The sequence below is a fragment of the Orrella sp. JC864 genome, assembly GCF_037026685.1.
Taxonomy (GTDB): Bacteria; Pseudomonadota; Gammaproteobacteria; order Burkholderiales; family Burkholderiaceae_B; genus Orrella.
In genome coordinates this window covers 113,249-168,943 of sequence record NZ_JBANET010000004.1, presented here as the reverse complement: position 1 = coordinate 168,943, position 55,695 = coordinate 113,249, and the positions used below count along the sequence as shown (strand labels likewise).

General features: G+C 69.1%; 51 protein-coding genes and 2 tRNA genes (2 of these 53 only partly in view). 26 read left to right on the top strand and 27 right to left on the bottom strand.

Going from position 1 to position 55,695, the window contains the following annotated elements:
- The 8 genes from V8Z80_RS05635 to V8Z80_RS05600 form a co-directional block, all read right to left on the bottom strand.
- Window positions 1–928 carry the 5' portion of an AAA family ATPase gene (locus V8Z80_RS05635; protein WP_336061312.1) on the bottom strand. It extends 392 nt beyond the left edge of the window, so the window shows 928 of its 1,320 coding nt (coding positions 1–928); its start codon is at window positions 926–928; its stop codon lies off the left edge, out of view.
- 12 nt (window positions 929–940) lie between these two features.
- Window positions 941–2,341: a type II and III secretion system protein family protein gene (locus V8Z80_RS05630; RefSeq protein WP_336061311.1), complete on the bottom strand. Its 1,401-nt coding sequence runs from the start codon at window positions 2,339–2,341 to the stop codon at window positions 941–943.
- A 16-nt stretch (window positions 2,342–2,357) separates the two neighbouring features.
- The gene (gene cpaB / locus V8Z80_RS05625) at window positions 2,358–3,314 is read right to left on the bottom strand and encodes a Flp pilus assembly protein CpaB (protein ID WP_336061310.1); all 957 of its coding nucleotides are present in this window, start codon (window positions 3,312–3,314) and stop codon (window positions 2,358–2,360) included.
- Complete coding sequence (locus V8Z80_RS05620) at window positions 3,311–3,814, bottom strand: TadE/TadG family type IV pilus assembly protein (protein ID WP_336061309.1); 504 nt, start codon at window positions 3,812–3,814, stop codon at window positions 3,311–3,313. Before V8Z80_RS05620 ends, cpaB begins: the two co-directional genes overlap by 4 nt.
- A 23-nt stretch (window positions 3,815–3,837) precedes the next feature.
- The gene (locus V8Z80_RS05615; protein ID WP_336061308.1) at window positions 3,838–4,398 is read right to left on the bottom strand and encodes a TadE/TadG family type IV pilus assembly protein; all 561 of its coding nucleotides are present in this window, start codon (window positions 4,396–4,398) and stop codon (window positions 3,838–3,840) included.
- A gap of 16 nt (window positions 4,399–4,414) precedes the next feature.
- Window positions 4,415–4,930, bottom strand: a complete 516-nt coding sequence (locus tag V8Z80_RS05610; RefSeq protein ID WP_336061307.1) for a prepilin peptidase — start codon at window positions 4,928–4,930, stop codon at window positions 4,415–4,417.
- Between the two features lie 112 nt (window positions 4,931–5,042).
- Entirely contained in the window at window positions 5,043–5,216 is a 174-nt protein-coding gene (locus V8Z80_RS05605; protein ID WP_336061306.1) for a Flp family type IVb pilin, read from the bottom strand.
- Window positions 5,217–5,347: 131 nt separating this feature from the next.
- On the bottom strand, window positions 5,348–6,151 hold the full coding sequence (locus V8Z80_RS05600) for an MHYT domain-containing protein (protein WP_336061305.1): 804 nt from the start codon (window positions 6,149–6,151) through the stop codon (window positions 5,348–5,350).
- A 387-nt stretch (window positions 6,152–6,538) separates the two neighbouring features.
- Here V8Z80_RS05600 and V8Z80_RS05595 point away from each other — a divergent pair, with 387 nt between their 5' ends.
- The 3 genes from V8Z80_RS05595 to V8Z80_RS05585 all read left to right on the top strand — a co-directional run bounded on the left by V8Z80_RS05595 (window position 6,539) and on the right by V8Z80_RS05585 (window position 10,761).
- A complete protein-coding gene (locus tag V8Z80_RS05595; protein WP_442951940.1) occupies window positions 6,539–8,266 on the top strand; it encodes a ShlB/FhaC/HecB family hemolysin secretion/activation protein in 1,728 nt (575 codons plus the stop codon).
- Between the two features lie 272 nt (window positions 8,267–8,538).
- On the top strand, window positions 8,539–10,188 hold the full coding sequence (locus V8Z80_RS05590; RefSeq protein WP_155195618.1) for a collagen-like triple helix repeat-containing protein: 1,650 nt from the start codon (window positions 8,539–8,541) through the stop codon (window positions 10,186–10,188).
- Window positions 10,189–10,206: 18 nt separating this feature from the next.
- A complete protein-coding gene (locus tag V8Z80_RS05585) occupies window positions 10,207–10,761 on the top strand; it encodes a MarR family transcriptional regulator (RefSeq protein ID WP_155195619.1) in 555 nt (184 codons plus the stop codon).
- Window positions 10,762–10,985: 224 nt separating this feature from the next.
- Here the strand turns inward: V8Z80_RS05585 and V8Z80_RS05580 are convergent, their stop codons facing one another.
- The 6 genes from V8Z80_RS05580 to V8Z80_RS05555 form a co-directional block, all read right to left on the bottom strand.
- A complete protein-coding gene (locus V8Z80_RS05580; RefSeq protein WP_336061304.1) occupies window positions 10,986–12,716 on the bottom strand; it encodes an ABC transporter ATP-binding protein in 1,731 nt (576 codons plus the stop codon).
- Window positions 12,713–14,206 carry an ABC transporter permease gene (locus V8Z80_RS05575; RefSeq protein ID WP_336061303.1) on the bottom strand — a complete coding sequence of 498 codons (1,494 nt, stop codon included), beginning with the start codon at window positions 14,204–14,206 and terminating at the stop codon, window positions 12,713–12,715. Before V8Z80_RS05575 ends, V8Z80_RS05580 begins: the two co-directional genes overlap by 4 nt.
- A 4-nt stretch (window positions 14,207–14,210) precedes the next feature.
- Complete coding sequence (locus V8Z80_RS05570; RefSeq protein WP_155195622.1) at window positions 14,211–15,188, bottom strand: ABC transporter permease; 978 nt, start codon at window positions 15,186–15,188, stop codon at window positions 14,211–14,213.
- 25 nt (window positions 15,189–15,213) lie between these two features.
- Entirely contained in the window at window positions 15,214–17,463 is a 2,250-nt protein-coding gene (locus tag V8Z80_RS05565; RefSeq protein ID WP_155195623.1) for an ABC transporter substrate-binding protein, read from the bottom strand.
- A gap of 140 nt (window positions 17,464–17,603) precedes the next feature.
- Window positions 17,604–18,227 (bottom strand): thermonuclease family protein, encoded by a 624-nt coding sequence (locus V8Z80_RS05560; RefSeq protein ID WP_336061302.1) that lies wholly within the window; start codon window positions 18,225–18,227, stop codon window positions 17,604–17,606.
- Window positions 18,224–19,348, bottom strand: a complete 1,125-nt coding sequence (locus V8Z80_RS05555) for a magnesium and cobalt transport protein CorA (protein WP_336061301.1) — start codon at window positions 19,346–19,348, stop codon at window positions 18,224–18,226. The genes V8Z80_RS05560 and V8Z80_RS05555 overlap by 4 nt, the downstream gene beginning before the upstream one ends.
- 223 nt (window positions 19,349–19,571) lie before the next feature.
- Here V8Z80_RS05555 and V8Z80_RS05550 point away from each other — a divergent pair, with 223 nt between their 5' ends.
- The 8 genes from V8Z80_RS05550 (at window position 19,572) to V8Z80_RS05515 (ending at window position 28,832) form a co-directional block, all read left to right on the top strand.
- Window positions 19,572–20,498, top strand: a complete 927-nt coding sequence (locus V8Z80_RS05550) for a sulfurtransferase (RefSeq protein ID WP_155195628.1) — start codon at window positions 19,572–19,574, stop codon at window positions 20,496–20,498.
- Window positions 20,499–20,538: 40 nt separating this feature from the next.
- Window positions 20,539–21,669: a YeeE/YedE family protein gene (locus V8Z80_RS05545; protein WP_336061300.1), complete on the top strand. Its 1,131-nt coding sequence runs from the start codon at window positions 20,539–20,541 to the stop codon at window positions 21,667–21,669.
- A gap of 88 nt (window positions 21,670–21,757) precedes the next feature.
- Window positions 21,758–22,423 (top strand): response regulator, encoded by a 666-nt coding sequence (locus V8Z80_RS05540; protein WP_155195629.1) that lies wholly within the window; start codon window positions 21,758–21,760, stop codon window positions 22,421–22,423.
- Between the two features lie 1,075 nt (window positions 22,424–23,498).
- Window positions 23,499–24,797, top strand: coding sequence for an acetyl-CoA C-acetyltransferase (locus V8Z80_RS05535; protein ID WP_336061299.1), 1,299 nt, complete (start codon window positions 23,499–23,501; stop codon window positions 24,795–24,797).
- A complete protein-coding gene (locus tag V8Z80_RS05530; RefSeq protein WP_155196603.1) occupies window positions 24,794–26,731 on the top strand; it encodes a 3-hydroxyacyl-CoA dehydrogenase NAD-binding domain-containing protein in 1,938 nt (645 codons plus the stop codon). The genes V8Z80_RS05535 and V8Z80_RS05530 overlap by 4 nt, the downstream gene beginning before the upstream one ends.
- Window positions 26,732–26,782: 51 nt before the next feature.
- Window positions 26,783–28,048 (top strand): OmpP1/FadL family transporter, encoded by a 1,266-nt coding sequence (locus tag V8Z80_RS05525; RefSeq protein ID WP_336061298.1) that lies wholly within the window; start codon window positions 26,783–26,785, stop codon window positions 28,046–28,048.
- Between the two features lie 205 nt (window positions 28,049–28,253).
- Complete coding sequence (locus V8Z80_RS05520) at window positions 28,254–28,508, top strand: hypothetical protein (protein WP_155196601.1); 255 nt, start codon at window positions 28,254–28,256, stop codon at window positions 28,506–28,508.
- Window positions 28,509–28,511: 3 nt separating this feature from the next.
- A complete protein-coding gene (locus V8Z80_RS05515) occupies window positions 28,512–28,832 on the top strand; it encodes a hypothetical protein (protein ID WP_155196600.1) in 321 nt (106 codons plus the stop codon).
- A gap of 93 nt (window positions 28,833–28,925) precedes the next feature.
- Here the strand turns inward: V8Z80_RS05515 and V8Z80_RS05510 are convergent, their stop codons facing one another.
- Complete coding sequence (locus tag V8Z80_RS05510) at window positions 28,926–29,111, bottom strand: DUF3008 family protein (protein WP_155196599.1); 186 nt, start codon at window positions 29,109–29,111, stop codon at window positions 28,926–28,928.
- Between the two features lie 365 nt (window positions 29,112–29,476).
- Between V8Z80_RS05510 and V8Z80_RS05505 the strand changes: the two genes are divergently transcribed.
- Together V8Z80_RS05505 and V8Z80_RS05500 are read left to right on the top strand one after the other, a co-directional pair.
- A complete protein-coding gene (locus V8Z80_RS05505) occupies window positions 29,477–30,013 on the top strand; it encodes a DUF421 domain-containing protein (protein ID WP_336061297.1) in 537 nt (178 codons plus the stop codon).
- A complete protein-coding gene (locus V8Z80_RS05500; protein ID WP_336061296.1) occupies window positions 30,010–30,552 on the top strand; it encodes a CinA family protein in 543 nt (180 codons plus the stop codon). Before V8Z80_RS05505 ends, V8Z80_RS05500 begins: the two co-directional genes overlap by 4 nt.
- On the opposite strand, the gene V8Z80_RS05495 is transcribed toward V8Z80_RS05500, so the two are convergent.
- Window positions 30,542–30,850 carry a hypothetical protein gene (locus V8Z80_RS05495; RefSeq protein WP_155196596.1) on the bottom strand — a complete coding sequence of 103 codons (309 nt, stop codon included), beginning with the start codon at window positions 30,848–30,850 and terminating at the stop codon, window positions 30,542–30,544. The genes V8Z80_RS05500 and V8Z80_RS05495 overlap by 11 nt on opposite strands.
- A gap of 189 nt (window positions 30,851–31,039) precedes the next feature.
- Between V8Z80_RS05495 and V8Z80_RS05490 the strand changes: the two genes are divergently transcribed.
- The 6 genes from V8Z80_RS05490 to otsA all read left to right on the top strand — a co-directional run bounded on the left by V8Z80_RS05490 (window position 31,040) and on the right by otsA (window position 39,506).
- Window positions 31,040–33,256: a putative bifunctional diguanylate cyclase/phosphodiesterase gene (locus V8Z80_RS05490; protein ID WP_155196595.1), complete on the top strand. Its 2,217-nt coding sequence runs from the start codon at window positions 31,040–31,042 to the stop codon at window positions 33,254–33,256.
- 75 nt (window positions 33,257–33,331) lie between these two features.
- On the top strand, window positions 33,332–35,638 hold the full coding sequence (locus V8Z80_RS05485) for an FdhF/YdeP family oxidoreductase (RefSeq protein WP_336061295.1): 2,307 nt from the start codon (window positions 33,332–33,334) through the stop codon (window positions 35,636–35,638).
- Between the two features lie 228 nt (window positions 35,639–35,866).
- Window positions 35,867–35,943, top strand: a tRNA-Arg gene (locus V8Z80_RS05480).
- A 150-nt stretch (window positions 35,944–36,093) separates the two neighbouring features.
- Window positions 36,094–37,008, top strand: coding sequence for an SAM-dependent methyltransferase (locus V8Z80_RS05475; RefSeq protein ID WP_336061294.1), 915 nt, complete (start codon window positions 36,094–36,096; stop codon window positions 37,006–37,008).
- Between the two features lie 271 nt (window positions 37,009–37,279).
- Window positions 37,280–38,098, top strand: coding sequence for a trehalose-phosphatase (otsB, locus tag V8Z80_RS05470; RefSeq protein ID WP_155196593.1), 819 nt, complete (start codon window positions 37,280–37,282; stop codon window positions 38,096–38,098).
- Window positions 38,091–39,506: an alpha,alpha-trehalose-phosphate synthase (UDP-forming) gene (gene otsA, locus V8Z80_RS05465; protein ID WP_336061293.1), complete on the top strand. Its 1,416-nt coding sequence runs from the start codon at window positions 38,091–38,093 to the stop codon at window positions 39,504–39,506. The genes otsB and otsA overlap by 8 nt, the downstream gene beginning before the upstream one ends.
- Window positions 39,507–39,620: 114 nt before the next feature.
- Here otsA and V8Z80_RS05460 read toward each other — a convergent pair whose 3' ends face one another.
- The 4 genes from V8Z80_RS05460 to V8Z80_RS05445 form a co-directional block, all read right to left on the bottom strand.
- Window positions 39,621–40,469 (bottom strand): SMP-30/gluconolactonase/LRE family protein, encoded by an 849-nt coding sequence (locus V8Z80_RS05460; protein WP_336061292.1) that lies wholly within the window; start codon window positions 40,467–40,469, stop codon window positions 39,621–39,623.
- Window positions 40,470–40,490: 21 nt separating this feature from the next.
- Window positions 40,491–41,732, bottom strand: coding sequence for an NAD(P)/FAD-dependent oxidoreductase (locus V8Z80_RS05455; protein ID WP_336061291.1), 1,242 nt, complete (start codon window positions 41,730–41,732; stop codon window positions 40,491–40,493).
- Window positions 41,729–42,082 carry a RidA family protein gene (locus V8Z80_RS05450; RefSeq protein WP_336061290.1) on the bottom strand — a complete coding sequence of 118 codons (354 nt, stop codon included), beginning with the start codon at window positions 42,080–42,082 and terminating at the stop codon, window positions 41,729–41,731. Before V8Z80_RS05450 ends, V8Z80_RS05455 begins: the two co-directional genes overlap by 4 nt.
- Window positions 42,083–42,186: 104 nt before the next feature.
- Complete coding sequence (locus tag V8Z80_RS05445; protein ID WP_336061289.1) at window positions 42,187–43,161, bottom strand: LysR family transcriptional regulator; 975 nt, start codon at window positions 43,159–43,161, stop codon at window positions 42,187–42,189.
- Window positions 43,162–43,286: 125 nt separating this feature from the next.
- Here V8Z80_RS05445 and V8Z80_RS05440 point away from each other — a divergent pair, with 125 nt between their 5' ends.
- The 4 genes from V8Z80_RS05440 to V8Z80_RS05425 all read left to right on the top strand — a co-directional run bounded on the left by V8Z80_RS05440 (window position 43,287) and on the right by V8Z80_RS05425 (window position 46,623).
- On the top strand, window positions 43,287–44,297 hold the full coding sequence (locus V8Z80_RS05440) for a Bug family tripartite tricarboxylate transporter substrate binding protein (protein WP_155196588.1): 1,011 nt from the start codon (window positions 43,287–43,289) through the stop codon (window positions 44,295–44,297).
- Window positions 44,298–44,310: 13 nt separating this feature from the next.
- Entirely contained in the window at window positions 44,311–45,855 is a 1,545-nt protein-coding gene (locus V8Z80_RS05435; RefSeq protein ID WP_336061288.1) for an amidase, read from the top strand.
- A 228-nt stretch (window positions 45,856–46,083) separates the two neighbouring features.
- Window positions 46,084–46,209, top strand: a complete 126-nt coding sequence (locus tag V8Z80_RS05430; protein WP_442951939.1) for a type II toxin-antitoxin system HicA family toxin — start codon at window positions 46,084–46,086, stop codon at window positions 46,207–46,209.
- Window positions 46,210–46,221: 12 nt separating this feature from the next.
- Window positions 46,222–46,623, top strand: a complete 402-nt coding sequence (locus V8Z80_RS05425; RefSeq protein ID WP_336061287.1) for a type II toxin-antitoxin system HicB family antitoxin — start codon at window positions 46,222–46,224, stop codon at window positions 46,621–46,623.
- 445 nt (window positions 46,624–47,068) lie between these two features.
- On the opposite strand, the gene V8Z80_RS05420 is transcribed toward V8Z80_RS05425, so the two are convergent.
- The 6 genes from V8Z80_RS05420 to cysS all read right to left on the bottom strand — a co-directional run bounded on the left by V8Z80_RS05420 (window position 47,069) and on the right by cysS (window position 52,867).
- Window positions 47,069–47,161 (bottom strand) — tRNA-Ser (locus tag V8Z80_RS05420).
- 72 nt (window positions 47,162–47,233) lie between these two features.
- Window positions 47,234–48,496, bottom strand: coding sequence for an aspartate kinase (locus tag V8Z80_RS05415; protein ID WP_155196584.1), 1,263 nt, complete (start codon window positions 48,494–48,496; stop codon window positions 47,234–47,236).
- Between the two features lie 69 nt (window positions 48,497–48,565).
- Entirely contained in the window at window positions 48,566–49,507 is a 942-nt protein-coding gene (tilS, locus tag V8Z80_RS05410; protein ID WP_442951945.1) for a tRNA lysidine(34) synthetase TilS, read from the bottom strand.
- Window positions 49,508–49,695: 188 nt separating this feature from the next.
- A complete protein-coding gene (locus tag V8Z80_RS05405) occupies window positions 49,696–50,661 on the bottom strand; it encodes an acetyl-CoA carboxylase carboxyltransferase subunit alpha (protein WP_336061286.1) in 966 nt (321 codons plus the stop codon).
- 50 nt (window positions 50,662–50,711) lie between these two features.
- Window positions 50,712–51,353 carry a DNA-3-methyladenine glycosylase family protein gene (locus tag V8Z80_RS05400; RefSeq protein WP_336061285.1) on the bottom strand — a complete coding sequence of 214 codons (642 nt, stop codon included), beginning with the start codon at window positions 51,351–51,353 and terminating at the stop codon, window positions 50,712–50,714.
- A 38-nt stretch (window positions 51,354–51,391) separates the two neighbouring features.
- A complete protein-coding gene (gene cysS, locus V8Z80_RS05395) occupies window positions 51,392–52,867 on the bottom strand; it encodes a cysteine--tRNA ligase (RefSeq protein WP_336061284.1) in 1,476 nt (491 codons plus the stop codon).
- 240 nt (window positions 52,868–53,107) lie between these two features.
- Here cysS and V8Z80_RS05390 point away from each other — a divergent pair, with 240 nt between their 5' ends.
- The 3 genes from V8Z80_RS05390 (at window position 53,108) to V8Z80_RS05380 (ending at window position 55,192) form a co-directional block, all read left to right on the top strand.
- Window positions 53,108–53,794: a tetratricopeptide repeat protein gene (locus tag V8Z80_RS05390; protein ID WP_336061283.1), complete on the top strand. Its 687-nt coding sequence runs from the start codon at window positions 53,108–53,110 to the stop codon at window positions 53,792–53,794.
- Window positions 53,795–53,913: 119 nt separating this feature from the next.
- The gene (locus tag V8Z80_RS05385) at window positions 53,914–54,423 is read left to right on the top strand and encodes a peptidylprolyl isomerase (protein ID WP_336061385.1); all 510 of its coding nucleotides are present in this window, start codon (window positions 53,914–53,916) and stop codon (window positions 54,421–54,423) included.
- A complete protein-coding gene (locus tag V8Z80_RS05380; protein ID WP_336061282.1) occupies window positions 54,416–55,192 on the top strand; it encodes a UDP-2,3-diacylglucosamine diphosphatase in 777 nt (258 codons plus the stop codon). The genes V8Z80_RS05385 and V8Z80_RS05380 overlap by 8 nt, the downstream gene beginning before the upstream one ends.
- Window positions 55,193–55,243: 51 nt before the next feature.
- Here the strand turns inward: V8Z80_RS05380 and V8Z80_RS05375 are convergent, their stop codons facing one another.
- On the bottom strand, window positions 55,244–55,695 hold the 3' portion of the coding sequence (locus tag V8Z80_RS05375; RefSeq protein WP_336061281.1) for a Bug family tripartite tricarboxylate transporter substrate binding protein. It continues 511 nt past the right edge of the window; only the last 452 of its 963 coding nucleotides appear in the window; its start codon lies off the right edge, out of view; the stop codon is at window positions 55,244–55,246.

Sequence of the window (55,695 nt, the reverse complement as noted above, 5' to 3'; positions counted from 1 at the left end):
CCGCACCCACCAGGCCGGCAATGAACTCCGGATCCGAAAACCCGCCGGCGTCGGTGACCATGAAACCGAAGTGCTCGCACATGCGCTCGAACAGCGCGACCGAATCGGCCTGCGAAACGTCGCGCATCTGTGCCAGGTCGCGCGGCAGCGCCATCACGCTCAAGCCGTCCTCGTTCTGCGCCAGGCCCGAGCCGAGCAGGGTCTCGTCCAGCCGGCGCAGGTTGCGGGCGGCCTCGGCCACGTCCAGTTCGCTGGGCAGGTTCAGGTACAGCAGGCAATCGCCGACCGGAAAGCCCAGGTCCAGCAGCCCCACGCGCTCGCTCAGCTTGAGCGGCTCGGGCGCGGCCCGCGCCCCCTTGTCGGCCTTGCCGCCCTGGCGCGCGAACGCCATCTGCGCCAGCCGCTGCTGCAGCATGGCCGCCAGGTGCACGGCCAGCGTGCTGCTGCCCACGCCAGCCCGCGCGCCCAGCAGCACGACGCTGCGCAGCTTGGCCTTCTGGGCGCCCTGGCTGTCCTCGCCTAGGATGCGCTGCACGACTTCGTGCGCTTCTTCCGGGTTCTGCTCGATGTCGATGAAGTCGCTCACACCGGCACGCAGCGCCGAGATCGCGCTCTCGGCCTGGAACAGCGTGCCCACCGCCACCAGCGGCAGGCTGGGCATCTGCTTGCGCAACAGGCGCGCCTGCTCGGCCGCTTGCAGCAGCTTGCCGGGCAAGGCCGGATCGACGGTGAAATCCAGGAAAACGATCTGGGGCCGCAGCACGGCAATGCGCGGGGCCAGCTGCTCGTTGGGCACAGGCTCCTGCTTGAGCAGGCCCAGATCCTGCACCAGCGCACCCAGGCGCCACGCCAGCTCTGCGTCGTTCGAGCAGAATAGGAAACTATCGGCCTTCTGCAATGCTGCCCACTCCCGAAAATGCGTTTTCATGATGCGACTCGATCAATGCGAGAATCCTGGCATCTGCTGCCCGCCCAGCGGGCCCACCAGGTAATAGCCCCAGGCGTTGCCCATGGAGTCGGAACGCTCCTGGCTGGCCCCGGGCAAAGGCAAGGACACGCCGCGCGCGATGGGACGCACCAGCCGCGGAGTGACGATGATGACCAGTTCACGGTCCTGCTGCGAATATTGGACGCTGCGAAAGAACGCGCCGATGATGGGCAGGTCGCCCAGGAACGGCATCTTGCTGACGTTGGCGATGGTCTGGCGCGACACCAGCCCGCTGATGACGAAGCTCTCGCCGTCGCCCAGCTCGACCGTGGTATCTGCCCGGCGCGTGCGCAACGCCGGAATCAGGGTCACGTTATCGCCATTGATGATGGGGATGCCGTTGGCCGGGTCCAGCTCGCTGGCCTCGGGCGCCACCTTCAGGGCGATGCGGTCGCGCGACAGCACGGTGGGGCTGACGGTCAGGCCGATGCCGAACGGCTTGTACGAAATCGTCTGGGTGCCCAGGCCGCCCGATTCAGGCACCGGGATCTCGCCGCCGGCCAGGAAGCTGGCGCTTTGGCCGGAAAGCGCCACCAGCGTGGGCTCGGCCAGGATGCGGGCCATGCCGTTGCTTTGCAGCAGGCCCAGGCGCGCCTCGAAGTTGCGGCTGTCATACAGCAGGTTGAAGCCGCTTTGCAGCACGTTGGACGAAATCAGGCCCGTGGCGGTCCCGCCCCAGGGCCCCGAGCCGCCCGCCGCCGAACCGGCGGCGAAATTCAGCCCCACGTCCTTGAGCACGCTGGTCGAGAGTTCGACCACCTTGACTTCGACCTGCACCACGCCGCCTGTCTGGATGGTGGACAGGTCGGCCACCCGCTCGCCGCTGGCCGCCGCCGATTCGACCGCGCGGCGGTGCGTTTCCATCGAGGAAGACTGGCCGCTGATGACCGCGGCGCCGCCAGCCGCATCCACGTTCGCCTCGGGCGCCAGGCCGCGCCCGTCCAGCGCGCCATGCACCGCGCTGCCCACCCGCACGCGCCAGACTTGCGGCTGGCTCTCGCCGCGCAGCCATACCTGCACCTGGGTCATGCCGGGCTTGCGGGCCAGCAGCAGGATGGCCCCGCCGCGATTGGCCGCCGGCGGCAGCACCCGCACGTCGGCCACCTCGGGATCGCCCACCGATACGCGCACCGGCGTGCCGCGCAGATCCAGCGTCTGCTCGCCGCGCACCGGCAGCGCGATCTCGCGCACCGCCGCCTGCGCCGCCGCCTGCGCCGGTGCCTGGGCCGCGGCGGCGGCCGGACCGTCCACGGCCCGCACGACGGGACGCTCCTGCGCACCCGCGCCTGCCGGCCCCAGCAAGCCCACGCTCAAGGCTGCGATCGCGATTGCGCCCAATCCGCCTGCTTTCATTCGGTCTCTACCTTTGTCAATACCGCACATTCTCTCGTTCTCCCGCGCGCACTACCTCGATGCTGCGCTGCCCGCCCGACGCAGGCCGGGCCGCCGTGCGCACCGGCGCCGCAGCGGGCGCCGGCCCGGACAGGGCGGGCAGGCTGTCGCCGGCATAGGCCTTGTTGATGCCCTCGTCCAGGCGTGCGCGCTGTTCGCTGCTCAGGCCGGGCCGCCCTGTAAGCACCGGCGCGCGCTCGGCGAACAGCTCCTTGTCCGGCAACTGCGTATCCTCCGGCGCACGCAGCGCCAGCTGCAGCGTGCCGGAACGCGTGGCCAGCAGCAGTTCGTTGACCTGCTCGACCGGCACCGCAAGAATGGCGTTGCGCGGCGCGGCGGGCGGATTGCGGCCGCGGTTGGCTGCCTCGCCTTCGTCTTGCGCGCGCACCGGCCCGTCCAGCGAGTCGCCGCCATAAGCCAGCACCCGCACGCGCGATTGCAGCAGCCGCGATTGCGTGCCCTGCACCTCGTTGCCCCGCGCCAGCGAAAAGAACACGTCCACCCGATCGCCCGGCAGGATGCGGCCGGCCGCGCCCACGACCTCGTCGATGGGAATCGTGACGGCGCGCTCGCCCGCTTCCAGGTAGGCGGACAGGCCGCGCATCAGCGCGCTTTGCAGCACGGGCTCGCCCGCGCCCAGGGCCACGCGCACGTATTCGCCCACCAGGGGTTGGGGATCCCGATGCGCCAGGGCCGGAGCAAGCTGCCATTGCTCGACCTTCAGGTCCTCGGCCGTCAACTGCCGGCCAGCCTCGATGGCGCGGGCCGCCACGACCACCCCGACGCTGGGCTGCGGCTGCTGCGGCTCGGCCTGGCGCTGCACGGCGCTCTCGGGCGGCGGCGCGGGCTGGCGCGCCAGGCGCAAGGCGAACAGCCCCAGTATCAGGGCCAGCAGGACAAGGGCGGCGGCAAGGATCTTGCTGATGTTGCTCATGAAGACTCCGAAACGACTTGAACCACTGCCTGGGCGGCCAGCCGCTCCGGGATCCAGCGGGCAATCTGTTGCGCGTCGGCAAATACGCTGGCCAGGCCGCGCAAGGTCGCCAGCAAGGGCCAGTCCTCGGTGCGGTAGTCCACCGTGATGCGAAAGCAGGCCAGGTCCGGCGCCGGCGCGCCGGCGCAGGCGATCGGCTCGCTGCGGCAGCGCGCGCGGGCCGGCGCCGGGTCCGGCATGTTGAGCCATCCGGCGCTGCGCTCGGCGGTGCGGCAGGCCAGCGCCTGGGCGTCGGCCAGGCTTTGCTGCCCGCCGATGAAGGCGGCGCGGGCACCCTCGCCGGCGGCCTGCGACAAGGACTGCTGGATCCAGAACAGCGAGCCGTAGGTCAGGATGGCGAACAGCACCATCAGCAACAGCACGATGGTCAATCCGAATTCGATGGCCGCCGCGCCCCGCTGGGGACGGCGGCCGGCGGGCGGCACGGTGATGCGTGTCATGCGAGGGGCCTCCTTCATGATGGCTACGCCGCCGCGTCCCGGCAGGTTTGCGTAAAGCCCCATGCGGTGCCCATGCAGACCGTGGCCCGGCCCACCAGGGCGGCCGGCGTCAGCACCGCCAGCGGGCCAAGCAGTTCGGGCACCAGCGGCGCGCGCCGGTAGTCGTAGCGCACCAGCACTTCGATCTGCCCTTGCTGCAAAGGCTGGGCGCTGCACTGCGCGCCGCCGGCGCCGGCCAGCACGGTCTTGCCGGGGCCCTGGCCGGCGCACACCACCACATTCAGGGAAGCGCCGCCCCCGACCCGGCCGAGCCAATCGGCGCGGGTGCGCGCCACGTCGGCCGCATGGCCGGCCCTTGCCGCCAGCGACGCATCGCCGGCCCCGGCCTGCCAGCGCAAGGCGGCGCGCGCGCCGTCCTCGGCCGCCAGGTTCAGCGACTGCTGCGCCGTAAAAATCAAGCCGTAGGTCAGCACGCCATACAGAACAAGAAAGAACAAACCGAACACCAGGGCGAACTCGACGGCATACGCGCCGCGCTGGCGCGCAGCGCCCACGGCCATGCGCGTCGCGGTCGTGCCGGTCATGGCCGCAGCCCCTGCCTCATGCCCGTGCGGCAAGCTGCCAGCCCAGCCAGGCCAGCGAGGCCATGCCCAGGTACGCCGCATAGGGGATCCGCCGCCAGCCCGGGCTGTGCAGGCGCAGACATGCCGCCGGATAGCGCTGCGCCGCCACGAAGACCGCCGCATGCAAGCCGGCCGCGACGGTGCCCGCCAGCAAGGCGGGCAGCCAGCCCAGCAGGCCCATGAAATAAGCGGACACCGCGGCGAACTTGACATCGCCCGCGCCCATGACGCGCAGCTTCCACAAGGGAAACAAGCCGGCCAGCAGCGCCAGCAGCGCGAACCACGCTTGCGCGTAGCCTTGCGCCCCGAACGCCGGCGCGGGCAGCCATCCCGCCGCCAAGGCGCCCAGCCAGGCGCTTTGGAACAGGAAAGCCGCGACGACCAGCGCATTGGGCACCTTGCGCGCGCGCCAGTCCGTCCACGCCGCGACAAGGTTGAAGACTGCGTACGCCAGGATCCAACATAGCAACGCTCCAGGCCATTGCATCAACATGCCGGGGCTCAAGCCCTACTTTCCATGCGGCTCTCCACCCGACCGCAATTACCTGCAATCGCGGCCGGGACCCCGACAATATGCCGGCAGCCCAAGACTCGGGAAACCGGAGTCAACCTTCGCCTCCGAGAGCGCTGGCAATACTTCTAAAAACGCCGTCCAACTCGTCCGAAAGCAAACCCAATGCGGTAATAATCGCCACCGCGATCAACCCCGCGATCAAACCGTATTCGATGGCCGTCGCGCCTTCCTCGTCATTCCAGAACTCGATCAGATCTGATTTCATCGCTGCTCTCCTAAAAGATGACGGCCGTGGCATGGCGCCGGGCCTGGACAAGTACTGCAACACCAACCCGGAACCGGGCTGCGGGACGCCGGCCTGCCCGCATGCGGCAAGCCAAGCCGGCTATCGCCCCGTCACCTGCGCGGCACATCGCCGGCAAGCAGGGCATTGACGCGCGCGGAAACCTGCGCGCGATATTCGGCGGAGGTGCGATGCAACAGCCAGCGCATCCCCACCAAAGTCGCGGCCGAAAGAAGAAATACGACGTAGGGCAAGGAACGCCCGCCCATCAGGCCGGCCGCTGCAACGCCTTCGGAAGGCGGGGCCACGCACACGATGGTGCCGGCGGCCGCGCCGGTGTAATGCATGCCGCAGACGGCGCCGGCCATGAACAGCGCGGCCACGACCCGCTGCCATTCGCGCTCGATGCTGAAGGCCATCCACAGCGCGGCGCCGGCCGCCGCCACCGCGATGGCCACGGAAACCAGGACCAGCGGCAGGCTCCATTCGACGACGGCCGGCATGCGCATGGCCGACATGCCGATGTAATGCATGCCCGCCACGCCGGCGCCTGCCAGCAGGCCGCCGACGAGCCAGCGCTGGTCGTGCGAGGTGCCGTGGCCCACATACCACAGCGCGGCGCCGGAAAAGAGCACCGCCACGGCCAGGCTCAGCAAGGTCTTGCCGCCGTGGTAGTAGACGGGCAGCGCGATCACCTGGGCCTGCATGCCGATGAAATGCATGCTCCAGATGCCTACCCCGCCCAGCGCGGCGGCGGCCAGCGCCACATAGGCCATGTTCAGCTGGCCGGACTGGCCGCAACGGCGGATCCGGGCGGCCGCCAGCAAGGCGACATACGCTCCGAGCGCGGCGATCACATAGGAAAGCGCCACCAGGCTTGCATCGAATGCCAAGGGAACGACGTCACCGGGATTCATGTCGGGCCTCACGCTGTGCTTGCATAGCCGGTCTTCGCCTTTTCATGTTTGATTGAAACATTTTTCTACATGTTGCGCCGCAAGAAGGCAGATAGACACGTGTCTAGTATCAACTATTTACATCTATAAGTGATTATCGAAAACCCTAATAGGTGGCGCTTTTTTCGCCCCCAAACCTTGATCTTCACAAATCTTTGAGTATTTTCAGTCATTTATAAAGAATTGGCAGACTTTTCCCGAATACATTGACAGCCGGCCGGACCCCCACGATACTTTTATCTTGTTGCTGTGTTTCTAACATTTGGAAACATTTTCTTTTTTTCACATTCAAATAAGAAAGCAGTCATCCGGTTACCAACGTTCATATCCGCGCTGCCCACGACGCTCATGGTTCTTCTGAAGGTTTTTCCGGGCTGCCGCAAGCCCGCAGCCGCCGCGGTACTGATGGCCTTGTGCGGCGCGAACAGCGCCTGGGCGCAGGGGGCGCTGCGCGGCAATCCGGTCGACGCCCTGCCCCCGCTCGAGCGCCCGGCCACGCCGCAACCGCCGGCAGCGCCCCAGGTTCCGCCGCCTACCGCCGAGCAGGCGGCCGCCCAGGTCCGGCTGGCGCAAACCATCGTGCCGCGCCACTTCGACGTGCAAGGCGTCAGGTCGATCGACTTCGCGGGCGTGCAGGCCATACTGGAACCGCTGGCCGGCAAGCAGACCACGGTCGGCCAGCTGGTCCAGGAGGTCAACCGCATCACCGCGCTTTACCGCCAGGCCGGCTATCCCCTGTCTTTCGCGCTGCTGCAGCAGCAGAACTTCGCCAACGGCCTGGTGGTCGTGACGGTGGTCGAAGGCCACATCGGGTCGGTACGCATCGACGGCGAGCCAGGCCGCTCGCAAGACAGGCTCAGGGCGCTGGCCCAGCCTTTGCTCGACGAAAAACCGCTGACCCAGGCCACGCTGGAGCGCCAGCTCAACCTGATGCGCCAGGTGCCCGGGGCCAGCTTTACACCTTCGCTGGACCTGCCCCGGCGCGCCGACGGGGCCAGCGAACTGGTGCTGCAGGCCAGCCACAAGCCCCTGAGCCTGACCGGCGGCCTGGCCGACCTGGGCACGGGCAACCAAGGCATGGTGAACTTCAGTGCCAACAGCCTGACGCCCTTGGGCGAACAGGTGCGCCTGACGGCCGCCGTGCCCGTGGAAAGCGGCGACGTGCGCTACTTCGCCGGCGAGGTAAGCGTGCCGGTCGGCACCGACGGGCTGGCCGTCAAGCTGGATGGCTATACCTACCGCGCCCGCCCCGACGACCAGGCCCTGGAATACCTGGGCTTCGAGCGCAAGGTCCGCAACGAGCGCGTGGGCATCGGCCTGAGCTACCCCCTGCTGCTGAACAATGAACACTCGCTGACGGTCAGCGGCGGCGTCTACGCGACGCAATCGCGCGACATGTACAACCGCGACCTGGACGGCGCCTGGTTCGAGCAGGACGTGCGGGTGCGCGCGGCCACGGCGCAGGTACGCTACCGGCAAGCCACGCCCCGGCAGGCCCGTGAGATCGCGCTGGGCGTGTCCAAGGGCTTTGAGGCGGCCGGCGCCAGCCAGAAACTGACGTCCAATTTCGGCTTCGACGGCTCGCCCGACTACGACCTGGACTTCACGCGCTTGAATCTCGATGCCAGGCAAAGCGTCCAGCTGCCCGCCCAGTTCGGCCTGACCGTGGCCGCCGCCGGCCAGTACAGCGATGACGTGCTGCCCAACACCGAGCAGATCAGCTTCGGCAGCTGGCGCTTCGCGATGGGCTACCCCCAGGGCGAACAAAGCGGCGACAAGGGCTTTGGCGTTTCACTGGAGCTGAACCGCCGCTTCAACGTGGGTTGGCGCTACCTGGGCGTGGTGCAGCCGTATGCCCTGGTCGATCATGCCCGCACCTGGTACAACGCGCCGCACCTGCGCCAGTTCAACGACCGCAAGCTGAGCTCGGCGGCCCTGGGCCTGCGGATCACGGATGACCGTTACTACCTGTTCGACGTGAACGCGGCCAAGCCCATGGGCGAGCGCACCGTCAACGGCAACGACCGCGACTGGCGCTTCAATGCCAACTATTCGGTCTTCTACGACGCCTTCTGAGCGCCGCATCCCTGCCGGCGTTACGTAACGCGAGCCCGTAACGCCGGCCGAAAAACCCGCCCAAATGTAACAATCCCAGCCTTGGCATGGTCGCAAAATCGCGTCAGCCATAGACATGTTGTCATCAGGAAATCTTGAAAATACAGAAGCTTAGGACATAAACCTAAGCAGTTATGGAGCTTGCTTACGGCTTCCGTGCGCGCCTGGCACGGTTTATGCGTAAAGGCCATCACCGGGCGAAATCCAGCCTGAGGGGACCTAAGGAGCAAGTCATGAACAAGTTTTCTTCGCGCACCAAACGTAATCTGGCCAGCACCCTGGTGCTGGCCGCCATGCTGAGCCTGACGGCCTGCGGCGGCAGCTCGGGCGGACGCTCCGGCCCCGGCGGCGACCTGGGTGGCGGTGGCGGCGGCGGTGGGGGTGGCGGCGGCGGCAATCCCGTCCAGCCGCCCGGACCGCCCCAGCCGCCCACCGGCTCGATTGCCGGCCCGCTGGAGACCGCGCTCGGCGGCACGGGCTCGGCCATCGACAACATCGCCCCGGTCGGGGTGGGCGATGCCCTGGGCGGCATCGGCGGCGCGCTCGATCCCACGCTGGAGCCGGTCGTCTCTACCGTGACGGACCTGACCCAGACCATCGGCGCCGAAACCGGCCTGGGCCACCCCGTGAACGGCCTGCTGGAACAAGTGGGCGGCGCTGTCAGCAACGTAGGCGGCACGGTCTCCGAAACCGGCCTGCCCGGCGGCCTGTCCGAAGGCGCGGGCGGCCTGATCAGCGGCGTGGGCGACACCATCGCCAGCGTGGGCGGCCTGCTCCATGCCACCGAAGACAATCCCTACCCCCTGACCACCGTGCTGCAGCACGCCACCGGCGCCGTGGGGGCGCTGACCGGTGCGCTGGGCGGCGAAGGCGGCCTGCTCAATCCGGTGACCAACACGGTGGACGGCCTGGCCGGCGGCCTGCTGGCCGGCCCGGCCACCCCCATCCTCGAACCGGCCCTGGGCAATGTCGGCCAGGCGGTGGACAACGTCGCCGACCTGGGCCTGTCGCCTGCGCTGGGCGGCGTGGGCGCGGCGATCGACCCGGTCCTCACGCCCGTTGCCGGCACGGTAACCAACGTCACGCAGAACCTGGGCGGTGCGACCGGCCTGGGTGAACCGGTGGGCGGCCTGCTGGCCAGCATCGGCGGCACCCTGGCGCAGACGGGCCAGAGCGTGGACGGCAGCCTGCCGGTCGGCCTGGGCGGCGTGCTGGTGGGCGTGGGCAACGGGGTGAGCTCGGCAGGCGGGCTGCTGCAGCCCGGTGCCGAGAATCCCCTGGGCAATACGCTGAACCACATCACCGGCGGGGTGGCGGGATTGACGGGCGGCCTGGGCGGCGTCGGCGGCGAAGGCGGCCTGCTAGCCCCGGTGACCGGACTGCTGGGCGGCGTCGGCGGCGGCAATGCCGGCGGCGGCCTGCTGGCCCCCGTGACCGGGCTGCTGGGCGGCATCGGCGCTGGCGACGGCGCGCAAGGCGGCCTGCTGGCGCCGGTGACCGGCTTGCTGGGCGGCGTGACCGGCGGCGGCGGTACGCAAGGCGGCCTGCTGGCCCCGGTTACCGGCCTGCTGGGCGGCGTGACCGGCGGCGGTGATGGCGGCCAGGGCGGCTTGCTGGCCCCGGTCACCGGCTTGCTCGGTGGCGTGAGCGGCGGCGCCGCCGGCGGCCAGGGCGGCTTGCTCGCCCCTGTCACGGGGCTGGTCGGCGGCCTGACCGGCGGTCTGGCGGTCGGCGGCGGTGCCGTGGCCGGCGGCGATGCCTCGGGCGGCGGTGCTGCGGTGGGCGGCGGCGTGGCGATCGGCGGCCAGGGCGGCCTGCTGGCGCCGGTCACCGGCCTGGTCGGCGGCCTGCTGGGCGGGCTGGGCGGCGCGGCGGCGCGCTAACACGAAGCGGAGCGCGACATGCTCGACCTCGAAAAGAACTACCGTCATGCCGGGCTGGGCGCTTCGGCCCGCCCCGCCCCGGCGCCCCGCTCGGCGCTGCTGGACGAAATGGCGCTGATGCTGTCCCGGCAGGTTTCGGTCTACACCGCGGTCAAGCAAGCGGCGATGGCCGAGCGGCTGGACCTGGCGCTGGACGACTTTCGCGCCCTGGAAATGGTGATGGAGTGCGAATCCCTTGCCACGGGCCAGCTGGCCCATATGCTGGGGATCAGCTCGGGCGGCGCTACCGCGCTGATCAACCGGCTCGAAGCCAGGGGGCTGGTCAAGCGCGACCGCCATCCGCTGGACCGGCGCATCATCGTCATCCGCGCCGTCGAGCAGCAATGCGCGGCGGTGCAGGCGGTCATGGACTCGGTCTCCGATGAAATCGCCATGCAGTCTGCCCGCTACGACATGGCCGAGCTCGAACTGGTGCACCGCTTCCTGGCCGATTGCGTCAAGGCCTTCAAGCACGACACGCGCCGCTGGCTCGAAAGCGGCACCGGCCGCCAGGACCGGGGCCGTCACGGATAGAGAGAGAGAGAGAGAAGGGAGCAGTCCGTTTCGCCCTGCAAGGCGCTGCCTTGCAGGGTTTTTTTTGCCGCCGGGCCGCCCCAAGGCAAAAAGCGCCCCCTCGGGGGGCAGCAAGCCGTCAGGCGCAGCGTGGGGGCGTTTTTCGCCGCCGGGCCGCCCCAAGGCAAAAACGGCCCCCTCGGGGGGCAGCAAGCCGTCAGGCGCAGCGTGGGGGCGTTTTTGCCTTAGATCACCTCGTCCTGCTGCGGCGGCAGGTCCAGCCGGGGCACCGCCGCCAGCAGCCGGCGAGTGACCTGGGCAGCGGGCGCATGCAGTACCTGGCCGGCCTCGCCCGACTCGACGATGCGCCCGCCGTCCATCACGGCGATGCGGTCGGCCAGGTATTCCACCACGCCGAAATTGTGGGTGATGAACAGGTAGGCAATGCCCAGTTCGGCCTGCAAGGCGCGCAGCAGGTCCAAGATCTGCGCCTGCACCGACACGTCCAGCGCCGAGGTCGGCTCGTCCAGCACCAGCACCTTGGGCGAGAGGGCCAGCGCACGGGCGATTGCGATGCGCTGGCGCTGGCCGCCGGAAAACTCATGGGGATAGCGGTGCACGGCGCCGGCAGGCAGGCCCACGCGGTCCAGCAGGTCTTTGCATTGGGCCACACGATCGGCCGCCGCGATCTCGGGCCGCAGCGCCGCCATGCCTTCCTGCAGGATGTCGCCCACGCGCATGCGCGGGTTCAGCGACGCGAAGGGATCCTGGAACACGATCTGCAGCTGGCGCCGCAGCGCCTTGAGCTCGGCCCCGCCGGCGCCCAGCAGGTCCTGGCCGTCCAGGCGGGCCTGGCCCTGGATGAGCGCCGTATCGTCCAGCAGCCGCAGCAGGGCCTTGCCGGTGGTCGTCTTGCCGCAACCGGACTCGCCCAGCAGGGCCAGGGTCTGGCCCGCGTGCAGGTCGAAGTCCACGCCGTCGACCGCCCGCACGTAATCGACGGTGCGGCGCAAGAGCCCCTTGCGGATCGGATAGTGCACCTTCAGGCCGCGCACTTGCAACAAAGGCGCCGGCACGCGGTCCGGCGCCGGCCCGCCTTGCGAAACAGGGACGGCCGGGGCCGCGCCCTGCCCGCCCGCGGCCTGTTCGCGCCCGGCCTGCGACAGCGGGCGGCCGCGCTTGGCATAGCTGGGAATGGCGTCGAACAGCTCGCGCGCGTAGGGGTGCCTGGGCGCGCGAAAGAAGGTCTCGGCCGGCGCGACCTCGACGATCTCGCCGGCGCGCATCAGCGCCACGTCATGCGCGAACTGGCGCACCACGGCCAGGTCGTGGGTGATCATCAGGATGGCCATGCCCAGGTCGCGCTGGATGTCGGCCAGCAGTTCGAGCACCTGCGCCTGCACGGTCACGTCCAGGGCGGTCGTCGGCTCGTCGGCGATCAGCAGCGCCGGCTCGGCGGCCAGCGCGATCGCGATCATGATGCGCTGCTTCTGCCCCCCGGAAAACTGGAAAGGATAGTCGTCGATCCGCCGGCGGGCATCGGCAATGCCCACGCGCTCAAGCCATTGGATGGCCCTGCTGCGCGCCTGCTCGCCGCGCAGCGGCGTGTGCGCGACGATGGTCTCGACGATCTGCTGCCCGACCCGCATCACCGGGTTCAGGCTGGTCGAGGGCTCCTGGAAGATGATGCCGATACGCGCCCCGCGCACCTTGCGCATGGCAGCCTCGGGCAGATGATTCAGGTCCTGCCCGTCAAGCTGGACTTGCCCGGCCACGATGCGGCCGGCATCGGGCAGCAGGCGCAGCAGCGCCAGCGCGGTGATGCTTTTGCCGCAGCCGGATTCGCCCACCAGCGCAAACGTGCGTCCACGCGCGATCGCCAGGCTCAGCGCTCGCACGGCGGCGTTCACGCCCTGCTCGCCGGCGATCTCCACGCTCAGGCCGCTGACCTGCAGCAAGGGCTGGGCGGCGCTCATGGGCGGGCTCCCGGCACGGGCGCCGGCGGCCGGGCCGCGGCCAGGGGGCCGGCATCGGGCGTGCGCCGGGCGATGCGGTACTTGCGGCCGCGCGGATCGAAGGCATTGCGCACGGCGTCGGCGAACAGGTTGGCCGCCAGCACCAGCGCCAGCATGAACAGGAAGGCGGTCAACAGGTTCCACCAGATCATGGGATCGCGCGACATCTCCGTGCGCGCCATGTCGATCATCGAACCGAAGGAGTTCATGGTGGGATCGACCCCGATGCCCAGGTAGGACAGCACGGCCTCGTAGAGCACCAGGCCCGAAAACTCGAGCACGGCCGTGATCAGCACGATATGCATGACGTTGGGCAGCAGATGGCGGGCCATGATGCGCCAGTGCGAAACGCCGAAGGCGCGCGCGGCCTGCACGTATTCGAGCTCGCGCAGCTTGAGGGTCTCGGCGCGCAGCAAGCGGCACAGCCCGGCCCAGCCCGTCAGGCCCAGGATCATGCACAGCAGGAACAGGCGCAGGTCGGCGCGCTCGGCCGAGCTGGGAAATTGCGCGGGGTTGTTGTCGATGTAGACCTGCATCATGAGCACGCAGGCCGCCACCAGCAGCACGCCGGGAATGGAGGTCAGCGTGGTGTAGAGATACTGGATCAGGTCATCGACCCGGCCCTTGAAATAACCGGCCGCGATGCCGAACAGCAGCGCCGGGGGCAGCATGGCCAGCGTGGTCAGGCTGCCGATGACCAGGGCGGTGCGCACGCTCTTGAGCGCCTGCCACAGCACGTCGTTGCCGGTGCGGTCGGTGCCCAGCACGTGATAGCCGGTGGCCAGGCCCGCCACCGCCCCGGCCAGCAGGCACAGCACGGCGAAGGTCAGCCACATGGCGCGCCACGGCAGTTCGGTCCGTGCGCCGGCAAGGTCGGCCAGCCCGGCGCGCCAGCCGCCGCGCCCCCGGCCCAGCAGCCCGCCCAGCGCCAGCCCCCCCAGCAGCGCCAGGGCGCCGCCGCACGCCAGGCCGGCGGCCAGGCGCAGGCCCACGTCGCGGCCATGGCCGCTTTCATCCTCGCCCAGGTGCGCCCCGCCAAAGCGCAGGCGCGGAAAATCACGCACCGGCGGGCCCTCGCCCGGCAGCGTCTCCTTGGTGAACTGGCGGGTGGCCAGGGGTGCGGAATAGGTCTTTTCGCTGCGCTGCAAGGTAGAATAATCCAGCAGCGCGTCCAGGGCCGAGCGCACGATGGGCGCATGCATGCGCGGGGCGTCGGGCGCCGCGCCCGGGGCCGGCGGCAGCAGCGGCCGGTAATGGATCGAATCGAGCAGGGCGATGAGCGCGAACACGGACAGCACCACCGCCGCGCACATGGCCGGCACGTCGCGCGCCACCTGGCCCCAGGTGGCGCGCAAGGCCGGCGAGCGGCGCACGAACCAGGCATAGGCCAGCACGCCGCCCAGGATCAGGAACAGCGCGACATCGGTCCAGAGGAAGATGAACTTGGGCATGGCGCTACTCGAATCGGACACGCGGATCGGCCAGCGTGTAGGAAATGTCGGCCAGGATCAGGCCCACGATGTACAGGGCCGAGCCCAGGAACACCATGGCGCGCACGATGGAAAAGTCCTGCGCGTTGATGGCGTCGATGGTGTAGCTGCCTAGCCCCGGAATGCCGAAGAAGGACTCGGCGATCAGGCTGCCCATGAACAGCAGCGGGATGGCCGACACGGTGCCGGTCAGGATGGGAAGCATGGCGTTGCGCAGCACGTGGCGAAACAGCACCACCCGCTCGGCCAGGCCCTTGGCGCGCGCGGTGCGCACGTAGTCCTTGCCGCTTTCCTCCAGGAAGAGCGCGCGGTAGAAACGCGCCTCGGGCCCCAGCCGCGAGATGATGGCCACCAGCACCGGCAGCGCCAGGAACTTGACCATGTCCAGGCCGCCGCCGAAACCCGAGTACGGCACCAGGCGCAGCACCTTGGCGAACAGCCACTGGCCGGCGATGATGTAGAACAGGCCCGAGATCGACAGCAGGATCACGCACAGCACCACGCCCCAGAAGTCCAGGCGCGTGGCGCGAAAGAACACCAGCACCAGCGCGAAGGCCACGCTGGCCAGCAGCCCCAGCGCAAAGCTGGGCAGGGCCAGGGCCAGGCTGGGTCCGATGCGCGCGCTGATCTCGCGGCCGATGTCGCGCCCGCCGTCCGACATGCCGAAATCCAGCTTGAGCAAGGGCAGCGAGCGCGCCGCGAAGATGGTGTCGGAGAACTTCTGCAAACCCTGCGCCTGGGCGTTGTAGAACAGCGGCTTGTCGTAGCCGCGCTCGATCTTCCAGGTTTCGATCGCCTCCTGGCTGACGCGCTGGCCGCCGATGGACAGCCGCGCCATGTCGTCCGGCGTGTTCACGGCGAAGAACAGGATGAAGGTGAACAGGTTCACCCCGATTAGGATCGCCACGCCATACAGCAGGCGGCGGATGATATAGGCGGTCATGGCTGGCACTCCCCGCGGGCGTGGCTCATTGCGGGCCTCCCTGGCCGTATGGGCGAGATGGCGGTGCGCCGGGCGCGCCGCCGCTTTCGCCAAAGGCGGTCTGGCGCTCGCGCCGCTTGAGCGTGCGCCAGGCCGGCCAGATCGCCAGGGCAAGCAGCGCGGCCAGCAGCGGCAAGGGCCACCAGATGGGCCTGTTCCACTGCGCCACGCTTTGCGCGCGCGCCTGCGGATCGATGCTCAGGTACTGCAGGTTGTTGCGCACCATCTGCGTGGGCTTGGCGTTGCCCACCCAGTGATGGTAGGCGCCGCCGGACTTGGGCGAATAGCCGAACATCCACGGCGCGTCGCGCTGCACGACCTGCACCATCTGGCGGATCACCGCCTCCTTCTCGGGACCGTCGTCCAGGAAACGCATCTTCTCGAACAGCGCGTCGAACTCCGGGCTGCTGTAGTTGGCGGCGTTCTCGCCGCCGCCGTCGGCCTTGGCGTTGGGCCCGTAAAGCAGGAACAGGAAATTCTCGGCATCGGGATAGTCGGCCACCCATCCCCACATGAACATCTGCGCCACGCCGCTGCGCATCTTTTCCTGGAAGCGGTTGTAGTCGGTCGAGCGCACGTCCAGCTGCACGTTGATCTGCGCCAGCTTGCGCCGCATCCAGTCGAAGGTGGGGCTGGCGCTCATGCCGCCCATGGCGTCGTAGTGCAGCACCAGCGGCCGGCCCGTCCTGGCGTCGCGCCCGCCGGGGTAGCCGGCCTCGGCCAGCAGCCGGCGCGCCTCTTCGACCGACTTGCGCACCGGCCGGCCGTCCTGCACGTCGTAGACGTAGCGGTTGATGCCGGCCGGCGTATCGTCATGGCCCAGCACCCCGGGCGGCACCGGGCCCTGGGCCACCTGGCCCTGGCTGTTCTCGAAGATGGCGACGTATTCCTCCCAGTCGAACACGATGCTGATGGCCTGGCGCAGCTTGCGGTTGCGCTCCTGCTGTTCGGGCGTATCGCCGCGTCCGACCACCGGGTCCTTCCAGTTAAAACCCATGTACCAGATCTGCGTCTCGACCGTGGTGGGCAGCTGCAGGCCGCGCTCGGCGTAGAGCTCGGCCTTGGCCTGCGAGTCGCTTGCCGCCACCAGCATGGCCACGCCGTATTCGCCGCGTTCTACCTGCGGCACGTCGTAGTAGCCCTGCAGGAACTTGCCCTGCAGCGGGATGGCTTCCTTTTCTATGCTGAACACCACCTTGTCGATGAAAGGCGTGCGCTGGCCGCAAGCGGCCAGCAGCCCGGCCTGGCGGTCGCCCGGCTCGCCCTCGCAAGGATAGGGCTCGCCGCGGAAGTTGGGATTGCGCGCCAGCACGTGGCGCTGGTTCTGCAAGGACTCGGCCAGCATGTAGGGGCCGGTGCCCACGGGCCAGGTATTTAGCGAAAGATCGCGCTCGGCCATGCCGGGCTGGCTGTAGAAGCGGTCGGCCTCCCAGGGAATGGGCGCCGTGAAGGTCATGGCCAGCCAGTAGCGAAATTGCGGATACTTGCCGATCACCCGGATGCGCAAGGTATGGTCATCCAGCGCCTGGACGCCTTCGAAGCCCTCGGCGCGCAGATCCAGCCAACCGGGCGCCCCGCCCTGCTCGCGCCGCCGGGCTTCCTGCTCGCGCAGCCGCGTGCCGTATTCCTGCATGCCCACCACATGGCTGGCCATCACCGAATAGATGGGCGAGACCACGCGCGGGCTGGCGAGCCGGCGAAAGGCATAGACGTAGTCATGGGCCGTGAGCTCGCGCGTGCCGGTCTTCTCGAAGTCGGTGATGGCGTAGCGGCCGTCCAGGTCGCCGGGCTGCAGCGGGAAATAGCTGTAGCGCCCGTCGGGCTCGCGCGCGAAGACCGGATGGGGCTGGAACAGGATGCCCGGACGGATGCGGATGTCGTAGACGCTTTGCGCGATGGCCTGGCCCGGCGCGTCCTGCGGCAGCAGGACGCCGTCCTTGTCGTAATAGCGCGGCTGGGCAATCTCCTGCGCGGCGCGCGGAATCAGCTCATAGGGCCGCTTCAGGTAGTGATAGCCGTAGAGCGGCTCGTAGATGTTGTAGGTATAGGGCGTCTCGTCGGTCGAATACGAGCTGGCCGGGTCCAGGTACTTGGGCGAACGCTGCGTAAAGGCGGTGTACAGCGTGTTCTCTGTCTCAGCGCCCGTCCGGTAGGGGCTGTTGATGGGAGACTCCGGCGAGCAGCCGGCCAACGCGATCAGCGCCGCCAGACACATCGCTTCGAGAACCCCGCGCATAAGCCTTTCCCTTGTTTCGTTCGCCCATCCTTGCCGTGAGCGGATCGACGGCAAGCATATCAAACCGCCGCGCCGCGGCATGCCAGAACTGTTGAGGGCGCAGGTGGCCAAAGGTTCCGCACGACGCGCGGGCAAGCGCCCTAGCACTGCCGCTCGCGCCAGCAGCGATGGCGCCAGACCCAGGGCTGGACCGGCGCGGGCTCGGCCCACAGCCCGCGCCGGGCCTGCCTGGCCTGCTGCTCCAGGCCGATCAGCCCGCGGTCGCGCAAGTGGCGATCGCGTCCCTGGCGGTTGGCCCAGGCCAGGCCCTGGGCCACCAGGGCCTGGTTCACGTTGACCCCGTCGGGCAGGATAAGGTCGCAGATGTCCCGCTCGTATTGATCGCGCTCGTAGCAGCGGGCCTGCACCGTAGCGTTGCCCACCAGGGCCTGCAGGCCGCGCCGCGCGGCTTGCGCGTAGGGTTGGCCGGGCCGCTCGCGGCCATCGCCGATCTCGGGCGCATCGATGCTGGCCAGGCGGATCCGGTGCCGGGCCTGCCCGACGGACAGGGTCACGGTATCGCCATCGGCCACGGCGGTCACGGTGCCCGACAGGACGTAGGGCTGCCCGTCCGGCGGCCCGGGCTGGGGCTCGCGTCCGCCCAGGTAGCCTTGCAGCTGCGGCCACAGCTGCACGGCCAGCGCTGCCAGGGCCGCAGCCGCCAGGCCTTGCCAGCCCCGCGGCCGCCAGCGCCGGGGCACGGTGTTGCGCGGCCAGCCCCTCACAGCCAGCCAGCCTTGCGAAAGCCCCAGAACAGGGCTGCGCACAGCGTGCCCATCACGCCCATGACCGCGGGATAGCCCCAGGCCCATTCCAGTTCGGGCATGAAGCGAAAGTTCATGCCGTAGATGCCCGCGATGGCCGTGGGCACGGCCAGGATCGCCGCCCAGGCCGCCAGCTTGCGCGTGGTCTCGGTCTGCTGCGCCTGCCCGATCATCAGGCCCGCCTCGAAGGCAAAGGCCAGCGCCTCGCGCAGTGAATTGAGCAGCTCGTCCACCCGCAGGACGCGATCGGCCACTTCGCCGAAGTACGGGCGCGCGGCCGGATCGATGGGCTCCATCTCTACCCGCGACAGCCGCCGGCAGATCTCGGCCAGCGGCGCGACCACCGTGTACGCCCGCAGCAGGTCGCGGCGCAGCCGGTACAGCTTGCGGATTTCGGCATCCTTGAAGCCGCGCAATACGAGCTTTTGTTCGAAGCCCTCGACGCTGTCCTCGAACTGCTTGGCCGCGGCCACGTAGCGGTCCACCAGCAGATCCAGCACTTCCGAGGCAACGAAGTCGCTGCCGCGCGCCAACTGCCGGGGCAGCGACTCGAGCCGGGCGCGCAGCGCCTGGTGGCTGGCGGTGGCGCCGCGCCGCACGGTCACCAGGAAGCCGCGACCGATCAGCAGCTGGGTTTCGCCCAAGGCCGGCCGCTCGTTCGCGACCTCGATGGTGATGGCCACCACCAGCACGACCGGGCCGAAGTCCAGGATCTTGGGGCGGCGATGCGGCGCCTGCATTTCCTCGAGCACCTGGGGCTCCAGGCCAAGCTGACCGCCCACCTGCGCCAGCACCTCGGGATGCGGCTCCTTCAGGCCGACCCAAAGCAGGCCGTCGGGCACGTCCGCATGCTCGCGCAGCGCATCGAGCGGCACGGCCACGCCGCCGCGTCCCTGCACGTAGGCTACCGAGGCCACCACCTCCGCGCCGTATTGCGCCCTGGCCGGGGCCGCCGCACCGGCGCCCGGTGCGGGGCCGGCGGCATCCCGCGCGTCGTGCAAGGTCGAAGGCAAGGCGCCGGTGCCGGGCGCCGGCGCACCGGGCGGCGCGGATCGGCCGCTGTGCCTGGGCGATGGGGTCATGCGACGGTCCTGTCTGGATGGCGGGTCGTCGCCGGATGATATCACCGGGGCATGGGCCCGGCGCGGCGCCCGGACGATGCGGCGCTGGGCTGGCGGCACGCCCGCATCCTGGCGCTGGAGTAATCAGCATATCGCCAGAATGTCGTTCCGGCAGGCTGAACGCTTGTCTATCTTGGCGCTTCGTCGGGAAAACGAGCAGACATCCTCACTACCGGAGCACACCATGAATCTGCGTCATATGCTGGCGGCCGCCACGGCCGCCCTGGCGGCCCTTGCCGCCCCGCTGGCCCTTGCCTCCCCCAGCCAGCACCTGGTCTCCACCGAATGGCTGGAGCGGAACCTGAACGATCCCAAGCTGCGCATCGTCGAGGTCAGCGTCAACCCGGGCGTGTACGAGCGCGGCCACATCCCCGGCGCGGTCAACTACAACTGGCACACCGACCTGGTCGACACGGTCAGCCGCGACATCGCATCGCCCGAGCAATTCCAGGCCCTGCTGCGGCAAAGCGGCATCGATGCCGACACCACCACCGTGCTGTACGGCGACACCAACAACTGGTTCGCCGCCTGGGGCGCGTGGATTTTCGACATCTACGGCATCCAGAACGTCAAGCTGCTCGATGGCGGACGCAAGAAATGGGAAGCCGAAGGCCGGCCGCTTGCGAACAACGCCAAGCTCTATCAGCCCGGCAACGTCACGGTGCAGCCGGCCAACGCGCAGCTGCGCGCCCGCCTGGCCGACGTGCTGGCCGTCGCGCGCAAGCAGCAGGACGCGGTGCTGGTGGATATCCGCTCTGCCGACGAGTACAACGGCAGGATCTTCGCGCCCGACGGCGTCCCCGAGCTGGCCGTGCGCGCCGGCCACGTGCCCGGCGCGGTCAACGTAACCTGGAGCAAGCTGGTGGCCGAAGACGGCACCTTCAAGCCCGTGGACGAACTCAAGGCCATCTACCAGGCGGTCGGGGTGGACGGCAGCAAGCCCATCATCACCTACTGCCGCATCGGCGAGCGCTCCAGCCATTCGTGGTTCGCGCTGAGCAAGCTGCTGGGCTACGACGTGCGCAACTACGACGGCTCCTGGACCGAGTACGGCAACAGCGTGGGCGCGCCCATCAGCAATCCGGCCGGCACCGTGTGGGGACGTACCTGACGTGCCGCGCCGGCTTGCCTGGACAACGGCCGCCCTGCTCGTGGCGGCCGTTTTTATCTGGAGCCGATACCTGGCCGCGCAGCCCGGCGATGGCCGGCTGCTGGCCTTCTCGCTGCTAAGCGGCGCGGCCTTCGGCGCGGTACTGCAGCGGTCGCGCTTCTGCTTCCTGTGCATCACGCGCGACTTCCTGCACGGCGACGACGCGCGCGGGCTGCTGGGCCTGCTGGCCGCGCTTGCCGTGGGCACGCTGGGCTATCACGCGCTGTTCGGCGCGTTCCTGCCCATTCCGGCCAGCCCGAGGCTGCCGCCTGGCGCCCATATCGGGCCGGTCAGCTGGGTGCTGGCCCTGGGCGCGGCCGTCTTCGGCCTGGGCATGGCGATATCGGGCTCGTGCATCAGCGCGCACCTGTATCGCCTGGGCGAAGGCTCGCTGGCCTCGCCGTTCGCCTTGCTCGGCGCGGGGCTGGGCTTCGTGCTGGGCTTTGCCAGCTGGAACTTCCTCTACCTGGCCGCGATCCAGCAGGCCCCGGTGCTGTGGCTGCCGCATCACCTGGGCTACGGCGGCTCGGCGCTGCTGCAATTGCTGCTGTTGGGCGCGCTGGCGGCATGGCTGCTCAGGCGCCATCGCGCAGGCCAGCCGCAGGCAGCCCCGCCGCCGACAGGCTTGCGGCAGGCCTTGCTGGGGCCCCGCTGGCCGGCCTACGTGGGCGGCATCCTGGTTGGTTTCATCGGCGTGCTGGCCTATCTGCGGGCCGCGCCGCTGGGCGTGACGGCCGAACTGGGCAGCCTGGCCCGCACGGCCGCCGCCGCGCAAGGCTGGCTGCCCGCCCGCCTGCAAGGCTTGGATGGCTTTGCAGGCTGCGCCACGGCCATCAAGCAGACGCTGTGGTCGCACAACGGCCTGTTCGTGCTGGCGCTGGTGGCCGGCGCCTGGGCCAGCGCCCTGGCGGCCGGCGAGTTCCGGCCGCGCGCGCCAGGCCTGCGCGAGATCGCCCGCAACCTGGCCGGTGGCGTATTGATGGGCTGGGGCGCGATGGTGGCGCTGGGCTGCACCGTGGGCACGCTGCTCTCGGGCATCATGGCCGGCGCGCTGTCGGGATGGCTGTTCGGTCTGTTCTGCCTGGCCGGCATCTGGCTGGGCCTGTCGCTGCGCGGCCGCGCCCAGCATTGACGCGGCAATTCTCGGGAGGATAGGTCTTAGTTCTGCCATGCCCTGCAACCTATGATATCGGCCCTCGTCCCGCCACAGGGTTCCACGCATGCGCATCCTTCTGATCGAAGACGACCTGGACATGTCCGCCGCCATCTCGCGCGCGCTAAGCCGGCGAGGCTTTCAGATCACGCTGTGCCTGGACGGCCATACGGCCCTGAGCAAGATACGCGAGCAGCGCAGCGACGCCATCGTGCTGGACCTGGGCATCCCCGGCCTGGACGGCCTGCACGTGCTGCATCGCACCCGCACGCTGAACATCCACACTCCCATCCTCGTGCTGACCGCCCGCGGGGCGGTGGGCGATCGCATCAGCGGCCTGAATGCCGGGGCGGACGACTACCTGGGCAAGCCCTTCGACCTGGGCGAACTGGAGGCCCGCCTGCGAGCGCTGGGACGCCGCGGCATGCAGGCCAACGAACACATCCGCTGCGGGCGGCTGCGCATGGATCCGGACACCGGCGCCTTCTTCGGCGATGACGCACCGCTGGACCTGGGCCCGCGCGAGGCCGGCGTGCTGCGCGCCCTGATGGACCGCCCAGGCCAGGCCGTATCCAAAAGCGCGCTGTTCAACCAGGCCTATCCCGGCGATACGCAGGCGCAGACCGAATTCGTGGAGGTCATCGTGCATCGGCTGCGCAAGAAGCTGCAGCCGCATGGGGTGGAGATTGTGACGTTGCGGGGGTTGGGGTATTTGTTGCGGGCAGTGCGGTAAGGGGCGGCGTTGGTTTTTTTGTGAGGCCTGGTTGATATTGCTTGCTTGACGGCCGGCGGGGCCGGTCGAGGCGTCGGGCTCATGCTCGCCCGCCACCCCGCCCGGCCCCGCCGGCCTTCTGAGTCGTGTGATTGCGCCACCGCCGGGCGGCTTGGTTCTTCTTGCCTGCTTGCCCCACACCCGTTGAAAAGAGAAAGATCTTGCGAGGCCGTTCGCCAGGGGTTGCGCAGGCAACCCCTGGCGAACATTCCGACCGCTGATTTTGAGGGGTAGGGGCAGCGGGGCAGGCCCGAAGATTTCAAGGCTGGGGCGGACGCGTTGGGTGTGAAGCCGCTGGCACGCCTCGGGGCGGAAGGGATAAAGGCGATCTGGTCGCTACGCTGATGACGCTGGCCTGGCCGCTGCGCTGATGACGCCGACAACCCGCCCCTACGCTGGAACACTGGCAGAGCCTACCGAGAAAGCTACGCTGATACGCTGGCAGACTCCGGGGTGGCAGCGGCACTGACGACACGCCGCAACGTTGGATAACACCGATAAGCTCCAACTTCTGTGCCAGGGGCTGCCTGCAAGCACGGCAGACCTCCCATGCGGGGCGAGTGTCACCCAGCACCTGCGCCCCGCCCCTGAAATCTTCCGCCCTACCCCGCCGCCCCTCCCCCTCAAAATCCGCGGTCGAATGCGAAAGAAGGGGCGCCTGCGCGCCCCGCTTGAGCGGCCCTGCAAGATCTTTCTCTTTTCAAGCGCCGTGGGGCAAGCAGGCAAGAACGACTCCGGCCCCAGCGCCGGACCAAGCCCAGACTACGCAGTCCGCCGAGGCCGGGCGGGGTGGCGGGCGCGATTTCTGGCGCCGGGCGCGGCGCGAACGCGCCGCACGGCGACGGCATCGCCCGACGCCCCGACCGGACTCGGCGGACGTGTTCAAACGGACTTCAAACGAACGCATCCAAACGCCCCTGCCCCAACCCAATCAATGCCCCCCGGCATAAACCCTGCTTGCACAAGCCCGCCCACCTCCCGCAGAATCACAGCATCGCCCGGCGGGCCGTTCCCGCGTTGCCTCGAGAACCTGCTCATGCCCTTTGAACCTGTCTACGTGGTCGATGGCGCCAGAACGCCGTTCCTGAAAGCGCGTAGCGAGCCGGGGCCTTTCTCGGCATCGGACCTCGCCGTGCAGGCCAGCCGCAGCCTCTTGCTGCGCCAGCCCTTTCGGCCCGGCGACCTGGACGAAGTGATACTGGGGTGCGCGGCGCCCTCTCCCGACGAGACCAACATCGGCCGCGTCGTGGCGCTGCGCGCCGGCTGCGGCCACCGCGTGCCGGGCTGGACGGTCATGCGCAACTGCGCCTCGGGCATGCAGGCGCTGGACAGCGCCATCGCCAACATACAACTGGGCCGCTCGCACTTGGTGCTGGCCGGCGGCACCGATGCCCTGTCGCGCGCGCCCCTGCTGTTCTCCGACGAGATGGCGCGCTGGCTGGGCGGCTGGTACAGCGCCCGCGGCGCGGGACAGAAGCTGGCGCAGCTCAAGCGCCTGCGCCTGGGCATGCTCGCGCCCGTCATCGGGCTGGTCAAGGGCCTGACCGATCCGGTCGTCGGCCTGTCCATGGGGCAGACCGCCGAGAACCTGGCATGGCGCTTCGGCATCACGCGCGCGCAGATGGACGAATACGCGGTGCGCAGCCATCTGCGCGCCGCCGCCGCCCGCCGCGAGGATCGCCTGCGCGAGATCGTGCCGCTGGTCGATGCGCAAGGCGGCATCCATGGCCAGGACGACGGCATCCGCGAAGATTCCAGCCCGGACAAGCTGGCCAAGCTCAAGGCGGTGTTCGACAAGCCCGCCGGCAATGTCACCGCCGGCAACAGTTCGCAGGTCACCGACGGCGCGGCCGTGCTGGTGCTGGCCAGCGCCGCCGCGGTCCGGAAATGGGGGTTGCGGCCGCTCGGGCGCATCCTCGACGTCCATTGGGCCTCGCTGGATCCGGCGCAAATGGGCCTGGGCCCGGTGCATGCCGCCACGCCGCTGCTGCAGCGCCAGGGCCTGGGCCTGAACGACCCCGACTTGTGGGAAATCAACGAGGCCTTCGCGGCCCAGGTGCTGGCCTGCGCGGCCGCCTGGCAGGACGAGCAGTACTGCCGCGAGAACCTGGGCACGCCGGCCTGGGGCGCGCTGGACATGGCGCGCCTGAACGTCGATGGCGGCGCCATCGCACTGGGCCACCCGGTCGGGGCCTCGGGCGCGCGCATCGTCCTGCACCTGCTGCAGGCGCTGCGCGAACGCGGCCTCAAGCGCGGGGTGGCCGCCATCTGCATCGGCGGCGGCCAAGGCGGCGCCATGCTGGTCGAAACCCTGGCGCCGGAGGCGGACAAATGACACCCGGCACGCAACCCACGCATACCCTTACCCACTGGCATAGCCAGACCGACGAGCAAGGCATCGCCTGGCTCACGCTCGATAGCCCGGGTGCCAAGGTCAACGTGCTTTCGCAGGCCGTGCTGCAGGAGCTGGCCCAGGTGCTGGACAGCTACGAGCGCCAGCCGCCCAAGGGCCTGGTGATCCGTTCAGGCAAGGCCGGCAGCTTCATCGTCGGCGCCGACATCGACGAATTCGGGCAGCTGCAAGGCCCCGAGGATGCGCGCCGGCTGGTGGCCAGCGGCTGGAACCTCTTCAAGCGCCTGGCGGGCGTGCCCTATCCCACGCTGGCACTGATACGCGGCCACTGCCTGGGCGGCGGACTCGAACTGGCGCTGGCCTGCCGCTGGCGCATCGCAGTGGACGAGCCGGCCACCCGGCTGGGCCTGCCCGAAGTGATGCTGGGCATCTTCCCGGGCTGGGGCGGCATGCGCCGCCTGCCCGCGCTCATCGGACCGCCCGCCGCGCTGGACCTGATGCTGACCGGCAAGACGGTGGACGCGCGCCGCGCCAAGGCCCTGGGCCTGGTCGAGCACGCGGTGCCGCCCCGGGTCATGCAGGCCACGGCCCGGCATATGCTGGCCCAGCGGCCGGCGCGCCATAAGCCCGCCCCCCACCTGGCGCTGCTGGACTTGTGGCCGCTCAAGCGCTGGGTGGCCGAGCGCGCGCGCAAGACCGTGCAGGCCAGGGATCCCCACGGCCACTATCCGGCGCCGCGCGCCATCCTGGATATCTGGTCCCGGCATGGCGGCAACGCCCTGGCCGCGCCGGCCATGATCGAAAGCCTGGTCGCCTCGGACACCGCGCGCAATCTCATGCGCGTGTTCCGGCTGCGCGAGCGCCTGCGCGGCGAGCGCCAGGCGCAGGGCGAACCCATCGACCACGTGCACGTGGTCGGGGCCGGCGTCATGGGCGCGGACATCGCCGCGTGGTGCGCCTTCCAGGGCCTGGCCGTGACGCTGCAGGACCAGGATCCCGAGCGGCTGGCCTGGGCCATGGCGCGGGCCAGCCAGCTTTTCGCGCGCAAGTTCAAGCGCGATGCGCGGGCCCGGCGCGCCGCCGGCGACCGGCTGGTCCCCGATCCGCAAGGCTGGGGCATCGCGCGGGCCGGGCTGGTCATCGAAGCCATCAGCGAGAACCTGCAAGCCAAGCAAGCGTTGTATGCGCAGATCGAGCCGCGCCTGTCGCCCAGCGCCCTGCTGGCCACCAACACTTCCAGCCTGATGCTCGCCGACCTGGCCAGCGGCCTGGCGCGGCCCGGGCGGCTGGTGGGCATCCATTTCTTCAACCCGGTGGCGCAGATGCCATTGGTCGAGGTGGTGCACGACGCCGCCACCGATCCGCAGGCGCACGCGCGCGCCATGGCCTTTGTCGCGCGCATCGACAAGCTGGCGCTGCCGGTCAGAAGCGCACCGGGATTCCTGGTCAACGCAGTGCTGGCGCCCTACATGCTGGAGGCCATGCGCTGCGTGGACGAAGGACTGGACCCGGCCACGGTCGACGCGGCCATGGTGGCCTTCGGCATGCCCATGGGCCCGCTGGAGCTGGCCGACACCGTGGGCCTGGACATCGTCCTGGCGGCCGGGCGCCAGCTCTCGGGCGGCGCCCAGGTGCCGGGCTGCCTGCAGCGGCTGACCAGCGGCGGCAAGCTCGGCCGCAAGAGCGGCAAGGGTTTCTACATCTGGGAGGACGGCAAGCCGCAGCGCGGCGCGGGCCACCCCGCCCCGCCCGGGCTGGCCCAGCGCCTGCTGGCCCCGCTGATTGCGCAGACCCGCGAACAGGTCCGCCAGGGGGTGGTCGCCGACGAGGACCTGGCCGATGCGGGCGTCATCTTCGGCACCGGTTTTGCGCCCTTTCGCGGCGGCCCCCTGCACTACGCGCGCAGCCACGGTTAGCCCGGCCTGCCATGGCGTATGCTTGCAGCCCCACGGAGGAGGACCATTCCAATGAGAACACGCCACGCATTGCTGTATCCCTTGTCCCTGTCCCTGCTTGCCCTGGGGGCCGGCGCAGGGTCCGCGCAGGCCGCCGGCTTTCAGCTGCTCGAGCAAAACGCCAGCGGCCTGGGCAACGCCTACGCCGGTTCGGCCGCCATCGCCGAGAACGCCAGCACCATCTACTACAACCCGGCCGGCATGAGCTACCTGGACGGGCTGTCGGTGTCGGCCGGCCTGAATGCGATCAAGCCCTCCTTCAAGTTCCGCGACAACGGCCGCAGCGCCGCGCCGCTGGCCGCGCCCGCCAGCCTGGCCGGCGCCCACAACGGCGGTGACGTCGGCAGCTGGGGCATGGTGCCCAACGCCTACCTGGCCTGGCGCGTGAACGAGCGCTGGAGCCTGGGCGTGGGCCTGGGCGCGCCCTTCGGGCTGATGACCGACTACGACGGCGGCTGGATGGGCGAATTCCATTCAAACAAGTTCGAGATCGTCACCATCAACATCAATCCGTCGGTAGCCTACCGCGTCAACGAGCGATGGTCGGTGGGCGCGGGCCTGAACTACCAGCGCATCGACGCCGAATACACGCGGCGCGCAGTGGTCGCGCCCGGCGTGACCAGCAAGGCGCTGGTGGACATGGACGGCGACGCCTGGGGCTGGAATGCCGGGGTGATGTTCCAGCCCACCGAGGCCACCCGGCTGGGGCTGTCGTACCGATCCAAGATCAAGCATTCGGCCAAGGGCCACACCACCGTCGATGGCGTGGCCAAGGTGGATGCGCGCGCCGATGTCGACCTGCCCGATACGGTGGTGCTCAGCGCCTTTCATCGGCTGGACAGCCGCTGGGAACTGCTGGCCGATGTCTCCTGGACCGGCTGGAGCAGCATTCCCGAACTGGACATCCGCAACGGTGCGCCGCTGCCGGGCGACACGCTCAAGCTGGACTTTCGCGACACCTGGCGCATCGCCCTGGGCGCCAACTACAGGCTCAGCCCGGCCTGGAAGCTCAAGTTCGGCCTGGCATGGGACCAATCGCCGGTGCACAAGGCCAGCGACCGCCCCACCTCGCTGCCGGACAACGACCGCTGGTGGTTCTCCACGGGGGTGCAGTTCCAGCCCAGCGCCAACACCGCCATCGACCTGGGCTACACCTACCTGTACCTGGACGACACGCGCATCGATAACGCGCACGACCCCGTGGGCAAGGGCCGCATCGCTGGCGAGTATCGCAGCCGCGGCCATATCGTCGGCGTGCAGGTTTCCTCGCGATTCTGATCCGCTGGTAACGGGACGCTACCCCTAGGCGCACGCGGGTGGCACGCGGCGGTGCGCATGCCGGCAAGGCGGGCCGGCGCGCAGCCCGTCCTGTCCGGCCCTACGCTTGGTAACCAAAGCAGCGGCGCAACGGGTTTCATGGCCGCGGCGGCCCGGGTAGCCTGATGGCAAGCGGCTGATGCCGCGGCTTGTACAGGAGAACCCGATGAAACCGCAAGACGAAGCCGTTTTTAAAGAGCCCTCGGCGACCCGGCAGGAGCGCGAGCAGCAGGCTCGCGCCCTGGACAAGAAGGACCTGCCGCCGCCCCAGGCCCACGAAACCCGGCCGGGCAAGACCGGACACAAGGCCACGCAGTTCGACGGCCAGCCGCAAGTGCAGGAAACCGAAACGGGCACCCTGGGGCCGCGCGACGACACGCCCTCGGTCCTGCCCAAGCGGCAAGGCAATCAAAAGGACTGAACCATGGAAAGCTGGCAAACCTCGACCGTGAGGCTGATTTCCGAGCCGTTGGGGCAAGCCCCGCGGCACGTGGACGTGGGATGCAGCTCGGTCACCTGGATGCCCGTACCCGACATTCCGGACGACGGCAAGGCCGCGCCCACGCCCGGCTACCTGCTGTTGCGCCAAGCCGATACGCGGGCCTGCGAAGCCCTGCCCTGGGCGCCCTCGCTGGCCCAGTTCTCGGTGCTGGGCTATACGGAACCGCGGCAGTTCGAGATCACGGCGGTCGAGGCCGACCCCCAGGCCGGCGAAGTGCGGCTGTACCTGCCGCGCGCCAGCTAAGTCCCGGCGCACGCCGCTGGCCGCCAGGCGGCCAGCGCAAGCGGCCCGGCCCGCGCTCGGCGGTGCCAGCCGGCCCGCCTGCCCAAGACTGGCTCAGTGGGTCTTGCGGCTGGGCTTGCCCTTGCGCTGCGTAGAGGCGAACTCCTCCAGCTGGCCCTCGGACATGGACTTGTACATGGACTTGGACGCCCCTTGCAGCGAGCCGACCTTGCGCTCGCCTCGCTTGGCGGACAGGGCAGCGCCGGCGGCCATCTGCTGGGCTTTGGACTTGGCAGGCATAAGCACCTCCTGGTTGACATGAAAGCGGGCGCACCCGTGCCGGGGCCGCCACAGGTCTACCCTACGCCCAAATGCCGCGACAGTCCGCAAGCAATTGCGCGGGCTCGCTGCGCCACGCAAGCAATCTTTTCCGCAGCCGGCAGCTTGCCTTTGCACGGGTTCAGGGCCTTGTCAGCTTGATTGCCCGCCTGTCGCAGGTGTAAGCAGCCGTGGCCCGCCGGATGGCCGGGCACTGGGATGGCGTCCCCCATACAGTGCCAATGGATACACCAGGAAAAACCGGCCCGGTGACGGACTTCCTAGGATGCAAGCAGGCCTTGCCATCCCGGCAAGCGCCGCAGCTGGCGGAGAATCGACACGCGACCATGGACATGGACTGGCAAGGCATCTTCGGTTTACAGGCTTCACCCGTGGAAATGTTCCTGCGCGGCTCGGTGGCCTATTGCTTCATCTTCGTGCTGCTGCGGCTGGCCGGCCGGCGCGACATCGGCTCGATCGGCATGGCAGACCTGCTGGTGCTGATGCTGGTGGCCGACGCGGCGGGCAACGCCATGGCCGGCGACTCCACGTCCAGCACCGACGGCCTGATCGCGGTGGCGGCCATCGTGTTCTGGAGCGTGGTGATAGACCGGCTCGGATACTTCTCGCCGCGCCTGCACCGTTGGCTGCATCCCGAGCGGGTATGCCTGATCAAGCACGGCGTGCTGCAGCGCAAGGGCATGCGGCGCGAATACATCACCTGCGACGAACTGCTGGCCGAACTGCACCTGCAAGGGCTGGAGCGCTTCGACCAGGTCAAGTACGCCTACATGGAGTCCGACGGCAAGATCAGCATTCTCAAGGCGCAGACGGACCAGGAACAGGAATCCCAGCAACCGAACCGCCGGAGCGGCCCGAAATGACCCAAGACACCCCTCGCGCCGGCGACTGCCTGCAACCCGTACTGGCGTATCTGCGCCGCCATTGCCTTACCCTGGTCACCGCTGAATCCTGCACGGGCGGACTGACGGCCGCGGCGCTGGCCGACCTGGCGCACTGCGGCCAGGTGCTGGCCGGCGGCTACGTCTGCTATTGGCCCGAACTCAAGCAAGGGGCGCTGGGCGTCAATCCGGAGACGATACGCCGCCACGGGCTGACCAGCGAGCCGGTCGCGCGCGAGATGGCGCGGGGCGCGCTGCAGCGCAGTCCGGCCCGCATCGCCGTGGCCAACACCGGGCTGGCCGAGCCGCCGGCGCGCGGCGCCGCCGACGTGGCGCCGGGTACGGTGTGTTTTGCCTGGGCCATGAAGCTGCCCAATGACCAAGTGTGCTGCTCCACCGAAACGCGGGTATTCCAGGGCGGACGCAACCAGGTCAGGCTGGCCGCCGCCCACTACTGCCTGCTGCGGCTGCCGGCCTGGTACCGCGAGCAATGCCAGCAGGCCGGCGCCGCTACTTCTTGAAGCCGCTGCGGTTGTCCACTGGCGGGGCGCCGGGTGTCTGGCGGCCGGGATCCTTGACGTCCTCGGGCTCGACGCCGGGCGGGAACTTCACCTTGCCGGGAATCGAATTGGGATCGATGGGCCGGCCGGCCAACGAGCGGTCGGGCTCCTTGGCGGGCTCGGCGTCCTTGCCCCGGCCGGCCGCCTCGGCGGCCTGGCCTGACCACGGATCCTTGGGAGAGAGCGACTGTACGCGGCGCTCGCGCGCCGTGTGGCCGGGCTCGGCCGGGCCGGGGGGCTTGCGGGTGGGATCGGACATGGGCACCTCCTTGTCGTGATCGACATGCGCGGGCCAGCGCGGCCCGGCTGCAATTCACTCTAGCACCGCCGCGACCGGGACAGGCGCGGATTTAGCCATTGCACACCTTCGGTCACACGCCGCCGCCGCGCGGCCTGTTATGTTTCATGCTGATACCTAAAAACGAAAAACGGGAAAAGCTAGCAACAGATGGACCACGCGCACCGACGCAACGAAGAGCGCCGTCTTCAGGCGCTGCTGTCCTACGAGGTGCTGGACACGCCGCCCGAAGAGGACCTGGACCGCCTGGCCCGGCTGGGCGCCAGGATCTTTCGCGCTCCCATCGCGCTGATTTCGCTGCTGGACGAACATCGCCAGTTCTTCAAGGCCAGGGTCGGCATGGCCACGGCCCAGACCCGCCGGGACATTTCGTTCTGCCGGCACGCCATCGAAAGCGACGAGGTGATGGTGGTGCCCGATGCAAGCCGGGACCCCCGCTTTGCCGGCAATCCGCTGGTCACCGGCCAGCCTCACATCCGCTTCTATGCCGGCGCCCCCTTGCGCACGCCCGAGGGCGAACGCATCGGCACGTTCTGCGTTATCGACGACCAGCCGCGCGAATTCTCCGCGTGCGACAGCGAGATCCTGCGGGAACTGTCCGCCCTGAGCATGGACAGGCTGGCGCTGCGCCGGCTGCAAAGCGAGGCAAGCCGCGGCCCCGAACGACTGCAGCGCCTTGCCGCCAGCTCGCCAGACGGCATGCTGTGCACCGATGCGCAGGGCCGCATCACCTTCGCCAACGCGGCACTGTGCCGCATATTCGGATACGACGGACAGGCCCTGCTTGGCAGCGGCTTCGAAATGCTCATCCCGGAAGAAGGCCGCGAGCGCTACCGCCGCGCCCTGCTGCGCGTGGCTGCCGGCGGCACGCCCACCATGGTCGGCCGCACGGTCGAGCAGGTCGGCCAACGCGCCGACGGCACGGTCTTTCCGCTGGAACTGTCGCTGTCCATGTGGCGGGAGAACGGCCAGGCCCACTTTGGCGGCATCATCCGCGACCTGAGCCAAAGGCGCGCGCTCGAGCAGCGCCTGTTCCGCCTCGCGCACCTGGATCCGCTGACCGAGCTGGCCAACCGCGAGGCGTTCGGGCAGCGGCTGGACCACCTGCTCGCGCACGAAGCGCAGCTGGCCCTGCTGCTGGTGGACCTGGACAACTTCAAGGAGGTCAACGACGACCACGGCCACCATACCGGCGACCTGGTGCTGCGGCAGGTGGGCCACCGCCTGCGCGAGATATTCCCGGCCCCGGCCATGGTCGCGCGGCTGGGCGGCGACGAGTTCGCGGTGCTGCTGCCCCAGCCGCCCTCGCGCCAGCGCTTGAGCGAACGCGCGCAGCAGGCCATCCAGGCCATCGCGCTGCCCATCGAGGTGGGTCCCTTGCGCCTGAAAGTGGGCGCGAGCATCGGCGCCGCGCTGCATCCCTGGCACGGCAGCACCAGCGAACTGCTGATGGGCAATGCCGATCTGGCGCTATACAAGGCCAAGAAGGAAGGCCGCAACATCCTGCGCTTTTTCGTATCGGAGCTGCGCGATGCGCTGCTGCAGCGCCGCAAGCTCGAAGCCGAACTGAACCAGGCCTACGAGCAGGGCCAGTTCGAGTTGTACTACCAGCCCCAGGTCAGCCTGCGCTCGCGCGAGGTGGTCAGCTGCGAGGCGCTGCTGCGCTGGCGCCATCCGGTGCGCGGCCTGCAGACGCCCGCGCAGTTCCTGGACGTGCTCGAAGCCAGTCCGCTGGCCCTGCCCGTGGGCATCTGGATACTGCGCACGGCCTGTAGCCAGGCGGCCCGCTGGCGGGCCATGCGCCCGGACTTCCGCATCTCGGTAAACCTGTTCGGCGCCCAGGTCCAGGATGGACGGCTATCGCGCCTGGTGCAGGACGTGCTGGCCGAGACCGGCCTGGATCCGCAAGGCCTGGAACTGGAAATCACGGAAAACACCCTGATCCACCAAAGCTCGGAATTCCTCGGCGCGCTCGAGCGCATCCAGGCCACGGGCGTGGGCATCGCGCTGGATGACTACGGCACGGGCTATGCCTCGCTAAGCCTGCTCAAGCGCCTGCCCGTCACGCGCCTGAAGATAGACCGCTCCTTCGTGCACGACGCGACCCACAACAAGGAAGACGCGGCGGTGGTGCGCGCCATCCTGTACCTGGGCCGCAACTTCGGGCTTAACGTGGTGGCCGAAGGGGTGGAGACGCTTTCGCATGAAGCCTTCCTGCGCCGCAGGGGCTGCGATCACGCGCAGGGCTACCTGTACGGGCGGCCGCAAAGCGCCGCGCAATTCGAACAGCGCTATCTGGGCAGCCGGCATCCAGCCGAACCGGCGCAAGCCGGCGCGCCCGCGCCGGGCGGGCAAGCCCCGTCGTAAGGACACACGAACCGTCACATCCAACCCCGGTGCTTGCCCCTATCCTTACGGAATACTGAACGAGAGAGGGACAGCATGGACAAAGGCAAGATCGATCCCTATCACGGACCGGCCGGCGGCTGGGGCTCGGTGCGCTCGCTGGGGCGCATGCTCAGGCGCGACCGGTCGCTGCCCGGCGCGCTGCCGGTGCTGCTGCGCCAGAACAAGCCCGGCGGCGTGGCCTGCGTCAGCTGCGCCTGGGCCAAGCCGGCGCAGCCGCACACCTTCGAGTTCTGCGAGAACGGCGCCAAGGCCACCTCGTGGGAAAACATGGGCAAGCGCCTGGATGCGGGGTTCTTCGCCCGGCACGACCTGGCGCGGCTGCGCGCCTGGAGCGATCACGAACTGGAGGCGCAAGGCCGGCTGACCGAGCCGATGCGCTGGGACGCGGCCAGCGGGCGCTACGTACCAGTCCAATGGGAACAGGCGCTGACCGAGATCGGCCAGGCGCTGCAGGCGCTGCCAGCCAGCGCCACGGTGTTCTACACCTCGGGCCGGGCCTCGCTGGAAACCTCGTACATGTACCAGCTGCTGGCCCGCCTGTACGGCAACAACAACCTGCCCGACAGCTCGAACATGTGCCACGAGACCACCTCGGTGGCCTTGCCGCACACCATCGGCGTGCCCGTGGGCACGGTGCATATCGAGGACTTCGACCAGACCGAGTGCCTGCTGTGCTTCGGCCAGAACACCGCATCCAACAGCCCGCGCATGCTGCACCTGCTGCAGTCCGCCAGCCGCCGGGGCGTGCCCATCATCACCTTCAATCCGCTGCACGAGCGCGGCCTGGAAGCCTTCAAGAATCCGCAGGCGCCCACCGAGATGCTGCGCCCGGGCGCCACGCCCATCAGTTCGCGCTATCACCAGGTCAAGACTGGCGGCGATATCGCCGCGCTGCTCGGCCTGGCCAAGGCCTTGCTCGAACAGGACGAGCAGGCCCGGCACGAGGGGCGCCCCGGCTGCCTGGACCGGGCCTTCATTGCCGAGCACACCGACGGCTTTGACGAATTCGCCCGGAAGGTGCGGGCCTGTCCGTGGGAAGACATCGAGCGCAATAGCGGCCTGGTGCGCGAGGCGCTGCGCGAGACCGCCGCCATCTACGGCCGCGCGCGCTCGGCCATCGCCCTGTACGGCATGGGCCTGACGCAGCATCGGGATGGCGTGGACAGCGTGCAGATGCTGGTCAACGTGCTGCTTATGCGCGGCAACATCGGCAAGCCCGGCGCCGGCATCTGTCCCGTCCGGGGCCACTCCAACGTGCAAGGCCAGCGCACCGTCGGCATCACGGAAAAACCCGAGCTGGCGCCGCTGGACCGGCTGGCCGCACAGTACGGCTTCGAGCCGCCGCGCGAGAAGGGCCTGGACACCGTGGGCACCTGCCACGGCGTGCTGGACGGATCGGTGCGCGCCTTCGTCGCGCTGGGCGGCAATTTCCTGCGGGCCGCGCCCGACACCGCGCGCCTGGAGGCGGCATGGCCCGGCCTGGCGCTGACGGTGCACATCACCACCACCCTGAACCGCAGTCACCTGTTCCCGGGCCAGGCCAGCTATCTGCTGCCCTGCCTGGGCCGCACCGAAATCGACGAGCAGGCCAGCGGGCCGCAGACGGTCAGCACCGAGGATAGCACCGGCCGCATCCATGCCTCGCGCGGCATTTCCAAGCCGGCCGGCGAGCAGCTGCGCTCCGAGCCCGCCATCGTCGCCGGCATCGCGCAAGCCATCCCCCGCGTGGCGCGGCATGCCAAGGTGCCGTGGCGCGAATGGGTGGCCGACTATGGGCGCATCCGCGATGCGATCGAGCAGACCTATCCCGAGAGCTTTGCCGGCTACAACCGGCACCTGGGCGAGCCGGGCGGCTTCGCGCTGCCCAATGCCGCACGCGAACGGCGCTGGAACACCGAAACGGGGCGGGCGCGTTTTTTCTTTCCCTCGTGCCTGACGGCGGTCGGCGACCACGCCCCCGAAGGCCCGGACATCCTGCAGTTGATGACCCTGCGCAGCAACGACCAGTTCAACACCACGGTCTACGACATGAACGACAGGTTCCGCGGCATCTACGGCACCCGCGAGATAGTGCTGATGAACCCGGCGGATATCGCGCGGCTCGGGCTGCAGGCCGACATGGCGGTCACGCTCAGCACCGCGCTCGAAGACGGGCACCCGCGCCATATCGGCGGCCTGCGCCTGGTGCCCTACGACATTCCCCAAGGCTGCTGCGCCGCCTACTATCCCGAATGCAACGTGCTGGTCCCGCTGTGGCACCATGCGCGCGACAGCCACGTGCCGGCCGCCAAATCGGTGCCGGTGCGGGTGCGGCCCACGGCGGCGGCGCCCCCGGCCTGAGAGGGCCACCTTGCCAAACCGCAAAAAAAGGTGATATAGTTTTGGGCTTGGCAGCAAACGCCATAAGCGAATTGCCCGCCGGCTTGCAGTATCCTGGATACGAAGCGTCAAAAATCTGTTATGATTTTGCCTCTTCGCCGCCGGATGCGAAGCAGCAGTAAACGGGAAACAGCCTTGCGGCCTTTTTCGTATCGCCAAAAGCGATGAATGCAGTACCAGCAGTACCAAGCGCCCGTAGCTCAGTTGGATAGAGTACTTGGCTACGAACCAAGGGGTCGTGGGTTCGAATCCTGCCGGGCGCGCCAGAATTTACGCAGCAAGCAAACGGATCAGCCGCACCAGCGCCTGGTCCGTTTTGCTTTGTGGCCCCATGGCGGGAACTCCGGCCCGCCTGCGGCGGTCAGGGCCTATGTGCCGGTGCCGGCGCGATGCACGGCGCCCGTCAGGAGCCGCCCATGCCCGCCGCAACGCGCCGTCCCGCCTTCGCCCCGCCCGCGCATGCCTTGCCTGCGCGTGCCCGGCTCAACGGCCGGCCCCCGGTGCGCCTGCCCTGGCTGGCCGCTTTCCTGGCGGCGGCATCGGCCTTCTTTGCCGCCGGGACTTGCATGGCCGGCACGCACGCGGCCCTGGCGGACTACGAACCGCGGATCGGCCAGCCCGGCAAGGACCTGGTCTGGGTGCCCACGGCCGGCGCGCTCGTGGAAAAGATGCTGGACCTGGCACAGGCCACCCCGGCCGACTACCTGATCGACCTGGGCTCGGGAGACGGCCGCACCGTCATCGCGGCGGCCCGGCGCGGCCTGCGGGCGCATGGCATCGAGTACAACCCGGAGCTGGTCGCCCTGGCGCGCCGCAACGCCGAACAGGCCGGCGTGGCGGGGCGGGCCACTTTCGCCCAGGGCGATATCTTCGAGTCGGACTACTCCCAGGCCCAGGTGATCACGCTGTTCCTGCTCCCCACGCTCAACGAGCGCCTGCGTGCCGACATCCTGGCCCTGGCCCCGGGCACCCGGGTGGTCTCCAATTCGTTCCCGATGTTCGATTGGGAGCCGGACGAAACCGCCCTGGCAAACGGCGACTGCCAGACCTATTGCGAGGCGCTGCTGTGGATCGTGCCGGCCCGGGTCCAGGGAGACTGGCGGCTTGACGGGGCGCCGCTGCGCCTGACGCAGCGTTTCCAGTTCCTGGACGGCTCGCTGGGAGAGCACGAGATCGAGGCGGGCCGCCTGCGCGGCAGGGAAATCTCCTTCGTGGCCGATGGCATCCGCTATACCGGCACGGTCGAGGACAACGCCATGCACGGCACGGCCGCCGGAGCGGCCGGCACGCGCGGCTGGCGGGCCTACCGCGCCGGCGCGGCGGCGCCGTAGCAGCGCCGCGCCCGGCGTGGCGTCAAAACGTCCCCTCCCGACCTCTTGTGCCAGCCCGATGCCGTCCCCATATCTTTCACGCGCCGTAGCGCATGTATCGATACCTGACCGGCCCAGGGCGCAGTCCCGCTCGCCGCACGACGTCTTGTAACGAATGCAGCGATGTGGGCAAAGGTCTGGGGCCGTCTATCTGGGAGGATGGATCGGTGGGCCCGGGCACGGGTCCGGATGCCAGCGGCGGCACCCTAACGTGAAATGGATCCGCACCCGTATGAAGCAAGAAACGCCTCCCCTGCTGGCGCTGCTCGCCGGCCTTGGCATAGACCGCGTGGCCTTGTTCCTGGACGTGGACGGCACGCTGGCGCCCATCGCCAGCCGGCCCCAGGACGTGCGGCTGGCCCCGCAGACGGTGCAGACCCTGCGGACCCTGCATGCGCACAGCAACGGGGCCGTGGCGCTGGTGTCGGGCCGGGCCATCGCCGACCTGGACCGGCTCGCCGCGCCGCTGGCGCTGCCGGCAGCCGGCGCGCATGGCGCGCAATGGCGCGCCGCCGACGGTACGATCAAGCAGGTCGCCAGCGATCCTGCGGTCATGCAGGAAATCATCCAGGCGCTCGAACCCATGCTGCGCACCCATCCGGGCTTGCAGCTGGAGAACAAGGGCCTTTCGCTGGCCCTGCACTACCGCCACGCGCCCCATTGCCGGGCGCTGGTCGAACAGACGCTGGCCGAACTGGTCGCACGCCATGCGCAGACCCACGCGCTGCAAGCCGGCAAGTGCGTGCTCGAAGTCGTGCCGCGCGGCGTCAGCAAAGGCGCGGCGATCGGCCGCTACATGCAGTCCCCGCCTTTCTGGGGGCGGGTTCCCGTGTTCGTCGGGGACGACGTCACGGACGAGTCAGGATTCAAGATGGTCAACCAGGTCGACGGCGTATCGGTCAAGGTTGGCGAAGGGGAGACACTGGCGCGCCATCGCATCGCCAGTGTGGACGCATTGCTGCACGTGCTTGCGCGGTGGTGTGCGGATCTTCAACGGACAGCCTTGGGCGGGGCGCCGGACGACTCTATGCAAAGGTGTATCCATGAGTAGACTGATCGTCGTATCGAATCGCGTGGCATCCATCAAGGAAGGGGAACAGCCGGCCGGCGGCCTGGCCGTAGGCGTCTACGAGGCGCTGAAGGAAAGCGGCGGGCTATGGTTCGGCTGGAACGGCGACGTGGCGCACTCGCCGCCGACCGAATTCTGCCTGCGCCGCCACGGCAAGGTGACCTTCGCCACCCTGCCCCTGGTGCAGATGGACTATGACCAGTACTACCGCGGCTTTGCCAATGCCACCTTGTGGCCTACTTTCCATTACCGGGCCGACATCAGCCGCTACGACCGCGAGGAATACGAAGGCTACCGGCGCGTGAACACCTGGCTGGCCCGCCATCTGGCCAAGCTGGTCAAGCCCGAGGACACGATCTGGGTCCACGACTATCACCTCATCCCTTTTGCCCATGCGTGCCGCGATGCGGGCCTGCGCAACCGCATCGGCTTTTTCCTGCACATTCCCTTTCCCACCGAACAGGTGCTGGCCACCATCCCTTGCTACCGCGAGCTGATGGACGACCTGTTCTTCTACGACCTCATCGGTTTCCAGACCAGCGAGGACCAGATGGCCTTCGCCGACTGCGCCGTGCGGCGCCGCTATGCCCGGCTGGACGGCGAGAAACTGCAGCATCCGAACGGCCGCGTGGCCAAGGTCGGCACCTATCCCATCGGCATCTCGCCGGACGAGCTGGCCGAGCAGGCCGCGGCGCTGCGCGACGCCGAACCGGTGGTCAAGCTGCGCCAGGCCGTGCGCGACCGCAAGCTGGTGCTCAGCGTGGACCGCCTGGATTATTCCAAGGGCCTGGTGCAGCGCTTCCAGGCCTTCGAGCGCCTACTGCAAGCCGCGCCCGAGCATCGCAACCACGTCAGTTTCGTGCAGATCTCGGCACCCTCGCGCGAGGACGTGGCGGCCTACCAGCAGATCCGCGAGCAGCTCGAAAGCCTGGCCGGCGCCATCAACGGCCACTGGTCCGACCTGGACTGGACGCCCATCCGCTACCTGAACCAGAACTTCGCCCGCGAAGAAGTGCTGGGACTGATGCGGCTGTCGCAGGTCGGCTACATTACGCCCCTGCGCGACGGCATGAACCTGGTCGCCAAGGAATACGTGGCCGCCCAATCGCCGGACGACCCGGGCGTGCTGGTGCTTTCGCGCTTTGCCGGCGCCGCGCACGAACTGGCCGAGGGCGCGCTGCTGGTCAATCCCTACGACCTGGAAGGCATGGCCGAGGCCCTGGACCAGGCCCTGAAGATGCCGCTGCGCGAACGCCGCCGCCGCCACGCGATGATGATGGAGCGCCTGCGGCGCAACGACATCGTGCGCTGGCGCGAGCGCTTCCTGGAGGACCTCAAGCCGGGGCTTCAGGAAGCCGATGCGCGGCGCGGGAGCAAGGCGCTGCATTGAGCGGGCCAGGCGGAGCCGGTTCCGGACCATACGGCGCGCAGGCATCGCACACGCAGGCAGATACCGCGCGCGTCCTCGTCCTGTTCGACGCCCCGACGGATCAGCAGCCCTTTCTCATGGAATGAAAGCCGGCTCTTGCCGGCCGTGCGCCACGGCCCCCAGGTCGAAGGTCTGGCCCGACAGCGGATACGCCGCCAGGGCATCCTGCGCCAAGCCTTGCTGCGCGGTGGTCACGAACAGGCGCCCTTCGCCCAGCGCCGGGCAGCTGGGCTGCGGCACAGGCAGCCGGCGGCTTTCCAGGCACCGGCCGTCAGGGCCATAGCGGTTCACGCAGGCTGCGCCCCAATGGGCCACCCATACGGCGCCGGCCGCGTCCGTGACGGCGCCATCGGGATTGAGGCCCTCCTGCGCAAAATCCTTCCACAAGACCGGTTCGCCTGCCGGCCAGCCGTCGCCGTCCAGCGACCACCGCCACAGCATGCGCCGGACCGTATCGGAAAAATAGGCATGGCCGCGGTCGGGCGCGAAACAGATGGAATTCGGTATCGTCAGGCCGGCGCGCAGGCGCGCAAGCTTGCCTTGCCGATAACGATAGATCGCGCCGGCGCCCGGTTCGGCCCCCTTGCCCATGGTGCTGATCCAGAAGCCGCCCCAAGGGTCGGCCCGTCCATCGTTCGAGCGCGTGGCACGCTCGTCGGCCTCGATCTGCGCCAAGCGCACGCTGCACCGGCTGTCGATGTGAAAGCGCCAAAGGCCGGTCTCGGAAGCCAGCAGCAGATGGTCGCGGTCGATCCACGCCGCGGCCGAGTGGATCTCGCCCAGCTGCGCCTCATAGGCGCCGCCCTCGCCGCGCCCGAGCAGGCGCTGGCCCAGGATGTCGAACCAGAACAGCATCCGGCGCTGCGGATGCCAGAGCGCGCCCTCGCCCAAATGGCAGGCACGGCTGTCGAAGACGGTATGCATGCTCGAGACTCCTGCCGAACTTCAAGCTCCGAAACGCAGGGCCGAATACGGCATCGGATCGACCAGCGGCTGCTGCCCGGACATGAGTTCGGCCAGCAGCCGGCCGCTGGCCGGCCCCAGCGTAAAGCCCTGATGGGCATGGCCGAAGTTGAACCACAGGCCCCGATGCCGGGGAGCCGGCCCGATCACCGGGTTCATGTCCGCCGTGCATGGACGCGCGCCCAGCCAGGGCTCATGCTCGACCGGCTCGGGCAGGTCCAGCAGCTCGCGCGCCAAGGCCTGCGCCTTGCGCATCTGGACGGGCGTGGCAGGCGCGTCCAGATGCGCGAACTCCGCGCCCGTGGTCACGCGCACGCCGCGCTTCATGGGCGCCAGCACCAGTCCCCGGTCCACGTCGTACAAGGGCAGGCGCGGCCCCTGCGCGCCTCGGTAATGCCGATGATAGCCGCGCTTGACGAACAGGGGCAGCCGGTATCCGAGCGGACGCAGCAACGCATCGGACCAGGGACCGAGCGCCACGACGACGTGCTCGGCCTGGAGCATGCCCTGGTCGGTGGCCACGCGCCAGCCGCTGCCCTGTGCCTGCAGGCTGGCGGCATCGCCGCGCGCAAGCCGCCCGCCCCGGGCGGCGAACAAGGCCGCGTAGCGTTCGACCAGCTCGCCCGGATCGCTGACCGACCAGGCGTCGAGCCAGTGTATGGCGCCGGCCATGCGCAGGCGCAATGCCGGCTCGGCGGCGGCCAGCGCATCGCCGTCCAGCACGGCATGCCGCAGCCCATGACTGGCGTGAAGCCGCTCGGCATTGGCGGCGGCGCGCGCCAGGCTGGCCTCGTTGCGGAACACGAAGCGGTAGCCTTGCTCGCTGACCAGGTCGCGCGCCTGCGCCTGGTCGATCAGCGGCGCGTGCTCGGCCACCGAATGGGCGATGAGGCTGCCATAGGCCCTTGCCAGCGCCGGATAGCGCGACGGCCCCGAGTTGCGCCAATAGCCTGCCAGGTGCAGCGCCAGCCGCGGCAAGGCGCGCAGGTGGTAGTGCACGTCGGCGCCGCGCTTGAACGCCACGCGCAGCAAGGTGGCGGTATCGCGCGCAAAGGCATAGGGCTCGACCGCCTCGCGCTGGATGATGCCGGCATTGCCGTAGGAAGTCTCACGCCCGGGCTCGCGCCGATCGACCAGTGTGACGGACCAGCCCCTGAAGGCCAGGTGCAGCGCCGCACAGGTGCCCACCATGCCCGCGCCCAGGACGATGGCGGTACGGCTCATGCGTCCTGGCAGGCGATGACCGTCAATTCTATGCGCGCCGCCGGCAGCATCAGGCCGGCCCGCACCGTGGTGCGCACCGGCAGCGGGTCCGAGAAGCGGCTTGCATAGACACGGTTGAAGGCCTCGAAATCGGCCGGATCCACCAGGTACGCCGTGACCGAGACGATATCGTCCAGGCCCAGGCCCTGGCCGGCGAGCGTGGCGGCGATGCGATCGAGCGTGAGCGAGGTCTGGGCCGCGATGCCTTCGGGGATGGACCCATCCGGCGCGATGGGCATCTCGCCGGACAGGAACACCAGGCCGCCGGCCCGGCGCACCTTGGAGAACGGAAGCGTATTGACCTGGGACACGAATTTCCTCCTGGAACGAAGCGGCTATCCTGGGGCAGATTATTCCTTCAACGCCGGCAAAAGAGAAAGAAAGCTGCATTGCCGATTCGGCAATATCTTCCGCTTCAGTCTTCATGGGCCAGCGCCGCGCGCAGATGGTCGATGAAGGCGCGGGCCGCCTCGGGCAGGTGGCGCCCGGCCAGCGTCTGCACCTCGAAGTGCCTTTCGTTCATTTCACGATCGCGCAGCGCAACAGCCACGACCGCCCCGCTGCCCAGGTGCTGGCGCAGGGCGAGCTCGCCGCAGAAGGTCACCGCGTCGGTGCGCGCCACATAGTTCACCAGCGGATAAAGCTGGCCGCTGGTGAATACGGCCTCGCACGGCAGGCTCTGGCGGCTGCAACTGATGTCCAGCAACTGGCGCAAGGTGCTCGACGGCGCGGGCAGGGCCAGCGGGTGGGCCGTCACTTCGGCCAGGCTGACATGGCGCCTGGCGGCCAGGGGATGGCCCGCCGCCATGACGGCAAGCACGGGCGAGGGATGGCGCAGCTCCACGTTGAGCCCGCGCTCGGAGGCCAGGCTCACCGTCACGCCGATATCGGCCTGCCCTTCGCGCACCCGCCGCACCACCTCGGACTGCGCCAGCATGTCGATGGAAAAACGGATGCCGGGGCAACGGGCCTGGAATTCGGCCGCCAGCGTCGGGAGGAACTCGTAGGCATACCCTTCCGTGGCCGCCACGCGCACCAGGCCGGCGCGCAGGCCGCGCAGCGCCAGGATGTCCTCGGTGACGCGCTCGATGTCGAGCCAGGCGCGGCGCGCATGGGCGGCCAGCAGCTCGCCGGCGGCATTGAGCACCATGCCGCGCGCGCGGCGCTCGAACAGCAAGGTATCGAGCTCGCGCTCCAGGCGGCCGATCTGCCGGCTGACCGCCGAGGGCGCCACATCCAGGCGCGCCGCCGCCTCGGTGATCGACCCGGCGTAGGCCACCTCCAGAAAGTAGCGCAGGCCGACCTCCTGCAGCACGCGCGCATTGACGGTGCGGCCATTGGCAGCGCGCCGCGCCGCCTGCCCCGAAGACGGCCAGGAAGAAGATGCCATGGCGTGATCCCCTTGTATATTGCCTTTTTGGCAATGAATCTTTTATGGAATTGCTATTGATGCAAAGTATAGGGCGTTCTTAGGATAGGAAGGCCATCCTAGCCAACAACATCAAGGGGTCCCACATGAGCATTCGTTCCATCCTGGCTTGGCGCGGCCGCCCGGCCCGCGCCCTGCTTGCATCCGGGCTGCTGGCCGCCTCGGCCCTGTGCGGCGCGCCTGCCGCCGCGCAAGACAGCTATCCCACGCGGCCCATCACGCTGGTCGTGCCCTTCCCGCCCGGCGGCAGCGCCGACACCGTCGGCCGCCTGGTCGGCAAAGGCCTGTCCGATGCGCTGGGCCGGCCCGTCGTGATCGACAACCGGCCGGGAGCGGGCACGGCCATTGGCGCCAGCCTGGTGGCCAACGCGCCCGCCGACGGCTATACCCTGCTGCTTGCCTCGGGATCGACCTTCACGGCCAATCCCGCCCTGCGCAAAGACCTGCCCTACGATGCGGTCAAGAGCTTCGACCCGATCGCCATCGTGACCCGCATCCCGCTCATCGTGCTGGCCAACCCGAACGTGCCGGTGAACAACGTGAAGGAATTCGCGGCCGCCATCAAGGCCCAGCCCGAGAAGTACTCGTATGCCTCGTTCGGCACCGGCACCACCTCGCACTTCACCGGCGAGATCGTGCTGCACGCGCTGGGCGCCAAGATCATGCACGTGCCCTACAAGGGCAGCGCGCCGGCCATGAACGACCTGATCGGCGGCCAGGTTCCTTTTTCGGTGGACACCGTGACGGCCGCGCTGCCCCAGCTCAAGGGCGGCAAGGTCAAGGCCATCGGCGTGACGACTGCCAAGCGATCGTCGCAGCTGCCCGATGTGCCCACTTTCGCCGAAGCGGGCTATGCCGACGTGAACGCCGACACGTGGATCATGATCGCCGCGCCCAAGGGCACCCCCGAACCGGTGCGCAGCAAGCTCGAGCAGACGCTGGCCGCCATCGTAGCCAAGCCCGAGGTCCAGGCAGCCCTGCAAGCCCAGGGCGCGGAACCGGCATTCTCCGGCTCGGCGGCATCGGTCGAACAGATCGCCCAGGAACTTCCGCTGATGCGCGAGGTAGCGCAACGCTCCAACATCCAGGTCGATTGATCCGCCCTTGCCCATGTCCGAAGATACCCGCTGCCTCGTTGAAATGCCCGCCGTGGCGCTGCGCCGCCTGATCGGCGCGCGCCAGGTTTCCCCGGTCGAACTGCTCCAGGCCTGCATCGCCCGCATCGAGCAATTGAACCCCTTGGTCAATGCCGTTACAGCCACCGCGTTCGAACGCGCGCTCAGCGAGGCGCGCGCCGCCGAGCAGGCCGTGATGCGCGGCGAACCGCTGGGACTGCTGCACGGCCTGCCCCTGGGCGTCAAGGACCTGGAGCCTACCGAAGGGCTGCTTTCCACCATGGGCACGCCCAGCCTGCGCAACCACGTGCCCTCGGCCGATGTCGAACTGGTCGCCCGGCTACGCCGGGCTGGCGCCATCGTGGCGGGCAAGACCAACGTGCCGGAGATGGGCGCCGGCGCCAACAGCCGCAACCCGGTCTGGGGCGCCACCGGCAACCCCTTCGATCCCAACCTGAATGCCGGCGGCTCCTCGGGCGGCTCGGCGGCGGCCCTGGCGCTCGATCTGCTGCCCTTGTGCACCGGCTCGGACACTGGCGGCTCGCTGCGCATCCCGGCCGCCAAGTGCGGAGTCGTCGGCATGCGGCCCTCGCCCGGCGTGGTGCCCAGCGTGCGCAAGCGCCTGGGCTGGTCGCCCATCTCCGTGGTCGGGCCCATGGGCCGCACGGTGGCCGACGCGTGCCTGCAGCTGGCCGCCAGCGCCGGTCCGCACCCAGGCGACCCGCTCTCTTATCCGCTCGATCCGATGGCCTTCCTGGCGCCGCCCCCGGCGGACCTCTCGCGCCTGCGCGTGGCCTGGACGGAAGACTTCGGCGCCTGCGACGTCGATCCGATGATCCGCCGCGCCATGCGCGAAAAGATCGCCGCCATGCGGCACCTGTTCGCATGCTGCGACGAAGTCGGCTTCGAGCTGGGCGACGTCCACCGCTGCTTCGACGTGCTGCGGGCCGAGGCCTTCGTGGCCGGCATGCGCGAAACCTACGAGCGCGACCCCGCCAGCCTGGGCCCGAACCCGCGCGCCAACTACGAGATGGGCCTGCGCATGTCGCTGCTCGACGCCGCCTGGGCACAGGACGAACAAACGCGCATCATCGCGCGGTTCCAGCGGGTATTTCGCGACTACGACCTGGTGCTCTCGCCCACCACGCCGGTCTCGCCCTTTGCATGGACCCGGCCTTACGCCGAAACCATCGACGGCCGGCGCCAGGAAAACTATTACCGCTGGCTGGCCCTGACCTACGTCGTCACCCTGACCACGCATCCGGCCATCAGCCTGCCCTGCGGCACCGACGAACGCGGCCTGCCGTTCGGCCTGCAGGCGGTCGGCCCGTTTCGCGGCGACCTGGACCTGCTTTCGGCGGCCCTGTCCATGGAACAGGCGTTCTCGGCGCATGCCGCGCTGCGCCGCCCGCGGCCGGACATCGCGCGCCTGAAGCAAAGGCCCGCCGATCCCGCGCTGGACAGCATCGTGACCGCACCGCCCGATGACCGGCATGCGCACGAGCCCAACGACGGTGTCGCGGCGGCCTCGGTGGTGTAGGCGGCTAGCCGGCGAATGGCCCGCCCGCGCTCGAAAATTCTCGCGACCGGCTCATGACAATCGGCCCATTGAGCCTGGGCCGCACCGCCGGCTTCTGAGCCAGCGGAGATACCCTTGCCGTATTTTGTAGGTGTCGTGCTGACAGCCGTGACGCGGTGGGTATAATAACCACCATGAACAGCAGGCAAATCATCAGGCAACTGGAAGGACGGCTGGTTCCTGGCCCGTGTGAAGGGCTCGCACCACCAGTTCAAGCATCCATCCAAGCCTGGCTTGGTGACTGTGAAACACCCTGACAGCGACATCCCCGCCGGCACGCTGCATAGCATCAGGAAACAGGCGGGATGGAAGTAAGGAGGTAGCGCGATGCGATACCCTGTGGTCCTGCACACCGACGACGGCATCCGCTACGGCGTAACGGTGCCCGACCTCCCCGGCTGCTTCTCCGCCGGAGACACCTTCGAGGATGCATTGGAGTCCGTAAAGGAAGCCATTGACCTGCACTTGGAGGGCTTGACCGAAGGCGGCGAGGATGTGCCCGTGCCGCGCCCTATCGCGGAACACCGCGGAAATCCCGACTTCGCGGATGGCGTCTGGGCAGTGGTGGATGTGGATGTATCGCGCTTCGACGGGCGCACGGAAAAGGTCAACATCACCGTGCCGCGCCGCGTGCTGGTGAAGATCGACACCTACGCGAAGGCGCACGGCGCCACGCGCAGCGGCTTCCTGGTGGAAGCCGCGCGCCGGGTCATGGAAGGTCGCTCCTAGGCCGATAGTCATGCTGTCCATGCTTTACCAGCACAACAAGCTGGCAGTCTCTGGGCATCCTTGGGCGATCATCGGCATAAAAAAACCCGCAGAACCAATGTTCATGCGGGTTTCTGGGCAACCATGGGCATCAATTTGGCGGAGACGGAGAAGGCCCCCCACGGCGGAACAAGCGGCGGCTCTGGCGGCTGAATAGGCCTCGCTGCAACGGCATCACCGAAGGCGGATCTGCAGGTCCGATAGCTTCGCTGTGGCCATAGGTGTGTATCCCGTGCTGGTAATTTCACGCCGCGAGGGCAAGGGGACTGAAATTACCAGCAAAATTACCAGCACAACAAGCTGGTAGTCCCTGGGCATCCTTGGGCAAACCTGGGCATAAAAAAACCCGCAGAACCAATGTTCATGCGGGTTTCTGGGCAACCATGGGCAAACATGGGCATTAACTTGGCGGAGACGGAGGGATTCGAACCCTCGATGCAGTTTTTAGCCACATACTCCCTTAGCAGGGGAGCCCCTTCAGCCTCTCGGGCACGTCTCCGGGAACAGAAGTCCGAAATTCTAGCACGATTGCCGGCGCCCTAACGTCAACAATCGCGCGGCATGGCGGTTATCAGGCCGCGGCCTGCGTCTGGTCCAGGCCGAAGGCCTTGTGCAGGGCGCGCACGGCCAGTTCCATGTACTTGTCGTCGATCAGCACCGAGGTCTTGATCTCGCTGGTGCTGATCATCTGGATGTTGATGCCTTCCTCGGACAGGGTGCGGAACATCAGGCTGGCCACGCCCACGTGCGAGCGCATGCCGATGCCGACAATGGAAACCTTGCAGACCTTGTCGTCCGAGACGATCTCGCGCGCGCCGACGGCGGGCTTGACCACGTTGTTCAGCACGTCCAGCGCGCGGTTGTACTCGTTGCGGTGCACGGTGAAGGAAAAGTCGGTGGTGCCCTGCACCGACTGGTTCTGCACGATCATGTCCACGTCGATGTTGCGCTCGGCCACCGGGCCAAGGATGGAGTAGGCGATGCCGGGCTTGTCGGGCACGCCCAGCAGGGTGATCTTGGCTTCGTCGCGGCTGAAGGCAATGCCCGAGACTACGGCTGCTTCCATTTTTTCGTCATCCTCAAAAGTGATCAGCGTGCCCGAGCGCATTTCCTCGTCGAGCGGAATAAGGGGATCGGTGAGCGAGGACAGCACCCGCACGGGAATGCGGTACTTGCCCGCGAACTCGACCGAGCGGATCTGCAGGACCTTCGAGCCCAGCGAGGCCATTTCCAGCATTTCCTCGAAGGAGATGACCGACAGGCGGCGCGCCTCGGGCACCACGCGCGGATCGGTGGTGTAGACGCCGTCCACGTCGGTGTAGATCAGGCATTCGCGCGCGCCCAGCGCGGCCGCCACGGCCACTGCCGAGGTGTCCGAGCCGCCTCGGCCCAGCGTGGTGATGTGGCCATCGTCGTCCACGCCCTGAAAGCCCGTGACCACCACCACGCGCCCGGCGTCGAGCTCGGCGCGGATGCGCTGGTCGTCGATGGAGGTGATGCGCGCCTTGGTGTAGGACGAGTCGGTCCGCACCGGCACCTGCCAGCCGGTGTAGCTGCGCGCCTGCACGCCCAGGCTTTGCAGGGCCAGCGCCAGCAGGGCGCTGCTGGCCTGCTCGCCGGTGGCCGCCAGCATGTCGAGCTCGCGGCCATCGCCGTTGGGCGAAATCTCGCGGGCCAGGCCCAGCAGCCGGTTGGTCTCGCCGGACATGGCCGAAGGCACGACCACCACCTGGTGGCCGGCTTCGTGCCATTTGGCGACGCGCCGCGCTACATTCTTGATCCGCTCGATGGAACCCATCGAGGTACCGCCGTACTTGTGAACGATCAGGGACATCTTGGACTCGGATTGGCGCCCGAAGTCGAACCACCCCGGGCAATTCAAGGTCGGGCAAAGTCGAACATTCTAACGCGTTGGCGGGCCGCGCCGCGCAAGCGACCCGGCGCGGCCCGCCGGACGGGGCTCGATCAGCACCCTGCCGCGCACGCAGCGCACGCGGAATTGGGCGTGGTCAAACACCATCTGGCGGTCGTGCCCCAGGGCATGGAGCTGGCGCAACTGGCGCATCAGCGCCTCCAGGCGCGCCTCGGTGGGCATGCGCGCGCCGTTGCGGTCGAACCAGTGCCGCAGCACGTGCGCCTGGTGCGCCGGCGCCAGGCCGCGCCAGGCCGCCAGCGAAAAGCTGACGCCCTGCGGATCCGGGTCCAGGCCGGCGAAGTCGGCGCGCGCCACCTCGTCCAGCAGTTCGGCCGCCTGCGCGGCCAGGCGCGCGTGGCGCGCCAGGATGGCGCGCCAGCCCGGCCAGCGCTGGTCCAGCGCGGGCGCGAGCAGCGTGCGCACGGCCGCGCGCGTGTAGCGGGGATCGGCGTTGCTGGGATCGCTGACCGCGTGCCAGCCGGTGTCCTGAGCGTAGCGCCGGGCGGCCTCGACGATGAGCGCGCGGTCGCACTCCAGCCAGGGGCGCAGGTAGCGCACCGGGCCGCGGCGGGTTTCGTGCGCCATCGCGGCCAGGCCGGCCGGCCCGGAACCGCGCAGCAGGCGCAGCAGCACGGTCTCGGCCTGGTCGCCCAGATGATGCGCCAGCAAGATGGTGCCGATGCCATGCTCGGCCGCCAGCCGGCCCAGCGCCTCGTAGCGGGCCTGGCGGGCGGCGGCCTCCACGCCCAGGCCGCCCGCGGTATCCACGGTGACGTAGGCCACGTGCACCGGCAGGCCCAGGCGCCGGCCCAGCTCGCGCACCTGCCCGGCCCAGTCCTGGGCCTGCTCGAACAGGCCGTGGTGCACGTGCAGCAGATGCAGCGGCCGGCCGGCCCGGGCGGCGGCCTGGGCGCCCAATACGGCCAGCATGGCCGAATCCGCGCCGCCGCTGACGGCCACGCCCCAGGCGGCGGCGCCCTCGTCCCGGCCGGCATCCTCGCTGGCGCGCCGCAGGCAGGCCTGCAAGGGGCCGAGCAGCGCTTGCGTGGGATCGATCTGGCTCACGTGGACGGACCCCTATGGCCGCGCGCGGCGAACCCGGCGCGCGGAAAATGGGCTCAGGCGCGCGCTTCCTGCACCCGGCCATAGGCGCGCACGCGCTCGAGTCGGTGCGCGACCAGTTGGTCGGGCGTCATGCCGCTGAACTGGCGCAAGGCATCGCCCAGCGAGCGGCGCAGCAGGCGCGCCATCACGCGCGGGTCGCGGTGGGCGCCGCCCACCGGCTCGTTGACCACCCGGTCGATCAGGCCCAGTTCCTTCAGGCGCGGGGCGGTGATGCCCAGGGCCGCGGCGGCCTCGGGAGCCTTGTCGGCGCTGCGCCACAGGATGGAGGCGCAGCCTTCGGGCGAGATCACCGAATAGGTGGCGTATTGCAGCATCAGCACCGCGTTGCCCACGGCGATGGCCAGCGCCCCGCCCGAGCCGCCTTCGCCGATGATGGTGGCGATGATGGGCACGCGCAGCTCGGCCATGGCGTACAGGTTGTGGCCGATGGCCTCGGACTGGCCGCGCTCTTCGGCGCCCACGCCCGGATAGGCGCCGGGCGTGTCGACGAAGGTGAAGACCGGCATGTTGAACTTCTCGGCCAGGCGCATCAGGCGCAGGGCCTTGCGATAGCCCTCGGGGCGCGGCATGCCGAAGTTGCGCATGGCGCGCTCCTTGGTGTCGCGGCCCTTCTGGTGGCCGATGACCATGCAGGGCGCGCCGTTAAAGCGCGCCAGCCCGCCCACGATGGACTGGTCGTCGGCATACATGCGGTCGCCGTGCAGTTCGTGGAAATCGGTGAAGATCTCGCGCACGTAGTCCAGCGTATAGGGCCGCTGCGGATGGCGAGCCACCAGCGCGGTCTGCCACGGCGTGAGCTTGGCGTAGATGTCCTTGGCCAGCGTCTGGCTCTTTTGCTGCAGCCGGCTGATTTCCTCGGAGATGTCCACGGCCGAGTCGGCCTGCACGAAGCGCAGTTGCTCGATCTTGTTTTCGAGCTCGGCCATGGGTTGTTCGAATTCGAGAAAGGTATTGCGCATCTCGTGTCGGGTTCCGTGTTCGGGGGATGGGCTGCAGCGCCGGGGCAGGCTCAGGCCTGCTCGGCGGACTCCAGGCTGCGCCAGAGATACCAGGTCGCAACGGTACGCCAGGGCTGCCAGGCTTGCGAGACCTCGCGGGCCTCGAAACGCGAGACCGGCTCGCCGCTGAAATAGTGTAGCGAGATTGCCTTGAGCAGCCCCGGGTCGTCCAGGGGCAGCACGTCGGGCCGCTGCATATTGAAAATCATGAACATCTCCGCCGTCCAGCGGCTGATGCCCCGGATGGCGGTCAATTCGGCCACCACCGCCTCGTCGTCCATGCGCGCCCAGCCTTCGGGATGCACGCGCTTTTCCAGGAAATGGCGCGACAGGTCGACCAGGTATTCGGCCTTGCGCTGCGGCAGGCCGGCCTGGCGCAGCCCCTGCAGGCCGACGCGCTCGACCGAGCCGGCGGTGGGCCGCTTGCCGCAGGCGCCGGCCAGCGCCTGCCATAGGGCGTCGGCGGACTTGAGCGAGACCTGCCGGCCCACGATGGCGCGCGCCAGGGTGACGAAAGGCGTGTCGCGCGCCGTAAGCCAGACCTCCGGGTGGGCGGGGATCAATTTCTTGAGAATGCGGTCGCGCCGCATCAGGTCGGCGACGGCCTCGTCCCAGTAGTCGGGCTTGGCGACGGGAAGTTCGGAACTGACCATGAAGGATGTTTCTTAGGCAGGACGGTTTTTGTTTGTTGTCAGTTGCGGCGCCATTGCGTGGCGCCGCCGGGCTTGTCTTCGAGCTCGATGCCGGCCGCGCGCAGCTCGGCGCGGATGGCGTCGGCACGCGCGAAATCGCGCTCGCGCTTGGCCTGGGCGCGCTCGGCCAGGCGCGCCTCGATGGCTTGGGCCGACAGGGCCGGCGCATCGGCGGCCTCGCCCTCGGCGCGGCGGCGGTAACGGGTATCGCACTGCAGGTAGGCGGCCGGCGCCTGCTGCAGCAGGCCCAGCACGCCGCCCAGTGCGCGCAGCTGGGCCGCCGCCTGGGCGCTGCGCTGGCGGTTGACCTCGCCGGCCAGCTCGAACAGCGCGGCGACCGCGCCCGAAGTGTTGAAATCGTCGTCCATCGCGGCCTTGAACGCCTGGGCCGCCGGCGCCTGCCAATCGAGCTCGGCCGGCGGGCCGGGCGGCACGTTCTGCAAGGTCTGGTAGAGGCGGTCCAGCGCGTTCTGCGCATCGAACAGGTTGTCCGGCGCGTAGTTCAGGCTGCTGCGGTAATGGTTGCGCACGATGAAAAAGCGCAGCATCTCGGCTTCGCGCGGGTTGTACCAGTCATCGCCCTGCGCCGGGTCGTAGCCGGCCTGCTCGGCCGGGCCGCGGCCGATGGTCTGGCGGATGGTGCGGAAATTGCCCAGCGACTTGGACATCTTGTCCGCATCGACCATCAGCGGGCCGCAATGCATCCATACGTTGGCCAGCGCGCCGCCGTAGGCGCCCTCGGACTGCGCGATCTCGTTCTCGTGGTGCGGGAATTTCAGGTCGGGGCCGCCGCCGTGGATGTCCAGCGGCAGGCCCAGCAGCGCGCGGCTCATGGCCGAGCATTCGATGTGCCAGCCCGGCCGGCCCAGGCCGTAGGGCGACTGCCACTTGGACTCGTCCGGCTCGTCCGGCTTGGCGGCCTTCCAGAGCACGAAATCCAGCGGATCGCGCTTGGACGAGCCCACCGCCACGCGCTCGCCGGCCCGCAGGTCATCCAGCGACTTGCCCGAGAGCTTGCCGTAGCCGGGAAAGGCGCGCACCGCATAGTTCACGTCGCCGTCCTCGGCACGGTAGGCCAGGCCGCGGCGCTCGAGCTCGGCGATGATCTCCAGCATGTCGCCCACGTGGCCGGTGGCGCGCGGCTCGGCCGTGGGCGGCTGCACGCCCAGCGCGCGCTCGTCGGCGTGCATGGCGTCGATGAAGAACGACGTGACCTCGCCCAGCCGCTTGCCGGTCTCGACCGCGCGGCGGATGATCTTGTCGTCGATGTCGGTGATGTTGCGCACGTAGTGCACCTGCAGGCCGCTGGCGCGCAGCCAGCGCTGCACCACGTCAAAGCCCACCAGCATGCGCGCATGGCCCAGGTGGCAGTAGTCGTAGACCGTCATGCCGCACACGTACATCCGCACGCAGCCCGGTTTCGCCGGCGTCAACGGAACCTTGGAACGCGAGAGCGAATCGTAGATATGCAGCATGGACGTATGAACGGGGACTAGGGTTCGGGACCGGAACCGGCGCGGGGCCCCGCGCTGGGTTCGGCGGCGCGCGGCCGCAAGCCGCGCCGGTCCGGGCCGGGCGCGCCGCCCGCGCCCGCCGCAGGGCACGCGCCGCGGCAACCGGGCTAAAATGGCGATCGGCAAGTATAGCAAGCCGGCCATGCCTTCCGGGGCCGGCCCGGCCGCCCTCCTTCGAAACACCACCGAGACGCCTTTCCTATGCCGCGTGCCCGCCTGACCTTGACGATCGCCCTGATGAGCGCCCTGGCCGCCGGCCAGGCCTGGGGCCAGCCGGTCGGCGGCGGCAACCCCGCCGACGACATCCCGCCGGCGGCCGGTACCAGTTCGGCCAACCTGCCGGCGGCCGGCGGCTCGGATGCCATCGCGCGCCTGCTCGAGGCCCTGCGCCCCAACGTGGACACCAGCATCCCGCCCACGGCCTCGCAGATCACCGACCGCATCGAGGCGCTGCTCAATGCCGGCCAGAACGAGCAGGCCCTGGCCGAGATCCAGGCGCGACTGCGCCAGGAAGAAAACCGCATCGCGCCCGGCACCGACGTGCAGCTGCAGTTCCAGCATGCGCGCGCGCTGGCCGCCCTGGGCCGCACCGGGCAGGCGCAGGCCATCTACACCGAGATGACCACGCGCTATCCCGAACTGCCCGAACCATGGAACAATCTGGCCGCGCTCTACGTCCAGCAAGGCCATCTGGACCGCGCCGAACAGGCGCTGCAGATGGCGCTGGTCGCCAACCCGCGCTACGCCACCGCGCGCGCCAACCTGGCCGATGTGCAGCTCATGCAGGCCCAGCGCAACTACGAAAGCGCGGCGGCCGGCGGCGTGGCCGGCACGCGCGGCAAGGCATCCACCTTGCGCAACCTGATAGAAGGCAAAGCCCAACCATGAGCTTTTTCCTCCCGCAACGCCTGCTGCGCCTGGGCGCATGCAGCATCGCCCTGGTCAGCCTGGCCCTGCCGGCCGGCGCCCAGACCGGATCCCCCTCTTCCTCCTCCCAAGGTACCGCAATGAGCAGCTCTGCCCGCGTCAAACTCCAGACCAACTTCGGCGACATGGTCATCGCCCTGAACGCCGAGAAGGCCCCCAAGTCGGCGGAGAACTTCCTGACCTACGTGCGCGAAGGCTTCTACGACGGCACGGTGTTCCATCGCGTGATCGACGGCTTCATGATCCAGGGCGGCGGCTTCGAGCCGGGCCTGAAGCAGAAGCAGACCCACCCGCCCATCGAGAACGAGGCCAACAACGGCCTGAAGAACGAGCGCTACACCCTGGCCATGGCCCGCACCAGCGACCCGCACTCGGCCACGGCGCAGTTCTTCATCAACGTGTCGGACAACGACTTCCTGAACTTCACCGCGCCCACCGCCAACGGCTGGGGCTATGCCGTGTTCGGCCAGGTGGTCGAGGGCACCGACGTGGTGGACAAGATCAAGGCCGTCAAGACGGGCAACCGCGGTTTCCACCAGAACGTGCCCGCCGAGGACGTCTTGATCGAGAAGGCGGAAATCCTTGAATAAACTGCCCATGCCCGGGCGGCTGTGGCTGGCTTCGGACCTGCACCTGGGTCCGGAGACGCCGGCCACCAGCGAAGCCTTTCTTGCCTTCCTGCAGGCGGCGGCCCAGGAGGCCGACGCGCTGCTGCTGCCCGGCGACCTGTTCGACGCCTGGATCGGCGATGACGTGATCCGCGCCGCGCCGCCCTGGCTGGCGGCGGTGCTGGACGGCCTGAAGCAGGCCGGCGCCCGACTGCCCCTGTGGCTGGGCCGCGGCAACCGCGACTTTCTGATCGGCGAGGAACTCGCCCAGGCGGTGGGCGCGCGCCTGCTGCCGGACCAGGCCCTGCTCGGGACCGACTACGGCACCGTGCTGCTCTCGCACGGCGACGAATACTGTACGGACGACGTGGCCTACCAGCAGTTCCGCGCCATGGTGCGCAACCCGCAATGGCAGGCCCAGTTCCTGGCGCAAAGCATCCCGCAGCGCCTGGCCATGGCCGCGCAGGCGCGCGGCGAAAGCATGGCGGCCAACCAGTCCAAGGCGGCAGAGATCATGGACGTGAACGCCCAGGCCGTCGAGCGCGCCTTCCTGGACAGCGGCGTGGCGCTGATGGTGCACGGCCATACCCACCGCCCAGCCCGCCACGTGATGGAAATCGGCGGCAAGCGCCGCGAACGCTGGGTGCTGCCGGACTGGGAACTGGACCATGCCCAGCCGCCGCGCGGCGGCTGGATGGTGCTGGACCGCGACGGCCCGGCCGTCTACGACGTCGAGCCGGCCAAGGGCTGAGCCGGCGCCAGCCGGGCGCGGCCCGGCCGGCTCCTGGCCGGCGCGCGCGGGTCAATCCATGCGCGCACCGGACTCTTTCACCACCACGGCCCAGCGCTCTATCTCGCTGCGCATCAGCGTATCGAGCGCCTGTGCCGGCCCGCCCATCACCTGCAGGCCCTGCGCCTGCAGCTTGTCCCTGACCTCGGCCCGGGACAGCGCGGCGTTGAAAGCGCCGTTGAGCCGATCGATCACCGGCTGCGGCGTGCCGGCCGGCACGAACACCGCGTGCCAGGACAGCACCTTGAATCCTTCCAGCCCGGCCTCCTGCAGCGTGGGCACGTCCGGCAGCAAGGGCGAGCGCTCGTCGGCACTGACCGCCAGCGCGCGGACCTTGCCCGAGCGGATCAGCGAGAAGGTCTGGTCGAACATGAAATCCACCCTGCCGCCCATGAGGTCCTGCAAGGCCTGGGGCGAGCCGCGGTACGGAATGTGCGACATCTGGATGCCGCTTTGCTTGCGGA

Excerpts from the sequence above, each read along its gene's own strand:
- cysS (WP_336061284.1), bottom strand. The coding sequence starts at position 52,867 with ATGCTGCATATCTACGATTCGCTCTCGCGTTCCAAGGTTCCGTTGACG.
- V8Z80_RS05600 (WP_336061305.1), bottom strand. The coding sequence starts at position 6,151 with ATGAATCCCGGTGACGTCGTTCCCTTGGCATTCGATGCAAGCCTGGTG.
- V8Z80_RS05495 (WP_155196596.1), bottom strand. The coding sequence starts at position 30,850 with ATGTCCGATCCCACCCGCAAGCCCCCCGGCCCGGCCGAGCCCGGCCAC.
- V8Z80_RS05490 (WP_155196595.1), top strand. The coding sequence starts at position 31,040 with ATGGACCACGCGCACCGACGCAACGAAGAGCGCCGTCTTCAGGCGCTG.
- V8Z80_RS05415 (WP_155196584.1), bottom strand. The coding sequence starts at position 48,496 with ATGTCCCTGATCGTTCACAAGTACGGCGGTACCTCGATGGGTTCCATC.
- V8Z80_RS05610 (WP_336061307.1), bottom strand. The coding sequence starts at position 4,930 with ATGTTGATGCAATGGCCTGGAGCGTTGCTATGTTGGATCCTGGCGTAC.
- V8Z80_RS05435 (WP_336061288.1), top strand. The coding sequence starts at position 44,311 with ATGTCCGAAGATACCCGCTGCCTCGTTGAAATGCCCGCCGTGGCGCTG.
- V8Z80_RS05385 (WP_336061385.1), top strand. The coding sequence starts at position 53,914 with ATGAGCAGCTCTGCCCGCGTCAAACTCCAGACCAACTTCGGCGACATG.
- V8Z80_RS05400 (WP_336061285.1), bottom strand. The coding sequence starts at position 51,353 with ATGGTCAGTTCCGAACTTCCCGTCGCCAAGCCCGACTACTGGGACGAG.
- V8Z80_RS05510 (WP_155196599.1), bottom strand. The coding sequence starts at position 29,111 with ATGCCTGCCAAGTCCAAAGCCCAGCAGATGGCCGCCGGCGCTGCCCTG.
- V8Z80_RS05595 (WP_442951940.1), top strand. The coding sequence starts at position 6,539 with ATGGTTCTTCTGAAGGTTTTTCCGGGCTGCCGCAAGCCCGCAGCCGCC.
- V8Z80_RS05425 (WP_336061287.1), top strand. The coding sequence starts at position 46,222 with ATGCGATACCCTGTGGTCCTGCACACCGACGACGGCATCCGCTACGGC.
- V8Z80_RS05570 (WP_155195622.1), bottom strand. The coding sequence starts at position 15,188 with ATGACCGCCTATATCATCCGCCGCCTGCTGTATGGCGTGGCGATCCTA.
- V8Z80_RS05445 (WP_336061289.1), bottom strand. The coding sequence starts at position 43,161 with ATGGCATCTTCTTCCTGGCCGTCTTCGGGGCAGGCGGCGCGGCGCGCT.
- V8Z80_RS05520 (WP_155196601.1), top strand. The coding sequence starts at position 28,254 with ATGAAACCGCAAGACGAAGCCGTTTTTAAAGAGCCCTCGGCGACCCGG.
- V8Z80_RS05505 (WP_336061297.1), top strand. The coding sequence starts at position 29,477 with ATGGACATGGACTGGCAAGGCATCTTCGGTTTACAGGCTTCACCCGTG.
- V8Z80_RS05485 (WP_336061295.1), top strand. The coding sequence starts at position 33,332 with ATGGACAAAGGCAAGATCGATCCCTATCACGGACCGGCCGGCGGCTGG.
- V8Z80_RS05615 (WP_336061308.1), bottom strand. The coding sequence starts at position 4,398 with ATGACCGGCACGACCGCGACGCGCATGGCCGTGGGCGCTGCGCGCCAG.
- V8Z80_RS05500 (WP_336061296.1), top strand. The coding sequence starts at position 30,010 with ATGACCCAAGACACCCCTCGCGCCGGCGACTGCCTGCAACCCGTACTG.
- V8Z80_RS05405 (WP_336061286.1), bottom strand. The coding sequence starts at position 50,661 with ATGCGCAATACCTTTCTCGAATTCGAACAACCCATGGCCGAGCTCGAA.
- V8Z80_RS05585 (WP_155195619.1), top strand. The coding sequence starts at position 10,207 with ATGCTCGACCTCGAAAAGAACTACCGTCATGCCGGGCTGGGCGCTTCG.
- V8Z80_RS05525 (WP_336061298.1), top strand. The coding sequence starts at position 26,783 with ATGAGAACACGCCACGCATTGCTGTATCCCTTGTCCCTGTCCCTGCTT.
- V8Z80_RS05475 (WP_336061294.1), top strand. The coding sequence starts at position 36,094 with ATGCCCGCCGCAACGCGCCGTCCCGCCTTCGCCCCGCCCGCGCATGCC.
- V8Z80_RS05535 (WP_336061299.1), top strand. The coding sequence starts at position 23,499 with ATGCCCTTTGAACCTGTCTACGTGGTCGATGGCGCCAGAACGCCGTTC.
- V8Z80_RS05515 (WP_155196600.1), top strand. The coding sequence starts at position 28,512 with ATGGAAAGCTGGCAAACCTCGACCGTGAGGCTGATTTCCGAGCCGTTG.
- V8Z80_RS05555 (WP_336061301.1), bottom strand. The coding sequence starts at position 19,348 with ATGACCCCATCGCCCAGGCACAGCGGCCGATCCGCGCCGCCCGGTGCG.
- V8Z80_RS05580 (WP_336061304.1), bottom strand. The coding sequence starts at position 12,716 with ATGAGCGCCGCCCAGCCCTTGCTGCAGGTCAGCGGCCTGAGCGTGGAG.
- V8Z80_RS05605 (WP_336061306.1), bottom strand. The coding sequence starts at position 5,216 with ATGAAATCAGATCTGATCGAGTTCTGGAATGACGAGGAAGGCGCGACG.
- V8Z80_RS05630 (WP_336061311.1), bottom strand. The coding sequence starts at position 2,341 with ATGAAAGCAGGCGGATTGGGCGCAATCGCGATCGCAGCCTTGAGCGTG.
- V8Z80_RS05540 (WP_155195629.1), top strand. The coding sequence starts at position 21,758 with ATGCGCATCCTTCTGATCGAAGACGACCTGGACATGTCCGCCGCCATC.
- V8Z80_RS05440 (WP_155196588.1), top strand. The coding sequence starts at position 43,287 with ATGAGCATTCGTTCCATCCTGGCTTGGCGCGGCCGCCCGGCCCGCGCC.
- V8Z80_RS05455 (WP_336061291.1), bottom strand. The coding sequence starts at position 41,732 with ATGAGCCGTACCGCCATCGTCCTGGGCGCGGGCATGGTGGGCACCTGT.
- otsB (WP_155196593.1), top strand. The coding sequence starts at position 37,280 with ATGAAGCAAGAAACGCCTCCCCTGCTGGCGCTGCTCGCCGGCCTTGGC.
- V8Z80_RS05620 (WP_336061309.1), bottom strand. The coding sequence starts at position 3,814 with ATGACACGCATCACCGTGCCGCCCGCCGGCCGCCGTCCCCAGCGGGGC.
- V8Z80_RS05575 (WP_336061303.1), bottom strand. The coding sequence starts at position 14,206 with ATGCCCAAGTTCATCTTCCTCTGGACCGATGTCGCGCTGTTCCTGATC.
- cpaB (WP_336061310.1), bottom strand. The coding sequence starts at position 3,314 with ATGAGCAACATCAGCAAGATCCTTGCCGCCGCCCTTGTCCTGCTGGCC.
- V8Z80_RS05460 (WP_336061292.1), bottom strand. The coding sequence starts at position 40,469 with ATGCATACCGTCTTCGACAGCCGTGCCTGCCATTTGGGCGAGGGCGCG.
- V8Z80_RS05530 (WP_155196603.1), top strand. The coding sequence starts at position 24,794 with ATGACACCCGGCACGCAACCCACGCATACCCTTACCCACTGGCATAGC.
- V8Z80_RS05550 (WP_155195628.1), top strand. The coding sequence starts at position 19,572 with ATGAATCTGCGTCATATGCTGGCGGCCGCCACGGCCGCCCTGGCGGCC.
- tilS (WP_442951945.1), bottom strand. The coding sequence starts at position 49,507 with ATGCTGGCCGTATTGGGCGCCCAGGCCGCCGCCCGGGCCGGCCGGCCG.
- otsA (WP_336061293.1), top strand. The coding sequence starts at position 38,091 with ATGAGTAGACTGATCGTCGTATCGAATCGCGTGGCATCCATCAAGGAA.
- V8Z80_RS05390 (WP_336061283.1), top strand. The coding sequence starts at position 53,108 with ATGCCGCGTGCCCGCCTGACCTTGACGATCGCCCTGATGAGCGCCCTG.
- V8Z80_RS05565 (WP_155195623.1), bottom strand. The coding sequence starts at position 17,463 with ATGCGCGGGGTTCTCGAAGCGATGTGTCTGGCGGCGCTGATCGCGTTG.
- V8Z80_RS05590 (WP_155195618.1), top strand. The coding sequence starts at position 8,539 with ATGAACAAGTTTTCTTCGCGCACCAAACGTAATCTGGCCAGCACCCTG.